This is a genomic window from Massilia sp. S19_KUP03_FR1, assembly GCF_036688685.1.
In the GTDB taxonomy this organism is placed as follows: Bacteria; Pseudomonadota; Gammaproteobacteria; order Burkholderiales; family Burkholderiaceae_D; genus JALYUM01.
On the sequence record NZ_JAQQPS010000030.1, the window covers coordinates 1 to 56,650 of the forward strand.

At 63.3% G+C, this 56,650-nt stretch carries 53 protein-coding genes (1 of these 53 cut by a window edge); 25 read left to right on the plus strand and 28 right to left on the minus strand.

Annotated elements, in window-relative coordinates; translation table 11 throughout:
- Nucleotides 1-52: 52 nt before the first annotated feature.
- The 4 genes from V6M87_RS24505 to V6M87_RS24520 form a co-directional block, all read right to left on the minus strand.
- Entirely contained in the window at nt 53-1,165 is a 1,113-nt protein-coding gene (locus V6M87_RS24505) for a hypothetical protein (RefSeq protein ID WP_332879293.1), read from the minus strand.
- Between the two features lie 8 nt (nt 1,166-1,173).
- Nucleotides 1,174-3,930, minus strand: coding sequence for a type VI secretion system Vgr family protein (locus V6M87_RS24510; protein WP_332879294.1), 2,757 nt, complete (start codon nt 3,928-3,930; stop codon nt 1,174-1,176).
- A 99-nt stretch (nt 3,931-4,029) separates the two neighbouring features.
- Nucleotides 4,030-5,169, minus strand: a complete 1,140-nt coding sequence (locus V6M87_RS24515; protein WP_332879295.1) for a branched-chain amino acid ABC transporter substrate-binding protein — start codon at nt 5,167-5,169, stop codon at nt 4,030-4,032.
- A gap of 70 nt (nt 5,170-5,239) precedes the next feature.
- The gene (locus tag V6M87_RS24520) at nt 5,240-7,336 is read right to left on the minus strand and encodes a putative bifunctional diguanylate cyclase/phosphodiesterase (RefSeq protein ID WP_332879345.1); all 2,097 of its coding nucleotides are present in this window, start codon (nt 7,334-7,336) and stop codon (nt 5,240-5,242) included.
- 257 nt (nt 7,337-7,593) lie between these two features.
- Between V6M87_RS24520 and V6M87_RS24525 the strand changes: the two genes are divergently transcribed.
- From V6M87_RS24525 to V6M87_RS24535, 3 genes are all read left to right on the plus strand, one after another.
- Nucleotides 7,594-8,208: a flavin reductase family protein gene (locus V6M87_RS24525; protein ID WP_332879296.1), complete on the plus strand. Its 615-nt coding sequence runs from the start codon at nt 7,594-7,596 to the stop codon at nt 8,206-8,208.
- 94 nt (nt 8,209-8,302) lie between these two features.
- Nucleotides 8,303-8,770: a host attachment protein gene (locus tag V6M87_RS24530; protein ID WP_332879298.1), complete on the plus strand. Its 468-nt coding sequence runs from the start codon at nt 8,303-8,305 to the stop codon at nt 8,768-8,770.
- A 26-nt stretch (nt 8,771-8,796) separates the two neighbouring features.
- Entirely contained in the window at nt 8,797-9,615 is an 819-nt protein-coding gene (locus tag V6M87_RS24535) for a metal-dependent hydrolase (protein ID WP_332879299.1), read from the plus strand.
- Between the two features lie 9 nt (nt 9,616-9,624).
- Here V6M87_RS24535 and V6M87_RS24540 read toward each other — a convergent pair whose 3' ends face one another.
- Nucleotides 9,625-10,173, minus strand: coding sequence for a DUF2058 domain-containing protein (locus tag V6M87_RS24540; protein WP_332879300.1), 549 nt, complete (start codon nt 10,171-10,173; stop codon nt 9,625-9,627).
- A 168-nt stretch (nt 10,174-10,341) separates the two neighbouring features.
- On the opposite strand from V6M87_RS24540, the gene V6M87_RS24545 reads away from it, so the two are divergent.
- Nucleotides 10,342-10,938: an outer membrane beta-barrel protein gene (locus tag V6M87_RS24545; protein ID WP_332879301.1), complete on the plus strand. Its 597-nt coding sequence runs from the start codon at nt 10,342-10,344 to the stop codon at nt 10,936-10,938.
- On the opposite strand, the gene V6M87_RS24550 is transcribed toward V6M87_RS24545, so the two are convergent.
- Nucleotides 10,935-11,834, minus strand: coding sequence for a LysR family transcriptional regulator (locus V6M87_RS24550; protein WP_332879302.1), 900 nt, complete (start codon nt 11,832-11,834; stop codon nt 10,935-10,937). The genes V6M87_RS24545 and V6M87_RS24550 overlap by 4 nt on opposite strands.
- 115 nt (nt 11,835-11,949) lie before the next feature.
- On the opposite strand from V6M87_RS24550, the gene V6M87_RS24555 reads away from it, so the two are divergent.
- Nucleotides 11,950-13,164 carry an MFS transporter gene (locus V6M87_RS24555; protein WP_332879303.1) on the plus strand — a complete coding sequence of 405 codons (1,215 nt, stop codon included), beginning with the start codon at nt 11,950-11,952 and terminating at the stop codon, nt 13,162-13,164.
- 84 nt (nt 13,165-13,248) lie between these two features.
- Entirely contained in the window at nt 13,249-14,208 is a 960-nt protein-coding gene (locus tag V6M87_RS24560; RefSeq protein ID WP_332879304.1) for a DUF2167 domain-containing protein, read from the plus strand.
- Here V6M87_RS24560 and V6M87_RS24565 read toward each other — a convergent pair whose 3' ends face one another.
- Nucleotides 14,209-15,057 (minus strand): oxidoreductase, encoded by an 849-nt coding sequence (locus V6M87_RS24565; protein ID WP_332879305.1) that lies wholly within the window; start codon nt 15,055-15,057, stop codon nt 14,209-14,211.
- Between the two features lie 107 nt (nt 15,058-15,164).
- Between V6M87_RS24565 and V6M87_RS24570 the strand changes: the two genes are divergently transcribed.
- From V6M87_RS24570 to V6M87_RS24580, 3 genes are read left to right on the plus strand one after another with little or no spacing between them, the layout of a single operon-like run.
- Nucleotides 15,165-16,094, plus strand: a complete 930-nt coding sequence (locus V6M87_RS24570) for a LysR family transcriptional regulator (RefSeq protein WP_332879306.1) — start codon at nt 15,165-15,167, stop codon at nt 16,092-16,094.
- Nucleotides 16,091-16,624: a lipocalin family protein gene (locus V6M87_RS24575; RefSeq protein ID WP_332879307.1), complete on the plus strand. Its 534-nt coding sequence runs from the start codon at nt 16,091-16,093 to the stop codon at nt 16,622-16,624. The genes V6M87_RS24570 and V6M87_RS24575 overlap by 4 nt, the downstream gene beginning before the upstream one ends.
- Nucleotides 16,624-17,457: a CAP domain-containing protein gene (locus V6M87_RS24580; protein ID WP_332879308.1), complete on the plus strand. Its 834-nt coding sequence runs from the start codon at nt 16,624-16,626 to the stop codon at nt 17,455-17,457. Before V6M87_RS24575 ends, V6M87_RS24580 begins: the two co-directional genes overlap by 1 nt.
- A gap of 53 nt (nt 17,458-17,510) precedes the next feature.
- Here the strand turns inward: V6M87_RS24580 and V6M87_RS24585 are convergent, their stop codons facing one another.
- From V6M87_RS24585 to V6M87_RS24600, 4 genes are all read right to left on the minus strand, one after another.
- Entirely contained in the window at nt 17,511-18,209 is a 699-nt protein-coding gene (locus V6M87_RS24585; protein ID WP_332879309.1) for an anti-sigma factor, read from the minus strand.
- A complete protein-coding gene (locus V6M87_RS24590; RefSeq protein WP_332879310.1) occupies nt 18,206-18,772 on the minus strand; it encodes a sigma-70 family RNA polymerase sigma factor in 567 nt (188 codons plus the stop codon). Before V6M87_RS24590 ends, V6M87_RS24585 begins: the two co-directional genes overlap by 4 nt.
- A 68-nt stretch (nt 18,773-18,840) precedes the next feature.
- The gene (locus tag V6M87_RS24595; RefSeq protein ID WP_332879311.1) at nt 18,841-19,392 is read right to left on the minus strand and encodes a DUF3455 domain-containing protein; all 552 of its coding nucleotides are present in this window, start codon (nt 19,390-19,392) and stop codon (nt 18,841-18,843) included.
- 87 nt (nt 19,393-19,479) lie between these two features.
- On the minus strand, nt 19,480-22,500 hold the full coding sequence (locus V6M87_RS24600; RefSeq protein ID WP_332879312.1) for a sensor domain-containing protein: 3,021 nt from the start codon (nt 22,498-22,500) through the stop codon (nt 19,480-19,482).
- A 138-nt stretch (nt 22,501-22,638) separates the two neighbouring features.
- Between V6M87_RS24600 and V6M87_RS24605 the strand changes: the two genes are divergently transcribed.
- Complete coding sequence (locus tag V6M87_RS24605) at nt 22,639-22,977, plus strand: zinc ribbon domain-containing protein YjdM (RefSeq protein WP_332879313.1); 339 nt, start codon at nt 22,639-22,641, stop codon at nt 22,975-22,977.
- Between the two features lie 63 nt (nt 22,978-23,040).
- Here V6M87_RS24605 and V6M87_RS24610 read toward each other — a convergent pair whose 3' ends face one another.
- Nucleotides 23,041-23,436 (minus strand): hypothetical protein, encoded by a 396-nt coding sequence (locus V6M87_RS24610; protein WP_332879314.1) that lies wholly within the window; start codon nt 23,434-23,436, stop codon nt 23,041-23,043.
- 219 nt (nt 23,437-23,655) lie between these two features.
- Here V6M87_RS24610 and V6M87_RS24615 point away from each other — a divergent pair, with 219 nt between their 5' ends.
- The gene (locus V6M87_RS24615) at nt 23,656-24,642 is read left to right on the plus strand and encodes an LLM class flavin-dependent oxidoreductase (RefSeq protein WP_332879315.1); all 987 of its coding nucleotides are present in this window, start codon (nt 23,656-23,658) and stop codon (nt 24,640-24,642) included.
- On the opposite strand, the gene V6M87_RS24620 is transcribed toward V6M87_RS24615, so the two are convergent.
- Nucleotides 24,639-25,229, minus strand: a complete 591-nt coding sequence (locus tag V6M87_RS24620; protein WP_332879316.1) for an isochorismatase family protein — start codon at nt 25,227-25,229, stop codon at nt 24,639-24,641. The two genes, V6M87_RS24615 and V6M87_RS24620, sit on opposite strands and share 4 nt — an antisense overlap.
- A gap of 206 nt (nt 25,230-25,435) precedes the next feature.
- Between V6M87_RS24620 and V6M87_RS24625 the strand changes: the two genes are divergently transcribed.
- From V6M87_RS24625 to V6M87_RS24645, 5 genes are all read left to right on the plus strand, one after another.
- Nucleotides 25,436-25,972 carry a DUF882 domain-containing protein gene (locus tag V6M87_RS24625; protein WP_332879317.1) on the plus strand — a complete coding sequence of 179 codons (537 nt, stop codon included), beginning with the start codon at nt 25,436-25,438 and terminating at the stop codon, nt 25,970-25,972.
- The gene (locus tag V6M87_RS24630) at nt 25,972-26,736 is read left to right on the plus strand and encodes a hypothetical protein (RefSeq protein WP_332879318.1); all 765 of its coding nucleotides are present in this window, start codon (nt 25,972-25,974) and stop codon (nt 26,734-26,736) included. The genes V6M87_RS24625 and V6M87_RS24630 overlap by 1 nt, the downstream gene beginning before the upstream one ends.
- Nucleotides 26,733-27,035 (plus strand): hypothetical protein, encoded by a 303-nt coding sequence (locus V6M87_RS24635; RefSeq protein WP_332879319.1) that lies wholly within the window; start codon nt 26,733-26,735, stop codon nt 27,033-27,035. The genes V6M87_RS24630 and V6M87_RS24635 overlap by 4 nt, the downstream gene beginning before the upstream one ends.
- Nucleotides 27,036-27,128: 93 nt before the next feature.
- Nucleotides 27,129-28,565: a PQQ-dependent sugar dehydrogenase gene (locus tag V6M87_RS24640; RefSeq protein ID WP_332879320.1), complete on the plus strand. Its 1,437-nt coding sequence runs from the start codon at nt 27,129-27,131 to the stop codon at nt 28,563-28,565.
- Between the two features lie 54 nt (nt 28,566-28,619).
- Nucleotides 28,620-29,063 (plus strand): thioesterase family protein, encoded by a 444-nt coding sequence (locus tag V6M87_RS24645; protein ID WP_332879321.1) that lies wholly within the window; start codon nt 28,620-28,622, stop codon nt 29,061-29,063.
- A 51-nt stretch (nt 29,064-29,114) separates the two neighbouring features.
- Here V6M87_RS24645 and V6M87_RS24650 read toward each other — a convergent pair whose 3' ends face one another.
- On the minus strand, nt 29,115-29,603 hold the full coding sequence (locus V6M87_RS24650; protein WP_332879322.1) for a DUF3016 domain-containing protein: 489 nt from the start codon (nt 29,601-29,603) through the stop codon (nt 29,115-29,117).
- A gap of 336 nt (nt 29,604-29,939) precedes the next feature.
- On the opposite strand from V6M87_RS24650, the gene V6M87_RS24655 reads away from it, so the two are divergent.
- Complete coding sequence (locus V6M87_RS24655) at nt 29,940-31,445, plus strand: HD domain-containing phosphohydrolase (RefSeq protein WP_332879323.1); 1,506 nt, start codon at nt 29,940-29,942, stop codon at nt 31,443-31,445.
- A 10-nt stretch (nt 31,446-31,455) separates the two neighbouring features.
- On the opposite strand, the gene V6M87_RS24660 is transcribed toward V6M87_RS24655, so the two are convergent.
- From V6M87_RS24660 to V6M87_RS24670, 3 genes are all read right to left on the minus strand, one after another.
- Complete coding sequence (locus V6M87_RS24660; protein ID WP_332879324.1) at nt 31,456-32,838, minus strand: GAF domain-containing sensor histidine kinase; 1,383 nt, start codon at nt 32,836-32,838, stop codon at nt 31,456-31,458.
- Nucleotides 32,839-33,087: 249 nt separating this feature from the next.
- A complete protein-coding gene (locus tag V6M87_RS24665) occupies nt 33,088-33,597 on the minus strand; it encodes a hypothetical protein (protein WP_332879325.1) in 510 nt (169 codons plus the stop codon).
- 65 nt (nt 33,598-33,662) lie between these two features.
- Nucleotides 33,663-33,884, minus strand: a complete 222-nt coding sequence (locus tag V6M87_RS24670; protein WP_332879326.1) for a hypothetical protein — start codon at nt 33,882-33,884, stop codon at nt 33,663-33,665.
- Nucleotides 33,885-34,099: 215 nt separating this feature from the next.
- Between V6M87_RS24670 and V6M87_RS24675 the strand changes: the two genes are divergently transcribed.
- Nucleotides 34,100-34,477, plus strand: coding sequence for a hypothetical protein (locus tag V6M87_RS24675; protein WP_332879327.1), 378 nt, complete (start codon nt 34,100-34,102; stop codon nt 34,475-34,477).
- On the opposite strand, the gene queC is transcribed toward V6M87_RS24675, so the two are convergent.
- Nucleotides 34,469-35,173 carry a 7-cyano-7-deazaguanine synthase QueC gene (gene queC / locus V6M87_RS24680; protein WP_332879328.1) on the minus strand — a complete coding sequence of 235 codons (705 nt, stop codon included), beginning with the start codon at nt 35,171-35,173 and terminating at the stop codon, nt 34,469-34,471. The two genes, V6M87_RS24675 and queC, sit on opposite strands and share 9 nt — an antisense overlap.
- A 149-nt stretch (nt 35,174-35,322) precedes the next feature.
- On the opposite strand from queC, the gene V6M87_RS24685 reads away from it, so the two are divergent.
- Complete coding sequence (locus tag V6M87_RS24685) at nt 35,323-37,143, plus strand: autotransporter assembly complex protein TamA (protein ID WP_332879329.1); 1,821 nt, start codon at nt 35,323-35,325, stop codon at nt 37,141-37,143.
- On the plus strand, nt 37,143-41,555 hold the full coding sequence (locus tag V6M87_RS24690) for a translocation/assembly module TamB domain-containing protein (protein WP_332879330.1): 4,413 nt from the start codon (nt 37,143-37,145) through the stop codon (nt 41,553-41,555). Before V6M87_RS24685 ends, V6M87_RS24690 begins: the two co-directional genes overlap by 1 nt.
- Before the next feature lie 156 nt (nt 41,556-41,711).
- On the opposite strand, the gene V6M87_RS24695 is transcribed toward V6M87_RS24690, so the two are convergent.
- Nucleotides 41,712-41,867, minus strand: coding sequence for a hypothetical protein (locus tag V6M87_RS24695; protein ID WP_332879331.1), 156 nt, complete (start codon nt 41,865-41,867; stop codon nt 41,712-41,714).
- A 148-nt stretch (nt 41,868-42,015) separates the two neighbouring features.
- Here V6M87_RS24695 and V6M87_RS24700 point away from each other — a divergent pair, with 148 nt between their 5' ends.
- Genes V6M87_RS24700 through V6M87_RS24710 form a run of 3 tightly spaced genes read left to right on the plus strand, consistent with a single transcriptional unit; the run spans nt 42,016 to nt 43,216 of the window.
- Nucleotides 42,016-42,543 (plus strand): hypothetical protein, encoded by a 528-nt coding sequence (locus tag V6M87_RS24700; protein WP_332879332.1) that lies wholly within the window; start codon nt 42,016-42,018, stop codon nt 42,541-42,543.
- A 56-nt stretch (nt 42,544-42,599) separates the two neighbouring features.
- Nucleotides 42,600-42,932, plus strand: coding sequence for a type II toxin-antitoxin system RelE/ParE family toxin (locus tag V6M87_RS24705; RefSeq protein WP_332879333.1), 333 nt, complete (start codon nt 42,600-42,602; stop codon nt 42,930-42,932).
- A gap of 2 nt (nt 42,933-42,934) precedes the next feature.
- Nucleotides 42,935-43,216: a helix-turn-helix domain-containing protein gene (locus tag V6M87_RS24710; protein WP_332879346.1), complete on the plus strand. Its 282-nt coding sequence runs from the start codon at nt 42,935-42,937 to the stop codon at nt 43,214-43,216.
- A gap of 51 nt (nt 43,217-43,267) precedes the next feature.
- Here V6M87_RS24710 and V6M87_RS24715 read toward each other — a convergent pair whose 3' ends face one another.
- The 8 genes from V6M87_RS24715 to V6M87_RS24750 form a co-directional block, all read right to left on the minus strand.
- Nucleotides 43,268-45,547, minus strand: coding sequence for a hypothetical protein (locus V6M87_RS24715; protein WP_332879334.1), 2,280 nt, complete (start codon nt 45,545-45,547; stop codon nt 43,268-43,270).
- Nucleotides 45,548-45,707: 160 nt separating this feature from the next.
- The gene (locus tag V6M87_RS24720) at nt 45,708-46,949 is read right to left on the minus strand and encodes a type II toxin-antitoxin system HipA family toxin (protein ID WP_332879335.1); all 1,242 of its coding nucleotides are present in this window, start codon (nt 46,947-46,949) and stop codon (nt 45,708-45,710) included.
- A gap of 39 nt (nt 46,950-46,988) precedes the next feature.
- The gene (locus V6M87_RS24725) at nt 46,989-49,808 is read right to left on the minus strand and encodes an AAA family ATPase (protein WP_332879336.1); all 2,820 of its coding nucleotides are present in this window, start codon (nt 49,806-49,808) and stop codon (nt 46,989-46,991) included.
- Nucleotides 49,795-50,529 carry a hypothetical protein gene (locus V6M87_RS24730; RefSeq protein WP_332879347.1) on the minus strand — a complete coding sequence of 245 codons (735 nt, stop codon included), beginning with the start codon at nt 50,527-50,529 and terminating at the stop codon, nt 49,795-49,797. Before V6M87_RS24730 ends, V6M87_RS24725 begins: the two co-directional genes overlap by 14 nt.
- A complete protein-coding gene (locus V6M87_RS24735) occupies nt 50,522-51,910 on the minus strand; it encodes a hypothetical protein (protein WP_332879337.1) in 1,389 nt (462 codons plus the stop codon). The genes V6M87_RS24730 and V6M87_RS24735 overlap by 8 nt, the downstream gene beginning before the upstream one ends.
- 121 nt (nt 51,911-52,031) lie before the next feature.
- Complete coding sequence (locus V6M87_RS24740) at nt 52,032-52,418, minus strand: cupin domain-containing protein (protein ID WP_332879338.1); 387 nt, start codon at nt 52,416-52,418, stop codon at nt 52,032-52,034.
- 10 nt (nt 52,419-52,428) lie between these two features.
- A complete protein-coding gene (locus V6M87_RS24745) occupies nt 52,429-53,160 on the minus strand; it encodes a DUF3108 domain-containing protein (protein WP_332879339.1) in 732 nt (243 codons plus the stop codon).
- Between the two features lies 1 nt (nt 53,161).
- Nucleotides 53,162-54,313 carry a DUF3108 domain-containing protein gene (locus V6M87_RS24750; RefSeq protein ID WP_332879340.1) on the minus strand — a complete coding sequence of 384 codons (1,152 nt, stop codon included), beginning with the start codon at nt 54,311-54,313 and terminating at the stop codon, nt 53,162-53,164.
- Between the two features lie 113 nt (nt 54,314-54,426).
- Here V6M87_RS24750 and V6M87_RS24755 point away from each other — a divergent pair, with 113 nt between their 5' ends.
- Nucleotides 54,427-54,936, plus strand: coding sequence for a PhaM family polyhydroxyalkanoate granule multifunctional regulatory protein (locus V6M87_RS24755; RefSeq protein WP_332879341.1), 510 nt, complete (start codon nt 54,427-54,429; stop codon nt 54,934-54,936).
- A 1-nt stretch (nt 54,937) separates the two neighbouring features.
- Here the strand turns inward: V6M87_RS24755 and V6M87_RS24760 are convergent, their stop codons facing one another.
- Nucleotides 54,938-56,065, minus strand: a complete 1,128-nt coding sequence (locus tag V6M87_RS24760; RefSeq protein ID WP_332879342.1) for an FAD-dependent oxidoreductase — start codon at nt 56,063-56,065, stop codon at nt 54,938-54,940.
- 77 nt (nt 56,066-56,142) lie between these two features.
- On the opposite strand from V6M87_RS24760, the gene V6M87_RS24765 reads away from it, so the two are divergent.
- On the plus strand, nt 56,143-56,650 hold the 5' portion of the coding sequence (locus V6M87_RS24765) for a TetR/AcrR family transcriptional regulator (protein WP_332879343.1). The gene runs 173 nt beyond the window's last position; 508 of the gene's 681 nt are visible here — the first part of the coding sequence; its start codon is at nt 56,143-56,145; its stop codon lies off the right edge, out of view.

Here is a 56,650-nt window from a genome sequence, read left to right on the forward strand (position 1 = left end):
GGATGTTCACGTGGCGGCGGAAACGATACGCACGTTACGTGAAATGGGCGCACTAAAGAGTTGTGTATAACGAGGTGACCTTAACCCCTCCACGTAAATTATCCGAAGTCGTGAGCATCAAGCGCTTGATTCCACCAAATCCTGCTCTACCGTTTCTTCCGAATCCTCCGTCAAGGAAGGTCGTTTCTTTGCTGCCAAGCGGAAACGTTTTGTGAGTAACTTTCGCCTTCACTGCTGAGCCAAAAAACTGCGCCACAGACTTCCCAAGCAGGCGACCTTTAAACAATGCCTGATACTTTCCCACAGCTCGCTTTTCGATCCGAACTTTCATAAGCGCCTTATCAAGGTCCTTCCAGTGACTTTGCAAATATCCCACAGGTTCCTTTAGCCAATTTGCATTAATAAAGTAATTATTAGAGAATGTTCCGACCGCCGCGGCTATTTTTCCATATAGCCCCCCGTCAGGTGAGTTTTTTCCTGGGGGATTAAAAACCTCAGTAATCGATCCCTCGACTGCTTGTCCACTATCGAGTTGCTTCAAAACTTGCGGTTGGATATCGTTTGCCGAAACTATCGCAACCGCCACGTATTCTGCGACCTCGGGTGGCTCCATCGCCGAGCGGTAGTCGAATTCCGTCCCATAACTCTTAAGGACCGCCAATTTTGGGTCGAACATAGGCTTGAGAGCGCCTTGCGTGCTTTCGACGCCATACGGATCTTCAGGCCTGCATATCAGATTGGATGGGACCTCTCTTTTCCCAAAAATAACCATCATCGGCTCAGGCTTTGTCTTTGGCTCGGCATCATATTTTCTTGTATCAAGGTCGATGGGTTGAAAGGTTCCCATCACGATGCCGTTTGACTTCAGTACCAAGCTTCCTTTGAACTCTCGACCTACCCATATCTGGAAGATTTCTCCGTCTTCAAACTGGGCTTTTCGCAAAAGCTTTTTTTCTCGCGGACTATAAAAAACGAAGGTCGACTCAACGGTATATGTCGCTCCCTTGCTCAAATTGACGTCGAAGATCACATCCCGATGTTTGCGTAAAATGAGCTTGATGTGATCGCTGGAACGCCAACATTTCACGGCCTCCCCCGGCAGGTCAATGCAAACATCCTGTGTCGTTGCAACCGGCTTCACCGCTGCGGATTTTTTTTGGCTCATTTTTAACCTCACTTACGTCTCGGTTGGTGGGCAATAAACGGCCCCAAAGGCGCGTCTTTTATCGTTGCCTTTCCATCGCTATCAAGCACCACCGTCTTCTTGGTGCCGCTGAAGCCAAAATCGATCGGTTCATCTGTCAGGTAATTTCCATCAGCATCGACGTACTTAATCTGCAAATCACGTTTGATATTCAGCTCGTGGATCTTGTTAGCGATTTCCACTGTCGGCACACTGACCGGCCCTGCCAACTCCTTCGCAGTCGCCTTGAAATCAATCTGGCCTGGACAGGACAGCGTGATATTCCCGCCTTCGATTTTCAGAGCGCCACCCTGCGCCGTCATCAGCACATGCGTCTTCGCCGCCACCGACACCGACTTATTAGTACTGGCAACAGTCACCGCCTTGTCGGCCGTGACACGCGTTGCACCGGAATGGCTCTGGCTGCTGACCTTCCCGCTCGCCGCATGCATAGCGAGGCCATTCTTGTCAACGCCTTTGCCGTAGGTAAACAAACTGATCCCCGCTTTCACCGCATGCCCGCTGCTTCCCTGCGCAACCAGATTGATCGTCTGCCCCGCACCCAAACTGGTGGTGGCCCCCGCCGTGAACACCGCGTTCACCGGCGTCGTCGCGACGATCCCGGCAGGACTCGACAACTGCAGCATCGGCTCGCTCCACGCCGCCACGTCCTTGTCGACGGCGTCGAGTACCCCGGCGCTGTGCTGCATCTGCGCAATCGCCGGCAGGTCTACTGGCGCCGGTTCCGCGCTGCCATCCTTGTTCTTGATCCCCGCCTTGTGCTCCTGCGCCGTGCGCGTCAGCGATTCCTGCAACTCGCGACTGGTTTCCACCTGCGCATGCGCCGCGCGCGCGTCCATCTGCGCCTGCGCCTGACGTTCGCTCGCCAGCAGCAGCCCCTGCCCGGCGCGCACGGCCAGGCTGTTTTCCGTCTTCAGTTCCGCACCCAGGCCCACCGTTTGCAGGCGCTGGTTGTCGCACTGGTGGCGCAGGTAGCCCAGGTTCAGTTCATCGGTGCCCTGGTGTGCAACCGCGTGGCGCTGCAGCGAGATGCGGGCCTGCCCGGCCGTGTCGTCGAACACAAGCTGGCTGTAGGCGCCGCTGCCCCACTGGCTGGTCGCCATGGCCTGACTCTTAAAACCGGACAGCACGGCCGCGTGGGCGTTGCCTTCGCGCGCACCGGGGAACCAGGCGGGGGCGTTGCCGGTGGCGGCGCCGGCGCCGTAATTGCCCTTGCTGTGCGGCGCGTCGGGCTTGCCGATACTGTTGTACAAGGCGCCGATGATGACCGGGCGGTCGATATTGCCCTCGACGAAATCGAGCAGCACTTCCTGGCCCACGCGCGGTACGCCAACCGCGCCCCAGTTCGAGCCGGCAATCGGGGCCAGCGATGTCGCAACCCGCACCCAGGTGCCGGCGCTGTCGTTGGCGGGCGCGCCGCTGTGGTCATCCTGCACCGGGTGCGGCAGGCGGCTGTGGCTCTTCTGGTTGCCAATCTCGCGCTGCCAGTGCATCTGCACCGTCACACGGTGGTCGCGGTCGGTGTGCACCACCGCGTCCTTCGGGCCGACGACGATCGCCGTTTGCTGGCCGCGTACCGTCGGCCGCGAGTGCAGCAGAGCACCGGCCCGGTAGCGCACCGTGGCGGCAATCGCCTCGATGCGATTGCGGTAAATCGACGCATCCTCGACCGGGCCGAGGCATTCGGCGATCCGCGCCTGCACCTCGGCATCGAGGTTGTTGCGCATCGCATGTACCACCCGCGTGACGAGGAAGGTGTCGTCATGCACAGGGTGACCATCAAGCGTAAAAGTGGTGCCGGGCGCGCACGAACGCACCGTGCCGGCGCCCGTAAACGTGGTGCGGCGCGTGCCGATTGCGTCGAGCTGGCGTTCGGCGGCGCGCTGGCCCTGTTCCTGGTCCGGGTAGGCGTACTGGCCGGGTGCGTCGCGGCAGATCATCTCCGGCGTGGCGGGATACAGGCTGGTGGCGACCTGGCGGCTGCTGTGCGTGCGGTAGTCCCAGCTGGATAGTTGCACCGCGTTGGTCAGCAGGCGCGCGGTGCAGCGCCAGCGGTCGATGCTGTCTTCGCGCATGACGGCGCCGGACTGCGTGAAGCGCACGCTTGCCTGCCGGTTCGGCTTGAAGGCGCCGTTGTGGTCGGCGATGACCAGCTGGTGCCGCTCGCGGGTGTGCTCGAACCAGTAGAACAGGCCCGCCTCATCCATCAACCGTTCGGCGAAGGCCCAGTCGCTCTCCTGGTACTGGGTGCTCAGGCTGCGCTGCGGGTAAGCATCGACCAGGTCGTAGCGCCAGCTGGGGGTCAGCTTGCCTTGTGCGCGCCAGCCGTTGAACACGGCGTCGAGGATCTCGCGCACGGTTTTATATTGGAACACGCGGCTGTCGCGGTTGCGCGCCAGGAATGCCGTCCAGGGTTCCAGCGTGAGGGTGTAGCGCGCCAGACCGCCGTTGGCGCCGGACTGCTCGACCGTCGCCAGGTGGCCGTGGAAGGGGCGGCAGCGGTTGTCGGCTGTCAGCAGTTCCAGCAACGCCGGCTGACCGATCAAGTCGCGCAGCGACAAGTGCGCGTCCAGCGACAAGGCGGTGATGACGAAGCGAAAGCCGGTACGCAGACCCTCCTCGCCATGCACGCTTTCGGCCAGCAAGGTGTTGGCGCCCAGCGGCGTGGTCAGGCGCAGCAGGCGCGTGGATTGGGTATAACTGGAGAACAGGGCGTTCAGGGACATGGCATCGTTCCAATCGGCAAGAAACTCGATTGGATGCCAGCTTGGATGGCGCTCCTTTGACTGCGATCAAGCCGCGCCCGGTTGCGGGCGCAGGTGAGGCTAGCGCACCACTTTCAGCTTGGTTTGCTTGCCTTGTCGATACGTGTACAGCGTCAGCGCGGCGTTGCGCAAATCGCCATGGGGGTCGAACGCAATCGCGCCGGTCACGCCCTGGTAGTTGATTTTCGCCAGCAGCGGCAGATAGACCGAAGGTGTCGACGATTTGGCCTGCTGCATGGCAGTGGCCAGCGTCATGACGGCATCGTAGGCGTACGGCGCGTAGGTTTGCAGCGGCAGCTTGAAGCGCTGCTCGTAACGCTTGGTGAACGCATCCATGCCGGCTTCCTGCGGCCCCGTCACGCCGCCCGCCACCACGCAGGTGACCTTGTCCTCGCCCAGCGCGTCGCCCGCCAGGCGCGGCATTTTTTCGGAACAGACGCCGTCGCCGGACACCAGTTTGGCGGCGATGCCCAGCGCTTTCATCTGGCGCAGCATGGGGCCGGCCACCGCGTCCATGCCGCCGTAGAAAATCACATCCGGTTGTTTGGCGCGGATCTGGGTCAGGATGGCGTTGAAATCGGTGGCCTTGTCGGTCGTGTACTGGCGGCTGACGATCAGCCCGGCGCCGCCCGGCATCGACTTGATGCCCTTGACGAATTCATCGGCCAGGCCCTGGCCGAAGGCGGTGCGGTCGTCGATTACCGCGATCTTTTTGGCGTGTAAGGTGTCGACCGAATAACGGGCCAGCGCGCGGCCGATCAGATTGTCATTGGCCACCACCCGAAACGCTGTTTTAAAACCCTGGCTGGTGTAGACCGGCGACGTGGTCGCCGGCGAAATTTGCGGAATGCCGGCGGCGCTGTAGATCTTGGAAGCCGGTACCGTGGTGCCCGAATTGAGGTGACCGACCACGCCGACCGCCCCGGCATCGACCAGCTTCTGCGCCACCGCCGTGCCCTGCTTCGGGTCGCTGGCGTCGTCCTCGGCCAGCAGCACCCATTTGACCTTTTTGCCGTCGATCATGACGCCCCTGGCATTCAGGTCTTCGATGGCCAGGCGGGCGCCGTTCTCGGTGTCCTTGCCCTGGTGCGCGCCGGGGCCGGAGACCGACGCGGCGCTGCCGATCTTCACCTCGATCTGGGCCAGAGCGGGAAGCGCGGCAAGGGATACAACAAGCGCAAGGGCGGTGCGAACGGGCATGGCAGCAAACTCCTCAGGGAACGTAGCCTGATTGTAAATGCTGCAACTCAAACACAGCGCGCCGCTGAGCTCAGGCGGCGCGCCCGATGTGCGCCACGGTGGCCGGCGGCAGCATCGGCCCCATCAAGCCACCCGGGGCGCGCAGCATCGCTTCAAACTCCGCCGCCGGCACCGGTTTGCTGCGCAGGTAGCCCTGGTATTGGTCGCATTCGAGTGCGCGCAGGTATTCCAGTTGCTCGGCCGTTTCGACGCCTTCGGCAATCACTTGCAGGCGCAGGCTGTGCGCCAGCGCGATGACGGAGCGCACAATGGCCGCATCGTCCGCGTCGGAATTGATATCGCGGACAAACGAGCGGTCAATTTTGAGCGTATCGAGGCGGAACTGTTTCAGGTAGCTGAGGCTGGAATAACCCGTGCCGAAATCGTCGACCGAGATATGGATACCCTGCGCGCTCAATTGCTCGAGAATGCGCACCGCATCCTGCGGGTTGTGCATGACCACGCTTTCAGTCACTTCCAGCTCCAGGTATTCGCCGGGCATGCCGGTCTCTTCCAGCACGGCGGCCACCAGTTCCGGCAAATCTTTCTGGCGGAACTGGTAGGCCGACAGATTCACGGCCACGCGCAGGCGTGCCAGGCCGGCCACTTGCCAGGCCTGGTTCTGTTCGCACGCGGTGCGCAGCACCCAGGCGCCGAGCGGGATGATCAGGCCGATTTCTTCGGCCACGCCAATGAAATCGTTCGGTGGCACCAGGCCGCGCGTGGGACAGCGCCAGCGCACCAGCGCTTCCATTGCCACCACCGCGCCGCTGGCCACGTCGACCTTCGGCTGGTAGTGCAGCTCAAATTCCTTGCGCTCGAGCGCCCGGCGCAGCGACTGCTCCATCTGCAGGCGTGCGCCGGCGGCGGCATTCATTTCAGGGGCAAAAAACTGGTAGTTGCCGCGCCCGACCTTTTTTGCGTGGTACATCGCGCTGTCGGCGTTGCTCATCAATTCGCGCAAGGTGGTGCCGTCTTCCGGGAAAATGCTGATGCCGATGCTGCCGGACACGCTTTGTTGCTGACCCTCAATGTCCATCGGCACGGCCAGCACCTCAAGCAATTTCTGCGCGACGGTACCGGCACCAGTGGGCGTGCCGATCTCCGCCAGCAGCACGACGAATTCGTCGCCGCCCAGGCGCGCCACCGTGTCTTCGGCGCGCAGACCTGACGTCAGGCGCGTGGCCACTTCCTGCAACAGCTTGTCGCCGTAGTGGTGGCCCATCGAATCGTTGATGGTTTTGAAGCGGTCCAGGTCGATGAACATCAGCGCGAAGCGCTTGCCCGAGCGGCCGCTCGCGGTAATGGCCTGGGTGATGCGGTCTTCCAGCAGGCTGCGGTTGGGCAGGCGCGTCAGGGTGTCGTGCAGGGCCAGGTGGTGCAACTGGCTGTTGGCGTGGCTGAGCGAATCGACCAGGTTGGCAGTACGGGCTGCCAGGCGCGCGTCCACCACCGACAGCAGCAGGGTAATCGTCAGCAGCGACATGGCGGCCATGCCGACCAGCATCGCCAGCCAGTCGGCATTCACGCCGCCGGTGGCCGTGCAGATGCTGCCCAGGCCGAAGCGCGCCGCGGCCATGCCGGTGTAGTGCATGGCAATCACGGCCAGCCCCATGGCGGCGGCTGCGCCGGCTTTCTTGACCTGCGCCACCAAGCCATATGCGGAGCGCAAGGTAAACGCCAGCCACAGCGCCACGATCGACGCCACGACGGCGATGACGACCGACACCGCGACGACAGCAGGATCGTAATAGATGCCCGGATTCATTTTCAGTGCGGCCATACCCAGGTAATGCATGCTGCTAATACCGGCACCCATCAACACGCCGCCGAGCAGGATGTCGAGGCGGTGGATGGTCGGACGCGTGACGATGCGCAGGGCGAACGCCGAGACGCCAATCGCCACCAGCAGCGACACCAGCGTCCACAGCAAATCGTAGCTGAGCCGGATCGGCAGCGAAAACGCCAGCATGCCAATAAAGTGCATCGACCAGATGCCGCAGCCCATGGCCACGGCGCCGCCCGCCAGCCAAAGGGTACTGGCGCGGCCCTCGGTCTCGGTGACACGTCCGGCCAGGCTCAGTGCGGTGTATGACGCCAGCATCGCCACGAAGACGGACAACAGCACCAAGCTGATTTGGTAATTACCGGTTAGATATGACACAAGAGTCCCGAACAAAAAATCAATCCCGTCTATTTATCGGCGCAATACACTGAGATATATGGACGAGCGCAATAACCATAATTACTTTATAGAAACGTAGATTAGCATAGTTTTTGTGAAGCAACTCATTGTGCATAAAGCCAATGCCACAGCGCAGGTTCAACCATTTCCACCAGTTCAGGCACACTGTCATGACTTTCTGCCACTCCGGATTTTTTGACATGACGATGCACTTCTACCAGCCGCGCGACGGCCACGGCCTGCCGCACGATCCCTTCAATGCCATTGTCGGCCCGCGCCCGATCGGCTGGATTTCGTCGATGGGCGAAGACGGCGCACTGAACCTGGCGCCTTACAGTTTTTTTAATGCCTTCAATTACACGCCGCCGATCATCGGCTTTGCCAGCATCGGCGCCAAGGACACGCTGCGCAACATCAGGCAAACGCGCGAGTTCGTCTGGAACCTGGTGACCCGCCCGCTGGCCGAGGCGATGAATGCGACCTGCGCGCCGGTGGCGCCCGGTGTCAGCGAATTCGCCCTGGCCGGCTTGCGCCCGGTGGCGTCGAACGTCGTCAAGGTGCCGCGCGTGGGCGAAAGCCAGGTCGCCTTTGAATGTCGCTGCACCCAAATCCTGCAGCTGGAAGGCGCGGACGGCGCCCAGGTGCCAACCTGGCTGATCCTGGGCGAAGTGGTGGGCGTGCATATTGAGAAGGGCTTGCTGGTCGACGGCGTCTACGACACAGCCAACGCCGGCCACGTGCTGCGCGGCGGTGGCCCGGCCGACTATTTTTCAGTGGGGCCGGAACAACTGTTCAAGATGCATCGACCACGCTGAGTTACTTCGCGGAATTGTGTTGCCGGACAAACGCCCTGAAATATTCACATCGGCTAGACTAGTTTTTGCACTTTCGCACTCACCAGGAGATTGTATGGACACAACGTGGATTGTTTCAGCGGACGCCGGCCGGGCGCGCTTTTTTTTGGAATCGCATCCCAACAAGCCCCTGCAGGAAATGGACGACATGGTCAATGGCGCCGCGCGCCTGCGCGACAGCGAGATCAATACAGACGGCATGAGTCCGCTGTCGGCCGGTAAAAGCAGCCACGGCACCGGCGGCGCCCTGCCCGGCAGCCAGTACGAACCGCAAACCACGCCCGAGCAGCACAATGCCGAAATCTTCGCCAAGGAAATTTCCGGCTTCCTGCTGCAAGCGCAGCGCGACGGCAAGTTCAAGAAACTGGCGCTGGTCGCCTCGCCCAAATTCCTCGGCCTGCTACGTGTGGCGCTCGATCCCCAGTTGAAACACCTGGTGAGTTTTGAAATCAACAAGGACTACACCCATTCCAACGGCCACCAGCTGCAGGAACAAATCAAGGCGCATCACGCCCACCATTAATCGTCGCCCCGCCGAGGAGAATCCGCATGACGCATCCCATCCTGAGTTCCCTCGGCGCAGCCTTGCTGCTGTCCGCCACCACCTCCGCGCAAGCGCAGAACAAGACCGACGTCCAGTGGCTGGGCCAGGCGACATTTAAAATCACCACGCCCGGCGGCAAGGTCATCGTGATCGACCCGTACCTCACCGCCAACCCGAAAACACCGGACGCCTATAAAAAACTGGAAGCGCTGGGCAAGGTCGACCTGATCCTGGTTACCCACGGCCACAACGACCACTTCGCCGATGCGCCCGCGTTGGCCAGGCTGAACAATGCACCCGTGTACGGCCCGGCCGGGTTGATGCAGTCGGTGGTGGCGCTGGAGATCTTGCCGGCCAATCTAGCCATGCGTTTTGGCAAAAGCGGCACCGTCACGCCGCTGGGGCCTGACATCAAGATCACCGCCGTCCATGCCGAGCACAGTTCAGAGCTGGGCTGGAAGAATCCTGCCAGCGGCAAGGACGAAGTGCACGTGGGTGGCGAGCCGGTGGGCTACATCATCGAGCTGGAAAACGGCTTCAAAATTTATCACGCCGGCGACACTGGCCTGTTTGGCGACATGAAGCTGATTGGTGACTATTACAAGCCGGACCTGGCCTTGATCCCGATCGGTGGCTACTTCGTGATGAGCCCGAAAGATGCCGCCTATGCCACCCGCGAATGGCTGCATCCCCGCTACGTGATACCGATGCATTACGGGACCACGCCGCAGCTGAAGGGCACGCCGGCCGAGTACGCGGCCGCGCTGGGCAGCAGCCGGACCAAGGTGATGGCGCTTAATCCCGGAGACAAAACGACGTTTTGATGTTTCTGTTTACCACATCAGATCATCGGGAATCTGGAACGCCGCATACGGATCGTCCTCTTCCACGGCCGCGACAGTCTTGTTGACCCGCACCACCATGGACGGATCGCGCTCGGCAATCTTGTCGGCCACCACGCGCGGCACCAGCTCGGTGACAACGCCCTTGGCACCGTTCTCAACCACGATCACCAGCCGTCCCGCCATCAGGTGGCCCTGCACGGCAGCGGACACATACATCCGTTCCACTTTGCCGTCATAGGTGTAGTGGTAGGCGATGTCGCCATTGCCCTTGCCCTGGCGATTCTTATTCACCATCTGCGTGATCTGCGCGGCGATCGCCTTCTGATTCGCGGCGGCGTCGCGCTGCAAATTCAGTTCGCGCGCGCGCTCGGCCTGCTTGCGCTGCGCTTCCTGCGCAGCCAGCTTCACTTCGTCGACCGACTGCGTGCCGGTGCGCCGCTCCACCTTCTTTTGCTTGCTCTTGTCCTGGTTGGCCAGTTTGACCTTGTTTTTATCCACCAGGCCTGCTTTGAGCAATTGCTCCGCCAAGGAAACCATCTGCTACTCCTTCAATGTTATCTGCGCAAGGGCGTCAGCATAGCAAGGATCAAATCGCACAGGTTCACAACAGTGGCCCATATCGGCCCAGATTTATTTGGAAACTATATTGCCTGTCAGTACAATTGACTTGTAGTAACAATATAACGATAACTTTTCAGGCCTTTCATGTTCACTAAAACTGTTTTTGCTGTTGCTGCCATTACCATTGCCGGCGCCGTCCAGGCGCAAGTCGCACCTGTGCGCACCATCCTGGTTCCCGCGCCGATGCGCGTCATGCTGGGCTTTGGTGTCGTCGGCGGTGGCGATGACCTCGTTACTGCCCAACGCACGAATGGCGGGAGCGACACCCTCAAGGCTGGCGACGGCGTGATCTTTTCGGCCGGCATCGACTACCGCGTCAACCCGGCGTTTTCGCTGCAGGCATCGGCCGGCTACCATCGCAGCCAGATCTCGGCCGACAACGGCAAGGTAGAATTCACCCGCGTCCCCGTCGAGCTGCTGGGCTTTTACCACTTCAACGAAAACTGGCGCCTCGGCGGCGGCGTGCGTTATGTCAGCAAGCCGACCTTGAAAGGCAGCGGCGTGGCCAACATGCCCGACTTTGAATTCAACAGCACCACCGGCGGCGTGATTGAAGCGGAATACCTGCTGGGCCGCAACTGGGGCTTCCAGCTGCGTTATGTGCACGAAACACTCAAGGCGGACGGCTACCGCGACACCAATGCGGACCAGGCCGGCCTGGGCGTGCGCTACTACTTCTAAGTCACGAGGCGCAGGTCGTCATGCTGCGCCAGTATCGCGAGCAGCCAGTCGGCAAACACGCGCAGCTTCGGCGTGGCCATCCGGCCCTTTGGATACACCAGTGAAATCGGCTGCGCCGGCAAGGATGCGTCCGGCAACACTGGCACCAGGCTGCCGTCATCGAAATGGGCGCGCGCCTGGTAGGTGGCGCAGCGCGCCAGGCCCAGGCCCTGCAGCGCGCAAATCATGTTGGCATCGCCATCGTTAACCGACACCGGCCCGCCCAGCGCCACATTGATGCGCTTGCCGTCCACCAGAACATCCCAATCGAAGGCGCGCCCGCTACGCCCGGCCACATGCACCACGCTGCGATGCACCGCCAGTTGCGCCACCGTCTGCGGCAAACCATGGCGCGCCACATACGCCGGCGCCGCACACAAGACAAATGGCATGACGCCAATCTGGCGGCCGATCATCGCCGAATCCTGCAGTTTGCCCACCCGCACCGCGCAGTCGGCGCCCTCCTCGGTCAAATCGACCAGTCGATCCGTGAATGAAATGACCAGTTCCAGGTCGGGATACATATCACGGAACTGTGCCAGCCTGGGCAGGATGAAATTCCGGCCCAGCGTCGACGGCAATTCGACCCGCAGGCGTCCGCGCGGGCTGGCGGCGTCCTGTCCCCTGAAGCGCGCTTCGGCCACTTCGAGCGCCTGCAGGATGTCCTGGCAGTCGCGCAGGTAATCAATGCCTTCGGCCGTGAGCGACAGGCGCCGCGTGGTGCGCTGGAGCAGCTGCACACCGAGCGCCGCTTCCAGCTTCTGGATGGTGGCCGTCAAGGCCGCGCGCGGCACGTTGAGCGTCTCGGCAGCCTTTGAAAAACTGTTGGCTTCGACGATGCGGACAAACGCACGCATGGCCTTGATTTTATCCATTGTTCATATTAAGTGAAAAGTGATAGTCGATTATGCCTGATTATCTTCAACACATATTTCTTTACACTGGGCGTACTGATTAACCGCGAACACGCCCATGAAAACCGATTCCGACCTTACGCCACGCATGACCCTGTTGCTGGCCACCGCCTGCGGCATGATCGTCGCCAATATTTATTACGCCCAGACGCTGGTGGGACCGATTGCACGCGCCACCGGCCTGGCGCCCGAAGTGGCGGGCCTGATCGTGACGTTGACGCAAATCGGCTACGCGCTCGGTTTGCTGTTCCTGGTGCCGCTGGGCGATTTGCTGGAAAACCGGCGCCTGGTGGTAGTTGCACTGCTGTGTGCCTCAGTGGCGCTGCTGGCGGCGGCCTTGAGTACCAGCGGCGCCCTGTTCCTGGCTGCGGCGCTGGCCATCGGTCTGTGCTCGGTCGTGGCCCAGGTGCTGGTACCGTTCGCCGCCCACCTGTCGAAAGAAGCGACCCGGGGCGCGGCGGTCGGCAAAGTTGTCAGCGGCTTGCTGCTGGGGATCATGCTGGCGCGCCCGGTGGCCAGCCTGGTGGCCGATCACGCCAACTGGCACGTGGTGTTTGGCGGCGCCTCGGTGCTGATGGCGGTGCTGGCCTTGGTGCTATTCAAGAATTTGCCACAACGCCATCCCCAGGCGCCCTTACCGTATCCAAAACTGATCGGTTCGCTGTGGCACCTGCTCGCCGGCACGCCGGTGCTGCGCCGCCGCGCGCTGTACCAGGCCGGCCTGTTCGGTTCCTTCAGCCTGTTCTGGACCGTGACGCCGCTGGAATTGACCAGCCCTGCGTTCGGCCTGTCGCAAACCGGGGTGGCAATTTTTGCGCTGGTGGGCATGGCCGGCGCGATCGCCTCGCCGGTGGCCGGACGCCTGGCCGATAGTGGGCACACACTTGCTGCCACCGCCGCTGCCCTGGTTCTCGGTGTCATCGGCTTTGCGCTGCCGCTGGTGTCGACGCAATCGCATACGCTGGCCCTGGCCATTTTGGTGGCCGCCTCGATCATCCTCGACATGGCCGTGGCCGCCAACCTGGTGCTGGGCCAGCGCGCCATCTTTGCATTGGCCGCCGACGTGCGCAGCCGCCTGAACGGCCTGTATTTCGCGCTGACCTTCGCCGGTGGCGCGCTCGGTTCAGCCCTGGGCGGCTGGATGTACGCCAGCCACGGCTGGCATGCCGCGCTGCTGACCGGCATGGCGTTCCCGGCGCTGGCCTTCCTGGGCTGGCTGCTGGAATATGCAAGCCGTGCGGCTGCCGGCCGCGCCGCAAAGAATGTTGCTTAAATTAGACAACAGCAGCGTCGTGACTTTTGAATAGATTTTGGCAAGTTATTTCCAGTAAGCTAGTTTTTTCTTCTGGGAGTGATCATGCTGACACGACTGCTGTGCCTAGTAAGCGCTGCACTGTTTTCCATGGCCCTGTGCGGACCCGCCGTGGCGGCTGCCGATGGCGCCACCGCCAGCGAAAAAGCCGCGCAATTTTTGCAGTCGCTGCATTTCCAGGAGGGCAGCATCAAGCTGCCAGGCGACGTGGCCACGCTGACGCTGCCGCCTTCGTTCCGCTATCTGTCCCCGGCCGATACCGAGCGCGTCCTGGTCGATGCCTGGGGCAACCCGCCCGGCGCCGTCACGCTGGGCATGATCGTGCCAAGCGGCGTCAGTCCGATCGAGCAGAACGGTTGGGGCGCGATCATCACCTACGACAAGGATGGCCACGTCAAGGACGACGATGCCGACAGCATCAAGTACGACGAGCTGCTCAAGGACATGCAGGAAAGTGTCAGCGAGAACAATGCCGCGCGCAAGGAAAAAGGCTATGCGCCGATGACGCTGGTGGGCTGGGCCGAACGCCCGCACTACGACAAGGCGCAACATAAACTGTACTGGGCCAAGGAACTGCGCACCGAAGGCGAGCAGCAGAACGGCCTGAACTACAACGTGCGGGTGCTGGGCCGCGAAGGCGTGCTGGTGCTCAATGCCATTGCCGGGCGCGACCAGCTCGACGCCATCAAGGTCGAGATGCAGAAAGTCACCGCCTTCACCAATTTTACGCCCGGCTTGCGCTACACCGATTTCAATGCCAGCACGGACAAGGTGGCCGAATATGGCCTGGCCGCGCTGGTTGCCGGCGGCGTGGCTGCCAAACTGGGCCTGTTCGGCAAGCTGCTGGCCCTGCTCCTCGCCTTCAAAAAAATCATCCTGCTGGTGGTCGCCGGCTTCGGCACCGCGATCTACAAATTTTTCAAACGCGAAAAACCCCCGGTGTATCCGATCAGCGCGCCTGACAGTCCCGAGCACGATGAAAAAGTGGACCTGACCAAGCGCTGATCACATCGCGTTCAGCGCCGCCAGCGCAGCGGCGTCGAGTGTCAGATTGCTGGCCGCGACGTTCTGGCGCAGGTGCGCCACCGACGACGTACCCGGAATCACCAGCACGTTTGGCGCGCGCTGCAGCAGCCAGGCCAGCGCCACCTGCATGGTCGTCGCTTCGAGCCGGGCGGCAACATCGCTCAGGGTGCTCGACTGCAGCGGCGTGAAACCACCCAGCGGGAAAAACGGCACATAGGCGATACCATCCGCAGCGAGCGTGTCGATCAGTGCATCGTCGACGCGGTGGGCCAGGTTGTACATGTTCTGGACGCAGACGATCTGCGCCAGTTTGCGGCCCTCGGCGATTTGCGCCGCATCCACGTTCGACAGGCCGATGTGTTTTACCAGTCCCTCCTCCTGCAGGCGCACCAGCGTGCCCAGGCTTTCAGCGATCGACGAACCGTCCGGGCCGGCCAGCCCGGGTGCGCGCAGGTTGACCACGTCGATGCGTTCCAGACCCAGGTTACGCAAATTGGCGTGCACGGCGTCGCGCAATTCGTTGCTCGATGCGGCCGGCAGCCACGAGGCGTCGTCACCGCGCTTGAAGCCGATCTTGGTCACAATGGTCAAGCCGTCGCGGTAAGGGTGCAGCGCTTCGCGGATGATCTGGTTGGTGATGTGCGGGCCATAGAAATCCGAGGTGTCGATGTGGTTGATGCCCAGCTCGATGGCACTGCGTAACACGGCGACGGCGGCCGCACGGTCTTTCGGCGGACCGAACACGTGCGGGCCGGCCAGCTGCATGGCGCCGTAGCCCATGCGGTTCAATTTCAAATCGGTGTGCGCGGGTATATAGATGGTTTGCATGGTGAACTCCAGTGAAGTAGATGAGGTAACCATCGTAGGCGCGAATCGGCTGTGTGATAATCGGGTCAATCGCGCACGGGCTGTGCGCTAATCCGCACAATCTACTTATGCAAAATGATTCCATGGCTGACCTGGCGGCGTTTGCGCTGATCGCCCGGCACAGCGGTTTTCGCCAGGCGGCGCGCGCCAGCGGCCAGTCGGCATCAAAGCTGAGCGAAGCGCTGCGCCGGCTCGAGCAGCAACTGGGCATCCGCCTGTTGACGCGCACCACGCGCAGCGTGAAACCCACCGAGGCGGGCGCGCTGCTGCTCACGCGCTTGCGCCCGGCACTCGACGACGTGGCCAGCGCCCTCGACGTTCTCAATGAACTGCGCGACAGCCCGCGCGGCACGCTGCGCCTGAACGTGCCGGTCAGCGCGGCGCGCCTGTTCCTGCCCGAGATGGTCAACCGCTTCATGGGCCTGTATCCCGAGATCGTGCTGGAGCTCGTCGTCGACAACAATTTCGTCGACCTGGCCGCCAGTGGCTGCGACGCCGGCATCCGCTACGGCGAGCGCATGGAGCTGGACATGATCGCGATGCCGATCGGCCCGCGCACGGAACGCTTTGCCGCCGCGGCTTCACCCGCCTACCTTGCCCGGTGCGGCGTGCCCGCGCACCCGCGCGACCTGCTGCAGCACGCCTGCCTGCGCGGGCGCTTTCTCAGCGGCGCCATCTATCCATGGGAATTCGAAAAGGATGGCCAGGCCCTCTCGGTCGAGCCGGGCGGCCCGCTGATCGTCACGCCGAGCTCGTTCGATCTGGCGGTCAGCGCGGCCATTGCCGGCCAAGGTGTCATTTATTTGTTCGAGGCATGGCTGGCACCGCACCTGGCGTCCGGCGCGCTGGCGCCCGTGCTGCCGGACTGGTGGCTGACCTTTCCCGGCCCCTTCCTGTACTACCCGGGCCGGCGCCACCTGCCCGCACCACTGCGCGCCTTTATCGATTTTGTGCGCACCGACAGTTATGATCATTCCATGACAAAGGAAACTGCATGAAAAAATACGCCTTGATCGGCCTGCTGGCAATGGCCGCAACAGCCGCAGCGGATACGCCGCTGACGACCATCCCCACCCTCGACACGGCCCGCTACGCCGGCACCTGGTACGAGATCGCGAAATATCCGAATTACTTCCAGCGCAAATGCCTCTCCAACACGGTGGCCAACTACAGCGCGCAGCCGGACGGCACCATCCGCGTCGACAACCGCTGCACCCAGGAAGGCAACAAAGTCGAGCAAGCCGTGGGCCAGGCGCGCCAACCGGGCGGACCCGGTTCGCCGAAACTCGAAGTGCGGTTTGCGCCGGCGTGGCTATCGTTGCTGCCCTTCGTGTGGGGGAATTACTGGGTGATCGACCTCGATCCGGGCTACACGCTGGTGGCCGTCAGCGAGCCCAAGCGCGAGTACCTGTGGATTCTGTCGCGCACGGCGAAGGTTGAGCCGCAGGCGTATGCGGGACTGGTGCAGCGGCTGGCGGCCAAGGGTTTCGATACGAGCAAGCTGGTGGTCACGAAACAGGGCAACTAATGCGGTTCGCGCGGCTCGGCCACGCCGCCTTTGCACTGCTGGCATTGCTGGCACTACCGGCGCGCTCGAGCGACCTGGTCCAGCTGATCAACGCCTACCGGGCCGGGCCAGCCGTGTGCGCCGGCCGCATGTCCCCTGCGCTGCCCCCGTTGCAGGCCAGGGCGGCACTGGCGCAGGTGCACATGGCGTCCGGCCGCTTCCTGCAGCAAGACCTGGCGCGCGCCGGCTACCGGGCCTTGCAGGTCGAGGCGATCGGCGTGCGCGGCGCCAGCGACCTGGACAGCGTCATGCAGCTGTTGCGCGAGCAGCACTGCGCCACCTTGCGCAATCCGGCCTTGCCCGATATCGGCGTGGTGCCGGAGGGCGACGGCTGGTCGATCTTGCTCGCGCGCGAAGACATTGTGCCGCCGCTGCCAACGCAGGCGCAATCGACGCGCGCCATCCTGGACGCGACCAACCGCGCCCGCGCCACGGCACGCAACTGCGGCGCCCGGGCGTTTCCCGCGGCGCCGCCGCTGGTATTGAACGCGTCACTCGACGCGGCCGCGCTGGCGCACAGCAGCGAGATGGCGGCGCTGCGCTACTTCAGCCACCAGGGCAAGGACGGCAGCCAGGTGGGCGAGCGCGCCCTGCGCGCCGGCTACCGCTGGCAGCAGATCGGAGAAAACATCGCCTCGGGCATGCGCACGCCGGACGATGCGGTGGCCGGCTGGGTGGCCAGCCCGGGCCACTGCGCCAACCTGATGAACCCGGGATTCACCGCCATGGGCAGCGGCTACGCCAAGAGCACGCAGACGGATATCGTGTTCTGGACCCAGGTGTTCGGGCGCTGAGGCGCAGTCAGCAAGTTTTATCCAGCAGCGGGGCCGGCGCTGGCCGCCAGCTTTTACATGACCTTGACCGCGCGGCCGATGAACTGGATCGGCCCGGTCGGCTTGTTCAACGGCGAACCCTTGACCGGCTCCAGCGTCAGCTCGAACAGCTGGTTCGGCTGCACGTTCGGCAAGGCGTCGAGTGGAATGGTGATGGTCTGGCCAGGTTTCACCAGGCCCAGCGAGACCGGACCGCGCCAGCCATCGGCCTTGGTCCAGAATTGCAGTGATTTGTCGCTCGGCACCGACGCCGTGCCCAGCGGCACCAGATTTAACTCGCGGCCCATGCTGGCCTGCATCACGTAACCCGGCGCCTTGTTGTCCGGCGCCACCAGCACGACCATGTATTGCGGCTTGCCGGCGCCCGCGTCCGGACGGCCCGCCAACACCACGGCCAGCAGCGCCGCCAGCGCCACGGAGGTACCGGTCAGGGCGCGCCACAGTGATAAAGAACGCCAGACCGATGCACGCACCGGTTGCACCCCTGCCGCACTGCGGGCGATGCGGCGCCACAGTTGCGCCGACGGCGTCACCGGCTCGGCCAGGCTGGCCAGCGGCAACAAATCGGCTTCCCACTGCACGATGGCAGCGCGCAAGGCAGCGTTCGAGCCGAGCTGCAATTCGAGGGCGCGGCGTTCGTCGGCGCCCAGCGTGCCGAGCACGTACTCGGCCGCTTGCGCGCGCAGGTGGTCGGATAAGGGAGCGTTACTCATGACAGGCACGACTTCAAAGAGGCAAGGCTGCGCTTGATCCACGATTTCACGGTACCGGCAGGCGCAGCCACGCGTTCGGCAATTTCACGGTGCGACAAGCCGTCCACATACGCATGCAGCAGGCAGTTGCGGCGCACCGGTTCGAGTTGTTCCATGCAAAGGGCGATCTGGCCGGCGCAGCCTTGCCAGGCAAAGCTGTCGGCCATTTCTTCCCACTGCGTCATCGAGGCATTCGCATCGAGGGCCACGAAGGTGGCGTCGTCGACCCCGATTTCGCGCGCATTGTCGCGCACGGCGTTCAGGGCCAGGTGGCGCGTGACGGTGTACAGCCAGCCGCGCGCCGCGCCACGCAAGGGGTCGAAACTGCCGGCCCCGGTCCAGATCTTGATGAACGCATCGTGCACGATATCCTCCGCCAGCGCCGTGTCGCGCACGATCCGTTTTGCCACGCCGAGCAGGCGCGCACCTTCCTGGTCGTACAGGCGGCGCAGCGCCGACTGGTCGCCTGCAGCGCAGGCCGCCAGTGCGGCGTCGTAGTCGAATCCCTCGAATGGGTCAGGCAAAATAAGTCATGGCAGTGTGGGTCGGCGTTCCTCGGGGAATCGTATCACAGTTGCCAGTGCGACAATGCTCAGCTGGCTTTCCAGAAAATGTAGTCGCCCTGGTAAGGCACCACGACGCGCGCGCCCTTGGTGTCGACGGCGCAACCAGTGGCCGGGGCCGCCCCACCCTTGAGTGCCACGCGCTGGATGTAGCTCACGCCCATCATGGCGCCGCTGCCCATGGCCGGATTGGCTTTCACCAGTTGATACGGGATATTGCCGGCGCCGGAAGGGGCGACGGCAACCTGCGTGCCGGACACTTTCGAGCCGTCGTTCGCTTCCCACGTGGCTGGCGGGCCATAATAGGTGCCGACCTTCTTGCCGGCGCGGTCAGCCAGCGTGGCTTTCGGGCCGACAAATACCCACTCCGTGCTGCCCGGCATGGCGGCCTTGTCGCGGCATTCATACGTCAGCTCGCCCGTGGCAACGGTTTCCATGGCGACCATGTGGCCAGCAGGCACTTGCACGGTGGGTGGCAAGCTCGCTTGCGAGTACATACTTGCAGGCATGGTGGAACAGGCGCCCAGCACGAGCGTGGAAGCGGCAGCGGCAAGGATCAGGGGCAGGCGGGATGGGGTCATGGTGGTTCTCCGGGTAAGTGGCGCAGGGCGCCGATACTGGTACTACCCACGGAGCAATGGTTTGGATGCAGTGCGCGCAAACTATTTTTAGTGCGAGGCGCGCGCGCCGGCGGCGCCGCTGAAGGGCTGGCGCAACAGCAGCTTTTCGAACTCGGTGGCCGGCAAGGGTTGGGCAAACAAATAACCCTGCACGAAGTCGCAACCGTGTGTGCTCAGGCAGGCGCGCTGGGCGCTCGTCTCGACGCCCTCGGCAATGACCTTCAAACCCAGCTTGTGGGCCATCACGATGATGGTCTCGGTAATCGTCATGCTGGTGCGGTCGTGCAGCATTTCGGCCACGAACGACTGGTCGATTTTTAAATAATCGATGTCGAGCCGTTTCAGGTAACTCATCGACGAGTAGCCGGTACCGAAATCGTCGATCGACACTTCCACCCCGCCCTGCTGCAGTTCATGCAGGCGGCGGAACACCGGTTCGGACAGGTGCAGCAGCACGCCCTCGGTAATTTCCACCGCGATGCTACTGTGCGGCATACCCTGGCGGTCGAGATAGCCGATCCAGTCGCTGGTGTAGCCATGCGGGAGGAACTGGATCGGTGACTTGTTGATCGAAATTTGCAGCGTTCTGCCCAGCATGCGGCTCCAGTGCGCCGACCAGTCCGCCGCTTCGAAAAACACCCAGTTGCCGATCTCGTGGATCATGCCGGTTTCTTCGGCGATAGCGATGAATTCGCTCGGCAGCATCAGGTCGTGGCCCGGGCGGCGCCAGCGCAGCAGCGCCTCGGCCTTGGTGATCTGGCCGGTCTGGTTGTCGAGGATGGGCTGAAAGTGCAGTTCGAGCTGGCGCTGGGCCAGGGCCTGGCGCAGTTCGGCCGTCAGTTTCAGGCGGCGCATGGCGGCGCGCTGCATGGCCGGCTCGAAAAACGTCAGCTGGTTGCGCCCTGCCGCCTTGGCCCGGTACATGGCGTGGTCGGCATTGCGCATCAGGTCTTCGGGCAGCTTGCCGTCGCCCGGATACAGGGTGATGCCGACGCTGCCGGAAATACTCACCTGCTCGACCCCGAGCTGAAATGGCTGGCGCAGCGCGTCGATGATGCCCTGGGCGGTCTGCTCGATGTGTTCGACTTCGGTCGTTTCGGTGAGGATGACGGTGAATTCGTCGCCACCCAGGCGCGCCACCGTGTCGCCCGGGCGCAGCTGGTTGCCGATGCGCTCGGCAACCAGCGCGAGCAATTGATCGCCAGCGTCGTGGCCGTGCAAATCGTTGACCTCTTTAAAACGGTCGAGGTCGATGAACAACAGCGCCATGCCATGCTGACCGACGGCGGCTTGGCGCATTGCCTGTTCCAGCCGGTCGCGAAATAGCACCCGGTTGGGGAGCCCGGTGAGGGCATCGTAATGGGCGCGCCGTTCCAGTTTTTGATTGAACTGGCGGATCGTGTCTTCAGTGCGCTTGCGTTCGGAAATATCGTTGGTAAAGCCATGCCACAGCACGCTGCCATCGACGCGCCGCGCCGGCTTTGCGGCCAGCTCGCGCCAGTGCCAGCCGTGCGCGCCCATCGATACGCGGTATTCGGCACGAAACGGCGTCAGGCGGCGTGCCGATTCGCGCAGCGCCTGGCGCAGGCGGCGGCGGTCGCGCCGTTGGATGCGCGCCAGCAGCAAGCGGAGGTTGTCCTGGATTTGACCGGGTGTGAGCTGGAATAGTTCAGTCGACATGGTGCTCACAAACGGCACCGTGACCAGGCCGGCCGGCGTCATGTGCAACTGGAACAGTGCGCCCGGCACCTGCTGGGCCAGCTGCGCCAGCAGCTCGTAACTGCGCTCCAGCTCCTGCCGCAGTTCAGTCGTGGCAGTGATGTCGACGATGGTGCCGACCATGCGCGTGGCGGCCCCGGCTTCATCGCTGGCGACGATGCTGCCGCGCGCCTCGATCCAGATCCAGCGGCCGGACGCGTGGCGCACGCGATGTTCGTCGATGCACATGGTGTCCGGTTGGGCCAGGCAAGTCTGCAGGTGGGACTGCACGCGCCCGATATCGTCCGGGTGAATGTGCGACCACCAGAATTCGTAGCCGGCCTCTTCGCGCGGGTCGAGGCCGAGGATTTGCTTGAACCGCCTGGAATAAAACACGGTGTTGGCGGCGATATTCCAGTCCCAGACGCCTTCGCCGGCACTGTCGAGCGCAAACGCCAGCCGCTCCTCACTGACCTGCAGCTCGGCCGCGGTCTGGGCCAGGTCGGCATTGAGCTCACGTAACTGCTGCTCGGCCTGTTTGAGCTGGGTGATGTCGTGCACGGTAGCAATCAGTTCGCTGATATGGCCGCTGGCGGCCATCACGGGGGTGATTGATACCGAGCCGATCCGTCCTTGGCCGGCAGGAAAACTGCGCACCTGTTCCCACTGCACGGTGGCGCCGGTCGCCATGACTTCGCGGCACTTGGCCAGCGCAAACGAACAGGTCGGTTCCGGGATGACCTCCTGCACCAGCTTGCCGACCACCTCCTCTTGCGACAGGTCGGCGGCCGCGCAAAATGCATGGTTGACCGAAACGAAGCGAAACTGATCGTCGGAATCGCGCCGGACGTGGCACGCCACTTCTTCCATGTTGCCGTACACAACGGCATACGCCATGTCGCGCGCGTAGACGGCTTGCTCGGCCAGCGCCAGCTGCTGTTCGCTGGCCACGCAGGCGCTGACATCGACCAGGGTACAGAGCAGCGTATCGGGATCGACGCGCGTGAAATACAGATTGCACCAAAGGCCTTGCGGCGGCGCTGCCAAAGCATGGGGATGGTATCGGGTGGGCTGTTCCGGCATCGCATCCGGCTGCACACCACCCAGTGCGCATTCATAGACAGGTTCGGCGGTGTCGTCGGCCAGGGCCCGGGAGACGGCTTCGCGCAAGGGCGCCGGCCAGTGTGCGACGCTGCCCGTCGCCGTGGCTGGCGCCGCCACAGTGCGCATCAGCGCCAGCAAGGCCTCATTGGCGCGCCAGGCACGCTTGCGATGGGCCAGCAACATCGGCAAACTGGACTGCATCACCCATGCACTTGCAACTTCGAGGCGCGCCGCCGCGGCATCCACGCCCGTGACAGCACGACCCATGCGCTTAGTCCTTCACGGTCAACTGAGGCTACGCCTGTCAGTGTAGGCCGTTTGCCAAAATTGGCAATGTCGAATGACCGGCCCAAAACAGCGCGCGGCTATACTGCTGGTCTTTCACTTTATTTGTCAGGTACCACGATGAGCGCTCTTCCCCCATGCCCCCAATGCCAGTCCGCCTTTACCTACGAGGACGGCGACCAGCTGGTGTGTCCGGAATGCGGCCACGAATGGCGCGCCGGCGCTGAAGGTGCAACCGAGACGGCCCGCGTCTACCGCGACAGCACCGGCGCCATCCTGCAGGACGGCGACACGGTCACCATCATTAAGGATTTGAAACCGAAGGGGTCAGGCGGCGTCATCAAGCAAGGCACCAAGGTCAAGAATATCCGCCTGGTCGACAGCGACCACGATATCGATTGCAAGATCGACGGTTTCGGCGCCATGAGCCTGAAAACCGAGTTCGTCAAAAAAGTATAAGCCGCAGCCAGCCGCCGTCGAAACTGCCGCCTGATGCGGCTTGTTGAAAATCGACCTTGCTGCTTATTGGCCAGTTGTGGTCGGTGGTGGCGTGGTGCTGGCCGGCGGCACGGTGGTGCTGCCAGTGGTTCCGGGGCGGCCGCTTGCATCCATGCTGCCACTGCTGTTGCCGCTGGTGCCCATGGTACCCTCGGCACCGGTGGTGCCCGAGGCCTCGCCACTCGACCGACCACTGCTGCCGGCCGCGCCCGAACTGCCCTGGCTGGTAGTCGATGTCGATTTTTTGGTGGTGTTTTTTTTCGCCTTCGGCGTCGACTGGGTGGGCGACCTGGCGTCGAGCAGGGTTTTGTCGGCGGCCGTGGTGCTGGTGTTTTCCTGGCCGCTCGCTTGTGCGCCTCCGGCCAGGGCCAGGGCGATGGATGCACCGATGATGCTCTTGAGTAGATGATTCATTTGCATGATGATTCTCCGGAGATGTTGGGAAAGCCGAAAAGTTACTGCGATTCACTTCACTGCCTTGACATCCAGTCTAGACGTTCAACATACCGGCCCGCGCACGGTAGACTTCTGGAAACACTGGCAACGCAGATTCATTGTCATTTCGTGCCTTACGGCACACAGCCGCTGCAAATCAAGCGTGTGCGCACGCGAAAATTCGGTCAGGCGTATCATGTACCGATGATTCCATTATCCATACTCGACCTCTCCCCGATTGCCGAAGGCAGCGATACCGGTGCCTCTTTCCGCAATTCCCTCAACCTTGCACAGCACGGCGAACAGTGGGGCTTTAACCGCTTCTGGCTGGCGGAACACCACGGCATGCCGGGTATCGCCAGCGCCGCCACCTCAGTGCTGATGGGCTACGTGGCCGGCGGCACCAAGACCATCCGCGTGGGCGCCGGCGGCATCATGCTGCCGAACCACTCCCCGCTGGTGATTGCCGAACAGTTCGGCACCCTCGAGTCGCTGTATCCGGGTCGGATCGACCTGGGCCTGGGCCGCGCCCCCGGCTCCGACCAGGTGACGGCGCGCGCGCTGCGCCGCAACCTGTCTTCCGACGCCGACCAGTTCCCGCAGGATGTCGTGGAATTGCAGGATTATTTTGCCGACTCGCCGCGCCGCCAGGTGCGCGCGGTGCCGGGCGCCGGCCTGAACGTGCCGCTGTGGATCCTGGGCTCGAGCACCTTCGGCGCCCAGCTGGCTGCGCACCTCGGCCTGCCATTCGCGTTCGCATCGCACTTCGCGCCGCAGATGATGATGCAAGCTATTTCCATCTACCGCTCCACGTTCCGGCCATCGGCGCAGTTGCAGAAACCGCACGTGATGCTCGGTTACAACGTGTTTGCCGCCGACACCGACGCCGAAGCGGCCTACCAGGCCACCTCGATGCAGCAAGCATTTGTGAACCTGCGCACCGGCCGACCATCGAAGCTGCAGCCACCGAAGGAAGGCTACCTGGAGCAACTGGAACCGCAGGCGCGCGCCATGCTGAACGACGTGTTGTCGTGTTCAGCGATCGGCGCCCCGGATACCGTCGCCACTGCCATGAAACAATTCATCGAACGCACCGGCGCCGATGAACTGATGGTGACATCGCAGATTTTCGACCATGCCGCGCGCCTGCGCTCGTACGAAATCACGGCGCAGGTCAGGGATGCGAACTAAAGTTCAGGCGGCATCGCCTCGATGAGTTGCACGGTCGAACGCACCTTGCCCATCGCAGGGAAGATCTTGCGGGTCGAAAAATGGTGCAGCTCGGCCGCGCCGCTGGTCATTGCGTCTTCCGCAAAGTACAGGTGGAAGCCGCGGTCGAAGGCTTCGCGCGCAGTCGATTCAACGCCGTAATTGGTGGCGATGCCGCACAGGATGATGTTTTTGACGTTATTACGGCGCAGCTGCAGTTCCAGGTCGGTGCCGTAGAAAGCGCCCCAGGAACGCTTCTTGACGACGATATCGGTCGCTTCCACGCCCACTTCCGGCACCAGCACGGATGCGTGCGGCGGCGGTGGCGCGCCGCGGCCGGAAATCGGCGCATCGCCGCCCATCTGCAACAGTTCATCGAGCTGCACGTGCACGAAAATCACGGTGCCGCCGTGGTTGCGCATCGATTGCGCCAGCAGCACGGTATTGCCCACCACCTGGTCAGACGAATACGGCGCGTGGTCACCGGCCACGATGCCGTGTTGCAGGTCGATGACCACCAGCGCGGTGTGGGCGATATCGATTTTGAATGGGTGGATGGCAGCGGTCATGGCTTGGTTCTTTCGATGGTTAAAAGGTCATGCAATGGTCGCCAGTATGCCGAAATATTGGCTGCCTGCCCGTACGGCTGCGCCGGCACCACCTGCCTTAGCGGGCTTGTTGCTTTCTCAACTGTTAAATTATTTGCCCATCGCTCTGCAACAAATCCCGTACTGGAGTAGGATGGTCGTCTGCAAACCGCGTAAGGATGTCTTCAATGAATCAACGCCGCTCGTTTCTCAAAGCTTCCCTCGTCCTCGCCTCCGCCTCCAGCCTGCCCATGGTTGGCAAAGCGTCCATGGTCACGTCCGCTGAACGCAAGCTGAGCCTGTACAACACACACACCGGTGAAAGCGTGAACCGCGTGTTCTGGGCCGAAGGCAAGTTCGACCCCGATGCTTTGCAGGACATTAACAAAGTGCTGCGCGACCACCGCAACAACGCGGTCGCCGCCATCGATCCCCAGTTGCTGCTGCTGCTCGATCAGGTCAACGGCCGAATGGAATCGAACAAGACTTTGCACATCATTTCCGGCTACCGCTCGCCCGAATCGAATGCCATGCTCAATGCCAACACCAGCGGCGTCGCCAAACACAGCATGCACATGGACGGCAAGGCCATCGATATCCGCATGCCGGGCCGCAACCTGGCGCAATTGCGCAAGGCCGCCATGTCGCTGCGCGGCGGCGGGGTCGGCTACTACCCCGACTCGCAGTTCGTGCACATGGACACCGGCCGCCTGCGCAGCTGGTAATGCGTCGCCTGCTGGTGTTACTGGCCGTGGTCGCGCCCTGCGCGTTGGCGCAAACCGTCATCGTAAAAAGCACGCGCGACCCGGTCGACAAGTCGTACCGCAAAATGGTCAAGGGCATGGAGCGGTTCGCGCGCGAACATGCTCTCGCGCCCCAGGCCGAACTGCGCTTTCGCCTGTTGCCGCGCCTGCCCAATGCCGACATGCGCGACATCACCTTGCGCATCGCCGGCGACACCGCGTCGCAGCCGCTGCCGGTGGCGCCCGACAACAGTTTCGCGCTGGTGCGCAATGAACAATTGCTGCGCGAAGACGCCGCGGTCCTCGCCAACCGCCGCACGGCCAGCATGACCTGGCGCGCCTCGATCGTCTCGCCCGGCCTGCCCGAAGGCACACGTCGCCTGGGCGACCTGCGCCTCGAATGCAAGGTCGGCATGGACGCCGGCCTGATATCAAATACCTCGCCGATGTTCGCGTGGCTGTCCGATGCGCTGACCAGTACCGACGCCGTCTGCGGCCAGCCGGACGGCAACTACGTGTTCTTTGCCGAGCGGCCAATTCTCGGCATCACGCTGCGCGCCGGCGCGCGCATGGAAGCGCTGCCATTCAAGATGCTGTATGCGGGCGGCGGCAAGACGGCCGCCGAGCTGCCCTACTGCGACTGCCAGGTGCTGCTGGACCGCTCCTACTATGCGCCGATCTGGGACGCCAGCTGGCCGGACGACACGCTCGTCGAGTTCGACTACATGCAGGAAGCGGCGCCATGAAGCTGATCATTCTTGCCCTGTGCGCCAGCTTGCTGGCCGGCTGCGCCAGCGCACCGGCGCCGCTGGGCACGTCGATTCCCGCGGCCCGCCTGGATGCGGCAATCGTCCCGGGCCAGACCACGCGCGCCCAGATGCTGGGCGCGCTCGGCCCCACCAAATTCGTCCATTTCGATTCCGGCTACGAAGTCTGGCTGTACCAGTCGCCTGCCGACGGCGGCCGGTTTGCCGAGTTCGTCGTGCTGGTCGATCCGGCTGGCGTAGTCAGCAAAACGCGCCGGCGCGCGCCCTCTTCACCATAATCTTTCCTCAAGCAAGCGTGCGCTCCACCTGAACGGTTGGCGGCACAATCCTCAGCAAGGGCTGTCAAACCACTGTTCTCTGCCGGAGATGTCATGATCGCGCACGCACGCTTGTACTTTCTGGGATTGCTGTATTGCCTCCTGTGCGCGTGCGGCGGAGGCGGGGGCGATGGCGGCACGCCCGGCCTGCCGTCACCCACCACGGGCAGTCTGGCCGTGACGATTACCAGCCTGCCGGCCGGCAGCAACGGTGCAGTGCGCATCACCGGCCCGAATAACTATCTGCAGGATCTGACCCAGACCACCACCCTGAGCACGCTGACGCCCGGTGGATATACCATCAGTGCCGGCAACGTCACCGTGGGCGCCGCGACCTGGACGCCGGCACCTGCTTCACAAACGGTCACCGTCACGGCCGCCGCCACCGCCAATGCCACTGTGGTATACGGCAGCACGGCCGTGGCACTGGCTGCGGTGGAAGTGGCCACGGCCGTCAACCCGGTCTTCCTCACCGCGCCGCCAGGCGATGCGCGCCAGTTCATCGTCGAGCGCGCCGGGCGCATCCGCATCATGCAGAACGGGGTGCTGCTGGCGCAACCATACCTCGACATCAGCGCGCGCGTGTTCACCAGCGGCGAAGGCGGCCTGCTGTCGATCGCGTTCGATCCGCGCTTCTCAATCAATGGCTACGTCTACCTGTATTACATCGATACCAGCCAGAACATCACCATCGAACGTTTTACGGCGTCCGCCAACGTCAACCTGGCCGACCCGACCTCGGGCCTGGTCATCATTTCGATCCCCCACCCGAACTTCACCAACCATTTTGGCGGGACGGTCGCCTTCGGGCCGGATGGCTTTCTCTACCTTGGCACCGGAGACGGCGGCGGTGGCGGCGACCCGACAAGCAATGCGCAAAACCTGAATGTGCTGCTCGGCAAACTGCTGAGGCTGGACGTCAGCAATGCCTCGCCCACCCAGCGCTATACGATTCCGCCGTCGAATCCGTACGTGGGACAGGCCGGCCGGCGCGGCGAAATCTGGGCGTCGGGCCTGCGCAACCCCTGGCGCTTCACCTTCGATGGCGCCCAGACCATCATTGCCGACGTGGGCCAGGACCAGCGCGAAGAAGTCGATATCGTCGCGGCCAGCGCCAGCGGCCTGAACTACGGCTGGAATATCACCGAGGGCACGGCGTGCTACAACGCCACCGCGTGCGACCTGACCGGCTTGAGCGCCCCGGCATTCGACTACCAGCATGGCGCCAACAATGTGAATGGGTGCTCGATCACCGGCGGCTTCGTCTACCGCGGCGCGGCGCTGCCCGAACTGGCCGGACGCTATTTTTATTCGGACTATTGCGCTGGTTTCGTCAAGAGCGTGGTGCCGGGCGCCAATGGCACGGTCAGCGAGCAGCGCGACTGGAATATCACTGGCCTTGGCAATGTGCTGTCGTTCGGGCGCGACGGCAACGGCGAACTGTATCTGCTTGCCGGCAGCGGCAAGATCTACCGTCTGAGCCGCAAATGAGCGGTGCATTTCTTTTCCGTTCAGAAAGGAATCCAAACCGGGTAGAATTGACTGATGGCCCGCTTACAACTCGACTTCCCCGAAGACCAGTACTGTTTCACCACGCCGTTGACGGTGCGGGTAACAGACATCAATGGTGCGAACCACCTTGGCAACGACTCGATGATCTCGATGATCTCCGAGGCGCGCGCACGGTTTCTGTTTGAATACGGGGTGCCCGAAACGGAACGCGACGGCAGCGGCATCATCGTCACCGACCTGGCCACCACCTACCGCGCCGAAGCGCACGCGCGCGACCAGTTGGTGTTCGAGGTCGGCGTCATGGATTTCAACAAATATGGCGGCGACATCATCTTCCGCGTTACGCGCCCGCGCGACCGCAAGCTCATCGCCATGGCCAAATCCGGCTTCGTGTTTTTCAACTATCTGACCAGCCAGGTTGTCGCCATGCCGGACGATTTCCGGGCCAAGTTCAGCCGGGTCAACTGGATAGATTAGTGCTGCGAGGCACCCGCACGGCAAGTAAGTAAGTGAACCGGGCAGGCACGCTCAACCCGGTTTGCGCGGCGCCACGGCCTTGTAAAACCAGTCGTCGATCATCTTCTTTTCGTAGCGCAGCGGGTCGCTGGCCGACAGGCGATTCGAATCGAACTGGTAATTCATGTCCTGCAACTGGACCTCGCCGCTGTTGACGACCTTGCCGCCGGACTCGACGGCAAAGTGCAGCTTCATGCGCGGCCAGTCGGCGCCACCGCGCATGATGCGGATGTCATTTGAACCGCGCCGGGCTGGCTCGATGCGGCCAGCCAGGTCGAGGTCGAGCACATCGATGCGCAGGTCGGTCCCGGCCGGCAAATTCTTGCCCAGCTTGTTGAAATAATCGCCGATGTCTTTCAGCACCCGGTCGCGGTCGACGGGCGAAAACGGCATGTCGGGATAATTTTCCGGCTTGACGAAATTGACGGTCACCGCTGCGCTGGCGGCAGCACTGGCCAGCAGCAAACTGCCGACGACGAACATCTTCAGAAACTGTTTCATTGCTTGCCTCACGAACGATATGGGAACAACAAGTGATCTTACGCCGCTTTCACAATGACGTCCGCACACCGGCATCGTGCGCAATAGACCGTATTTACGGCATGTCGCGTTGCGCTTTCTGAAACGAAATGGAGGAATTAGCGCCGTCCTTTCTTCTGTGAAAACTGTGAGCAACGAAACAACTGAACCGTTTATGACCAGAGGTGTCACATTTCGGCACAAGCAATTGTATTGCCGGTTGTTAAGGATGAACTCTGATATTACAATCATTTGATATAGCGCAACTGTTTTCCGTGGCGCAACCATCCACTCGATAACCGGTATCGGAACGTCCACATGTCCTTCTTGTCCCCTGCCGCGCCCAAACTAGCACCGTGGAAAGTTTTGCTCGTCGATGATGAGCCGGATATCCACGATGTCACCAAGCTGACACTGAACCGATTCCGTCTCGATGGCCGCGCCCTGTCTTTCGTGCACGCCTATTCCGGCGCGGAGGCGAAGGAAGTGCTGGCGCGCGAAAAAGATATCGCGCTGGTATTTCTCGACGTGGTAATGGAGCGCGACGACAGTGGACTGGAAGTGGCGCGCTGGATGCGCCAGGACCTGAACAACCAGTTCACCCGCATCGTGCTGCGCACCGGCCAGCCGGGCCAGGCACCGGAAGAGCGCGTGATCGTCGACTACGACATCAACGACTACAAGGAAAAGACCGAACTCGACCGCACCAAGCTGTTCACTACCACCTTCGCCGCACTGCGCGCCTACCGTGACATCATGAAGGTAGAAGAAGCGCGCCGCACGCAGCACGTGTACCGCGAAGGCCTGGAGCGCGTGATTGCCGCGTCGGCCCACATCTTCCAGCAACGCAATCTGAAAGACTTTGCCAGCGGCTTGCTGCAGCAAGTGGTCGCCCTGCTGCGGCTCGAACAAAGCATGCTGCTGCGCGTGGCCGGCGCCAGCCTGATCACGGGCGAGTCGGAATACGAAGTGCTGGCCCAGATCGGTGACATGGGCGAGGAAGTCCTGACCGACGAACTGCTGGCGCAACTCGACGATGCGCACCGCAACCGCATCTCGCGGCTGCAATCGGGCACCTATATCGGCTACTTCCCAAACAATAGCGGCAAGGCATCGTTGCTGGTACTAAAAGGTGTGGAATCGATTTCCGACATCGATGCGCAGTTGCTGGAAGTGTTTTGTTCCGGCGTCGCGATCGCCTTCGACAATATCTTGCTGAACCAGGAAATCACCGATACCCAGGCCGAACTGATCATGCGCCTGGGCGACGTGGTCGAATCGCGCTCGCACGAAGCAGGTAACCACGTACGCCGGATGGCGCAGGTAGTGCATATGCTGGCACAGGAGTCGGGCATGTCGGATGACGAAACGGCGGTGCTGGTGCACGCGTCGCCAATGCACGACATCGGCAAGATCGCCACGCCCGACAGCGTGCTGCTGAAACCGGGCAAGCTCGATGCAGAAGAGTGGGCCATCATGCAGCAGCACCCCACCATCGGCCTGCAGATCCTGGACGGCTCGTCCCGTCCGATCCTGAAAGCGGCGGCGGTGATCGCCCACCAGCACCACGAAAAGTATGACGGCAGCGGCTATCCGCAGGGGCTGCACGGTACCGACATCCACCCGTATGCGCGCATCGTCGCGGTGGCGGATGTGTTCGATGCGCTCAGCCATGCGCGCTGCTACAAGGAAGCCTGGCCGATCGACCAGGTGACGGCGTATCTGCGCGACGTGTCGGGGAAACACCTCGACCCGGTGTATGTCGACATTCTGATCCGGAATATCGACAAGGCGGAAGAGATCAACCGCACCTTGCCGGATTGATTGGCCACAGCTAAAGCGCTGCTTTTTCCACCCGTCGGCTCTGCGGAAACCGCAACCAGTACTTCAGCCCTTGCCCCGGCGCACTCTCCACGCGAATGGTGCCGCCGAGGGGACCGGTGGCCAGGTTGTACAGGATGTGCGCGCCCAGCCCGCTGCCGCCGGTCCCGCGCCGCGTGGTAAAGAACGGATCGAACAGTTTACCCAGCGTATCGGCATCCATCCCCGCGCCGTCGTCGCTGTAGGCAAATTCCACCATCCCGTTGGCACACGCCGCGTGCAGCCGGATATTGCCGGCCTGCTCGTGCTCGAAGCCGTGCACCAGTGAATTGACCACCATATTCGTGACGATCTGCGACACCGCCCCCGGGAAACTGTCGAGCACCACGTCGGCCGGGCAATCGACCGTTACTTTTACCGGCCGGCCCTTGAGTTTCGGCTGCAGCGACAGCAACACTTCATTGAGATAAGTGAGCAGATTAAAGCTGCGGATCGCGTCGGACGACTGGTCCACCGCCACCTGTTTGAAACTGCGCACCAGGGCCGCCGCGCGCTGGGTGTTGGTGGTCATGATGCGCAGCGACTGGTCGATGATGTCGAAGAACGATTCGAGGCTCTCGGCCGTCATCTCGCCGGCGGCCAGTTCCTCGCGCGTCAGTTTCAGCTCCTGCACCAGGTGCGAGGTCGCCGTCACGCAAATGCCCAGCGGCGTATTGATTTCGTGCGCCACGCCGGCCACCAGGCGGCCCAGCGACGCCAGCTTTTCCTGGCGCACCAGTTCCGACTGGGCGTCGCGCAGCGCGGCATTCTGGCGTTCGAGCATCTCGGTGCGTTCATGCACGGCGCGCTCGAGGCGGTCGACGCTTTGCAAACCCTGCAACGCCACCGAGACGTGGTTGGCAATTACGCCGAACAGCGCTTCGTCTTCAGCGCTGTAGCGGTGCGCCAGGGCGTAGCTCTGGATGACAATCGCGCCCAGCGCCTGGTGATGCTGGTCGAGCAGCGGGCAGCCCATCCATTGCTGGGCGACGCTGCCGACGATCTGGTTGCCGTTGAGGATGGCGCGCTGGCGGAAATCTTCCGCTGTGAGCGTCAGTTTTTCGCGGTGCTGGATGACCCACACCGTGGGCGATTGTTCAGGCGTGCCCAGCTTGACGCAGGTATCGGGTCCGGGCACCAGGCCGACATCGACTTCATCGACGAAATACACGAAGCGCACTGCGTCGTCGTCGCGCTCGGACAGGGCCACATAAAAATTGGCCGCATACATGATGCGGCCGAGCGCGCGGTGCACGGCGCTGACAAATTGACTGATGTCGGTGCAGCTCATCGACAGCTGGCCAATTTCCAGTAGCATGGCCTGCACGGCTTCCAGTCGCTCGAGACGGTTTTTCATTCGTTTCCCTAGTGTGATGCACTAAAGAAATATAACAGCCTGCCCGGTACAGGACCAGTGCCTTCGCGGCGTCCTGTGGTATTTAGTGCCTATCCCAGTAGGTAGGAGGAAGCGGATGCCGATGCATGGCGAGTGTGGGCAAGGCGAGAGGAGGACGCATGGCTAGCCATGCTACGACGAGCAACGCAGTCCACGCTTGCCAGGCGCGGCAGCAGCGACTCCGCACTACTGGGATAGGCACTTAAGACCTTATTGCGACGAGCGCGGCGCCTTGAAATCGGCTGCGACCCATTTATCGGCGCTGGTGGACGTAAGCTTGAAGTTGGCGTCGACGCGCGCGGTCGCCACCTGCTCGCCCATTTCATCGAAGGCTTTCAAAATGGCGTACGGATGCTCTTCGTCCGGGATGATATCCATCGTCACTTTCAGCTCGCCCTCGTCGGTACGCACATACAAATACTTGTGCAGCTGGGCGTGCAGCGCCTGTTCGTGGCGGCGAATCACTTCGGAGGCGGTTTTCACCAGCGTGTGAAAGGCGTTGACGTCGAGCGGCTTCGGATTTTTTTTGTCGCGGCCCATGGTCCAGGGGCCGACCAGCGCCGGCTCCGGCTCGCCATCCTTGATCATCGCCACCGCCCAACCCTCGTCGTCGTCATTCTTGATGACGCGCGCGGTCCAGCCATTGCCTTGCCACAGGCGCGGTTGCTGCACCGGGCCGTCGTCTTCGGGTTCGTCGTATTCTTGGGTAGCGTCGGTCATGGTGGACATCATTTGAGCTGGCATTTGCCACGGGCCCAAATGATAGAGGAAAACGCCGCGTCCGGTCAGGCCTGCACCAGATATAAACCGGGACGGCCGGGCGGCGTGACCGGCGGGCCGACCGGCACGCGCACCGGGTCGATGGACGGTTCCGGCACGTGCTTGCTGAACGGGTTGACCGGATTGATGATGATCGGCGGGATCGCCGGCGGCGCCGAGGGCGGGCCTTTCGGACCACCGGGTACCGCCGCCCAAACGTGGGCAATGTGACGCAAGATTGCATGCATGATTGACTTCCTCCTGCAACAGAGCAGGCTGTCAGTATAGGCCGCAACTCGGCGATTGCAAGGCGGCGCCGCGCTGCACACAGCTGATCGCCCGAACCGGACCGTCCATCGGCGCAAATATGCAGCCTGTCGCAAACGCCCGCTGCGCCCGCGTGGCGCTCGCTACAGTACAACCATACCAACCACGTCGTACCAAGAACCCAAGAGGCCACGCCATGAAAAAAATCGCCCCCTTCATCCTGCTGTTTCTGTTCGCCGCCGTCCTGTGGAACGTGTTTGCCGACATGCACGGAGTGGTGTTCGACATCGATGGCGACGAGATCGACGGCCCCGCCGGCGCCCTGCTCGGCCTGCTGTTCGCCGGTGGCGGCACCCTCCTGGCGGCGTGCATCATGGTGTTGGTTGGCTTGGTGCTGGTGGTGGTGTTTGCCGGCGTCGGCATCCTGCTGCTGGGCGGGCTGATGCTGGCCGCCTGCTGCGTGGCACTGGCCGTCTCGCCGCTGCTGCTGCCCCTGTTGCTGCCGCTGGCGCTGATCTGGTACCTGGTCAGCCGCGCCCGCCGCCCACGGGTGGTGCTCGAAAAGTCAGCCTAAAGCCACGAACTGTTCATAGCCCCGGGCCCGCAAGGCGCACGCCGGACAGCTGCCGCAACCGTAGCCCCAGGCGTGCAAGGCGCCGCGCTCACCCAGATAGCAGGTGTGGGTGTCGGTGCGAATCAAATCGACCAGGCCGGCGCCACCCAGGCTGTGCGCCAGCTCCCAGGTCTGCTTCTTGTCCAGCCACATCAGCGGCGTTTCCACTTTCAGGCGCGTGGCCATGCCCAGGTTCAGCGCCACCTGCAAGGCCTTCATGGTGTCGTCGCGGCAGTCGGGGTAGCCGGAAAAATCGGTCTCGCACATGCCGCCCACCAGCACCGTCAAGCCGCGCCGGTACGCCACCGTCGCCGCCACCGTCATGAACAGCAGGTTGCGGCCCGGCACGAAGGTGTTCGGCAAGCCGTTGGCCTGCATGGCAATTTCCACGTTCGAAGTCAGCGCCGTGTCGGAGATCTTGCCGATCAGGGACAGGTCGATCATGTGATCTTCGCCCAGCTTGTGCGCCCACTGCGGATACTGCGCGCGGATTTTTTCGAGCAAGGTCGGGCGCACCGTCAGCTCGATAGCATGGCGCTGGCCATAATCGAAACCGATGGTTTCCACGCGTTCGTAACGGGCAAGCGCCCAGGCCAGGCAGGTGGTGGAATCTTGGCCGCCGCTGAAGAGGACGAGCGCAGTATCGCTAGGTAGCATGTGATGTTGTCCTGGAGTTAATCGTTCGCCGCTGATTTTGGCAATCCGTTAAGATGGCGGGAGTATTGATATCCTGGAGCGCCATGTTTTTCGCAAGACCACACCACGCCGCAGCGGCATACCGGCAGCCCCGAATTCTGGCACAAATCGTGCTGACCGTGTGCATCGCCCCCGCCCTCGTTTCCGCCGCCATGGCACAGGAAGCGCCCGCCCCGGCGATCAGCTATACGGTGCGCATCGATGCGTCGCGCCAGCTGGAAAAACTGCTCGAAGATAACCTCGACCTGGTGCGCTTCCAGGGCAACGCCAAGATGACCATGGACCAGTTGCAGCGCCTGGTAAAGGTCACGCCGGACCAGGCCAAAACCCTGCTCGAAACGGAAGGCTATTACAGCGCCAAAGTCACGGCCGGCCTGGACGAAAAGAACAGCGGCAACCCGATCGTGCGCGTGACTGTCGAACCAGGTGAGGCCACCGTGGTGGGCAACCTCGACCTGCTGCTGCAAGGTTACGTGCCGTTCGACGCCAATAGCGTGCCGCTCGATGCGAACGACCTGCGCACGCGCTGGGCGCTGCCAGAAGGCGCGCGCTTTCGCATGGCCGACTGGGAGTCGGCCAAAAAGTCGCTGGTGCGCCAGATTGCGCAGACGCGTTTCCCGCGCGCGCAACTGGCCGACTCCAGCGCCACGGTCGACCCGGACCAGCACAAGGCAGCCCTGAAAGTGGTGGTCGACAGCGGCCCCGAAATGCGCTTCGGCGCCACCCGCATCCGCGGCATGCGGCGCTATCCGCAAACCGTCGTCACCAACCTGAATAAAATCGCGCCGGGCGACGAGTACAGCGAAGCGGCCATGCAGGCCTTGCAGCAGAAACTGCAGGACACCGGCTACTTCGCCAGCGTCGAAGTGGGTGTCGACATGCGCGGCGTGATCGGTGCACAAATCGAAAACCTCGATGAAGCGGACGAAGCGAAGGATCCCGACGTCGCCGCGCCCACCGCCGTGAATGGCCCGACCACGCTGCCGGTGGTGGTGCGCGTCACTGAAAACAAGCAGCAGAACGTCACCGCCGGCGTCGGTATATCGACCAACACGGGTGCGCGCACGCAGCTGGCCTACGACAACCTGAACGTGTTCGGCCTGCGCATGAAGTCGAATCTCACGTACGAGCAGAAGCAGCAGATCGCGCGCGCCGACTTTTACTGGCCGACCTCGCCCGCCGGCTACAACGACAGCGTCGGGGGCGGCTACACGCACACCGACATCGAAAACGAAATCACGGCGGTGACCAGCGTCTCGGCCAAGCGCGCCTGGGGCACGCCGCTGCTGGAAAAGAGCGTGACGATCGAAGCGCTGACCGAACAACTCAGTGTCGGCAACATCATCTCGTCGCGCGCGAAAAGCGTGCCGGTGACGTTTGCCATCACCAAGCGCTCGCTCGACAGCCTGATCGCGCCGACGCGCGGGTACGTCGTCTCCGGCCAGTTCGGCGGCGCCGTGCTGCCGGTGCTGACGGACGAAAAATTCGTCCGTGCCTATGCCCGCTTCATCAACTACCGCCCGCTCGGCAAGGAAGGCACCCTGATCCTGCGCGGCGAAGCCGGCGCGGTCGGCTCGAAAGAAAAAATCGGCGTCCCGAGCACGGTGCTGTTCCGCGCCGGCGGCGACCAGTCGGTGCGCGGTTACGCCTACCAGGAACTGGGCGTCAAGCTGGGCGACGCCACGGTCGGTGCGCGCTATCTGGCCACCGCCAGCGCCGAATACGACTGGTGGTTCAAGCCGCCGTACGGCGTGGCCGTGTTTGTCGACGCGGGCAATGCCGCCGACACCGTCAAGGACCTGAAACCGAAATACGGCTATGGCCTGGGCGCGCGCTGGCGCAGCCCGGTAGGACCGATCAATGTCGACGTGGCATATGGCCAGGCCGTCAAAAAAGTCCGCCTGCACTTCTCCCTGGGATTTACCTTCTGATGCACGACACCACTACCCCTACCACGCCGGTCCCAAAGAAAAAACGCTGGCCACGCAACGTCGCCATTGGCCTGGCGCTGACCGCCGTCCTGGCCGGCGGCGCGCTGTATTACGGCGGCCGCGAATCAACGCTGCAGCTGGTGGCGCAAAAAGTCGCCAATGCCAGCGGCGGCAAGCTGACCTTGAGCGGCGTTACCGGCTCCCTGTACGGCAAGATGCATATCGCGCGCGCCGTATTCCGCACGCCCGAGCAGGTGCTCACGCTGGACAATATCGACATCGACTGGTCGCCGCGTCAGGTACTCACCGGCGGCATCGCCATCGACCAGCTGTACGTCGCCAGCCTGCGCTCGGAAACGCTCAAAGAGTCGCCACCGTCACCAATGCCGACCTCCCTGGCCGCGCCCTTCAACATCGACGTGGGCGACGCGCGCATTACCAAGGCGGTGTTTGTCAGCAAGGGCGCCGCCACGGAAGTGGACAACATCAAGTTCAAGCTGCAGGGCGGCAAACAGAACTGGACCTTGCGCGACGCCTCGGCTGCCACGCCATTCGGCCTGGTGGCGGCCAACGCCAGCATCGGCGTGAACCAGCCTTTTAAACTTGACGGCGCGGGCAGCCTGACCCAATCGCAAGCGACTGCCGGCGCGTCCGCTGCACAAATCAAACTCAAGGTCGGCGGTGACCTGAACCTGGCGCTGCTCGATGCGACCGCACAGGCCGGGCGCGCCGTTGGCGACGGCCACTTTGCCATCGCCCCGTATGCCCCGATCGCACTGCGCGAACTGCGCCTGAACGCGAAGAACGTCGATCCCGGCTTTTTCAATCCAGCGCTGCCGACGGCTGACCTGAGCATGGCGATTGCCGCCAAAGTGGAGGACAACCGCAACGTGACGGGCAGCGTCAACATCGTCAACGACGGCCCGGCCGGCGCGCTCGACCAGCAACGCCTGCCGCTGCGCACCATGCGCGGCGCGCTGAGCGGCAACCTGAATGCGCTGAACATCGCCGACGTGCTGGTCGACTTTGGCGACGCCGGCAAATTTACCGGCAGCGGCGGCGTCCAGCGCAAGGAAGGCGATGCCGGCCTGCCGGCCGCCGATTTCACGCTGCATACCGACCGCCTCGACCTGAAGCAGCTCTACAGCTCGATGAAGTCAACGAGAATCGCCGGCGACATCCGCGTTTCCAATCGTGGCGACACGCAGACGCTCGAGACGTCGCTGGTCGACGCCGGCATGAAGCTGACGGCCAGCGCAGCGCTGAAGAACAATATCCTGACGCTGGTTGACGCACGCATCGCGGCCGGCACCAGCAGCGTCACACTGGCCGGCACGCTGGACCTGAACCAGGAAAAACCGTTCGACATCAAGGCCAATGCCAGCAAATTCAATCCGGCGTCGTTCGGCGATTTCCCGAAGGCGGACATCAATGCCGACATCCACGGCAGCGGTGTTTTAGCGCAGATGAAGCCCAATTCGACGACGACGCCGGCATGGCGCGTGGCCGCCGATTTCGCCTTGCGCCCAAGCCGCCTGTTCGACCAGGCGCTGTCCGGCAAAGGCAAACTCAATGCCGACGCGACCCACATCAGCGGCGTCGATGCGGCGCTGGCGCTGGGCCAGAACCGGGTCACCCTGAACGGCGCGTTTGGCGCCCCCGGCGAAAAACTCGATTGGCGCGTGGCCGCCAGCGACCTGTCCGTGGCACGCGGCGACCTGTATGGCGCGGTCGATGCGAATGGCGTCGTCACCGGCACCATGCAAGCCCCGCGCACTACGTTTGTTCTCGACGCCAAGGGCCTGGGCTGGGTTCCGGGCCTGCGCAAGACCACGGACAGCGTGCTGCACGCCAGCGGCGAAGGATGGATCGGAGCAAGTGGGCCGGAAGTGAAAGCCACTGGCACAGCGCAGCGCTTCAATCCGGCTACCTTCGGTTCGCCCCTGGCCGGCAGCATCAATGGCAGTTTTGATGCCAGCGGACGCGCTGGCGCCAACTGGACCGGCGCGCTGAACCTCGCGCTGCAGCCATCCACGCTGGGCAGTTCGCCGCTCACCGGTTACGCCAAATTGTCCGCCGACCGCCAGCACGTATCGAATGCCGACGTCGATCTGCACGTGGGCGCCAACCTCATCGCCGCCAAGGGCAACTTCGGCCAGGCCGGCGACAAACTCGACTGGCGCATCGATGCGCCGCAACTGGCCGCCTTCGGTCCCGATTTCGCGGGCATGCTGCGCGGTTCGGGCACCGTCTCGGGCACCACGCAGGCGCCATCGCTCACTGCCGCGCTGGAAGGCCAGAACATCCGGGCCGCCGGCAAGGTGTCCTTGAAAACCTTGAAGGCCACTGCCAGCCTGGGCACCGGTCGTGGCGCGGCCGATCCGATCGTCAGCGATATTCAACTCACCGAATTCGCTTCCGGCGACACCAAGATCGCCGCTGCACGGCTGGTCACGGCCGGCACGCGCGGCGCGCATACGCTCAAGCTGACCGCGCGCGCCGACAAATTCGACACCAACGCCGAAGTGCGCGGCGGCTGGAAGGGCGACGCCTGGACCGGTACCATCGCCGCGCTACAGAACCGCGGGCAGTACGCCGTCACCCTGCAGGCGCCAGTACCACTGACCTTGACCACGGCGCCGGGCGCCGGCGTGGCCGGCCTCGCGTCGCCGCAACGCATCGACCTGGGCAACGCCGTGCTGGCGCTGGCCAACGGTACCGTGAATATCGCCTCGCTGACCAAGAACGGCGGCCACTGGGCCAGCCGCGGCGCCGCCACGGCCGTACCCTTGACCTACCTGGCAAAATTGGCGCCGGCGGTCGGCGAAAATCTGGCCGGCAGCCTGACGCTGGGCGCGCAGTGGGGCCTCGACCTGCAAATGGTGGCCGGTGGCGTGCCTGCGCTGAACGGCAATGTGCGCGTGTTCCGCGAAGCGGGCGACCTGGTGGTCGGCACCGATACACCGGTCGTTCTCGGCCTGTCGAAACTGGAAGCGCGGGCCGATGTCACGTCAGGTTCGCTGCGCATGCAGCTTGATGTGGCCGGCAGCCGCCTCGGCAGCGCGCGCGTCGACGCGACCGCGCAGATGATCAAGGGGCTGCTCGGTAACGACAGCCCGCTACGCTTCACGGCCGATGCCGACATGGGCTCGATCGCCTGGATGGCGCCGCTGGTCGGCCAGCCCGGCCTGGAGCTCGATGGCGCATTAAAACTCGCCCTCACCGGCGCCGGCACGGTCGGCACGCCTACCCTGAACGGCAACGTCAACGGCGACAACATGACCGTGCGCTGGGCCGACCAGGGCCTGCGCCTGAGGAATGGCCAATTGCGCGCGCAACTGACCGGCGACCAGCTGCTGCTGCAGCGCCTGGCGTTTGACGGCGCCAGCGGCAATGCGCTGGCCACCGGGACGGTGCGCTTCGCCAGCGGTGAAGCAACGGCCAATTTAAAACTGGTGGCGAACAAGCTGGAAGTGTTGTCGCGGCCTGACCGCACGCTGATCGTCAGCGGCGAGAGCACGCTGGTGCGCGACGCCAGGGTGTTCGAGCTCGATGGCAAATTCAAGGCCGACCGCGCGCTGCTCGAACTGGCGCCACTGGGTCGCCCGACCATCTCGAGCGACGTCGTCGTGCTGGGCCGCAGTAACGTGGCGCCGCAAAAGGCGGAAGCGTCGAAGCCGCTGTCGGTCGACATCGCCATCGACATGGGCGACGACTTCCACCTGCGCGGCATGGGCGCCGACGCCTACCTGGCCGGTTCGGCGCGGCTGCGCATGTCGGGCGGGCGGCCGCCGCGCGTGAACGGCAGCATCCGCGTCAACAACGGTACTTACGCGGCGTATGGCCAGAAGCTGACCATCGAACGCGGCGTGCTGACCTTCAGCGGCCCATACGACAATCCGTCGCTGAACATCCTCGCGGTGCGCAAGCGTCCGGAAGGCGAACAGCTGACCGACACCAACGTGGAAGCGGGCGTGGAAGTGCGCGGCACGGCGCTGGCGCCATCGGCAAAACTGGTGTCGACGCCGACCGTGCCGGACAGCGAAAAGCTGTCCTGGCTGGTGCTCGGCCACGGCATGGAAGGCACGGCGGGCAATGAAGCCGGCGTGCTCAGCGCCGCCGCCGGCGCGCTGCTGGGCGGCGCGGGTGGCACCGGCGGTTTCCAGTCAAAGATCGCCAATTCGCTCGGCCTGGACGAACTCGGTGTATCGCAGGCGGCCGGGTTGGAAACGACGGTCGTCACGGTCGGCAAGCGTATTTCGAACCGTTTATATGTGACGTTCGAACAGGGCGCCGCCACCGCCAGCAGCCTGGTCAAGGTGCGCTATAAAATCAATCCGCGCCTGTCGGTGCAGGTGCAGACCGGCACCAATATCGCGCTCGACCTGCTCTATTCGTGGGCGTTCGATTAGAGCCTATCCCGGTAGGAAGGAGGAAGCGGCTGGCGATGCATGGCAAGCGAGGGCAAGGCGCGAGGAGGACGCATGGTTGATCCATGCTACGACGAGTAACGCAGCCATCGCTTGTCAGGCGCGGCAGCAGCGACTCATTCCTGCCGGGGTAGGCTCCTAATGCAAGACTTGCGGATTCGGGTCCGGCAGCGGCTCTTCATCGCTCGGCATATGTGACGGGCCGTGGTGCGGATGCTCGGACGGGATCGGCATCGGGTCATCCATTGGCGCCGGTTCGGGGGCGCGGTGGGCGTGGATTGCTTGCTGGTTCATGGCGGGAACTCCTGAAAGTGAAGTCAAAACAGTAACACGGTCCGTCGCAAGCCGACGTTCCGCTGTCCGCCGACCCGAGGCATTACAATGTCCGCTCCCCTGGGGGCAGCACCTTTGCTGCCTGCGCTGATCACCAAGAAATCGAACCATGAATTCAGGCATCACCGTTACCACCATCGCCCTGCTGGTCCTCACCCCGCTGCTGGTCTGGCGCGTGTACGCGCGCCTGAAAACGCAAATGCAGCGCCAGCGCTCGATTTTCACGCGCCACTACACCGGCATCTTCGTGTTCCTGGCCATGATCGTCGTGCCGGCCTCCGAACTGTTCGGCAACCTGGTCTCGCTGGGCGCGCTGGCAGTCGGCATCGCGGGCGGCATCGGCTACGGGCTGTGGGGCCTGAAACTGACGCGTTACGAAGAGACCGGCGAGGGCTACTTTTTCACCCCGAACGCGCGCCTGGGCATCGTCATCGCCATGCTGTTCGCCGCGCGCGTGCTGTACATCGGCTTCGAACTGTACGCCAACCAGGGCGGCACCGCCCCCACGCCGCGCTTTACCGACAGCCCGCTGACCATGCTGGTGGTGGGGCTGACCGGGGCGTATTTTGCGACGTATTCGATCGGTATCCTGCGCTGGCGCTTGAAGCGGCAGAAGGCGAGTTTGACTGGGCAATAAACAGGCAGTTGTAGAATTGCCTTGCGCCGATATACAAAAACTTATATATTTGATCGATGGACGCGATCAAACCTCTGATTTTCCGGGCAAGTTCGCTGGACGATTTGCGCGCATTTCCTCCGTCAGCCCGGAGCGAGGCCGGCTTTCAGCTGGATCAGGTTCAGCATGGCCGGGATCCCGATGACTGGAAACCCATGGCGTCGGTAGGCGCTGGCGTCAAGGAAATACGGGTTCGGGATGAGTTCGGTATTTTTCGCGTCATGTATGTGGCCAAATTTGCCGATGCGATCTATGTTCTGCATTGCTTCCAGAAAAAGACACAGCAAACCAGCAAGCTTGATATCGACCTGGCCAGGACACGGTATAAAGAATTACTGAAGGAGATTTGATGATGAGTAAGGAAAAATTTACCAGCATCTGGGACGCGCTTGAGGACACCCCGGAAGCAGCGGAAAACATGAAAGTGCGTTCCAGCCTCATGATGGCGTTGAAGGCCCACATCGAACGTGCCGGTTGGACGCAGGCGCAAGCCGCGAAACAATTTCATGTCACGCAACCACGCATTTCCGACCTGCTGCGCGGAAAGATCGCGGTCTTTTCCGTGGACTCGCTCATCAACATGACCGCCAGCGCCGGTATGCGGGTTGAACTGCGCGTACTCGAAGCGGCCTGATTCAACGGACGCGCGTGGGGCCGGCGTACCCGTCCGGTTTTGCCCGACGCGCTACACCTCCCATTGGAACTTCAATGTCAGCGACTTGTTGGTGGTGTCGGGTTCGCGCGTGCGATCGTGCGACAAACCCACCGACATCGAGCGGCCATGCCGCCACAGGTGGCGGTACAGCAGCGAGCGGTGCATTTGCCGGTCGGTCCATGGCGCCAGTGCCGAGACGCCGTCGTCGCGCCGTGCGGCCGAGGTGGTTTGCGCCAGCAGCCGTAACGAGTCGGCAGCCGTGAAGTGCAGCATGCCCAGCGCGCGCCAGCCGTTGTCGACGAATGCAGGCTGGCCGAGCGTGCCCTGCACCCACGCGCGATTCACCCTGAAATCCGTCTCCACCGACCAGCCGCGCGTACCGGGCAGCGGCAGGCGCAAGCCCAGGTCCACGATGGCGTTTCCGCCGCTGCCCACGCGATCGGCGTCGACGTCGAGCTGGCGGCCAAGTGTGATCTCGGCACCGAGCTTCGTCATCCACGACAGCGGCGACGATTCGAAGCCGACGTGCACGGCCGGCACGTCGTGTAGGGCACCCAGGCGCCGGCCGCGCTGCTGGTCGAAGCCGAGGTTGGCCCACAAGTTGGTTTGCCGTCCGGCCCGGAACCAGATCCCCGGCTGCAGCTTGCGCTCGACGATCTGGTTGGCCTGCTGGCCCTGGCGCGCGTCGGACAGGGTGCGGATCTCGTGTATGCCCAGGTGCGCCTCGAACTCGTAGAGCGCAAGTTCCGCATCGGCCAGCGCCAGCGTGCGCGGGCCCAGCCGGCGGTTGATATTGATGTTGGTCTTGAGTACGCCGGGCTGCGGCACGAAGCCGTTGTCGTTCACAAAGCCGGGCGTGATCGCCTCAAGCTGAAACTGGTTCCACCAGTCGTCGCTGCTGCTGCTGAATTTACCGAACGCGTAGCCGCCATGGCGCGTGCGCACGCGCGCGCTGCGCGCCACCGGCGCTTCGTCGAAGCCGGCACTGGTTTGCGAATGCATCAGCAGCCATAAGGCCTGCTGGCCGTCACCGCGCCACTGGCCGTCCACGCCGGCCACCTCGTTGCTGCCGGCGTCGCCGTAGTCGCGCTGAGAGACGAAGGCGCCCATCACCGTCTGCTGGCCATGCCAGCGCCCGCGCACCATATTCGCCAGCGTACGCCGGGTTTGCGCGTATTCGGCCGTCTCGTAGGCACCGCCGCGCAGCACCACGCCGCCCTCCTGGTCGCGCAAGCTCATGGCGGTAGCGTCGGCGCCGGCGTTGCGCCAGGTGGCGCGCAAGCCCCATTCCGGGTCGGCCACGGTGCGCGAGTAGAACGCGGACAGCGGCAATCCCAGCACGTCCGAACTCTCGAGGAAGAAGCCGCGTTTTTCCGGCAGGCTCAGGGCGATCCGGCTGGCGCCCGACGCGGTCGGTTCGTCGATTTCCACCTGAGAAAAATCGGGGTTGAGCGTGGCGTTGAACACCCAGTCGGCGCGCGGTCGGGCATTGATGTCGAGGCCCACGCTGGCACGGTCGCCGCGCTGACGGCCGGTCTCGTCTTGGTCGCGGTTCGAGCGCATGGTCAGTTCGGGCTTGAGCTCCATGAAGCTGCGGTCGCGCACCGCCGCCACCGTGTCGCCCATGCCGCCCACGTCCTGCATTGCCGAGATGTAGCTGAGCGATCCGTTTTTGAGCGGTGTGCTGGTGAGCAGCAGGCCGTCGGCATGCGGCACGCTGCGTTCGATCATCACGCGCCAGGTCTTGCCGTCAGCGTAGGGGAAGCGCAGGTTCGACAGCGGCCAGCGGATCTCCATGCTGTAGCCGTCGGTCAGGCGCTTGACGGCGGCGTCGATGGGGAAGTCCGGCCCCAGGTCGGTTTCATCGAGGTCTGCGCGGTACATGCCGTCGCTGAACACGCCGGCGATATTGACGCGCACGAATTGCGCCGCGCGGCCATGGCCGGTGGGGTCGAGCCACACCCCGATGAAGTCCTGGTCCGTGCCCACCTTGTCGCGCCGCGTGAGCGTGCCGCGCATGCGCTCGGGCGCGTCGTCCCAGGCACGGATGCCGAACACCAGCGCGCTGTCGTCGATCAGCAACTGCACGCTGGTGCGCAGCCCGGCCGGCGCCAGCTTGCCGTCGGCCGGCATGAACTGGTGAAAGGCGTCGAACACGGGCGCGGCGCGCCAGGCGTCTTCATCGAGCGCGCCATCGACGCGCAGGGTGACGGTGCGCTCGGCCAGCATGGCAGGCAGCGCCGGGAACAACATCTTGCGTTCATCCTGGCCGACGGCGGCCACCTCGCCCGCAGCAAACATGGCTGTCATGGCGGTCACTGTGGCCGCACGAAATAGTCTGAACATTGGATGCATTGTCGTCCCGGTTTTGTGCGCAGGAGTTTAACGCAACAAGATGTTATCCAATAAAAATACCATTAAGAAAGTCGTGGGGCGGCATCCCGCCGTGATGAAGAACCTGGCCAGCTGATCACGGCTGGCGCAGCAAGGTCAGATTGCCCGCAAGGCGCTGGCGCATGCACTGCGCCCAAGCAGCATCAAGGACGGTTGCCGATGCTTCGAAGCTTGTCTCGATACGTCCGAGCAGATTGTTCAAATACAGATCGGCTTCCTTGTGGCTGGCGAAGCCGAAGCGGTGTGCGTCGAGCAAAATCGTCGAACGTGAAATGTCGAAGCGCATCGTCGCCAGTTGCATGGCCAGCCGTGTTGGCGTTTCAGCCGGATTCGGCACGACGTCATACGCAGGCGCAAGGCGCCAGCCGCCCAGGTCCGGGCGAAAATACGCAGCGTGATTGCGTACATGGTCGTCGTCATTGCCGCAGACGGCGTTGAAGACCATGCGCCCGAACAGTTCACGCCGGTCTTCATCGGGCGCGCCGATCAGCTTGAGTTGTTCCGCCAAACGCGGGTAGCTCCAGCGGTCCGTTTCCGCGGCCGTATTGGGGTATTCGGTTTGCAGCAAGCTCGCTGCGCTGACACACATGAAGCGTCGATCACGGTCGCGGTCGAACCGGAAAATGCGCACGGCGCTGGATCCTTGATTGATGGAGTGCAGCACAGTATGGGAAAAGTTGAGGCCACATGCGGCACCCCACTGATGTGCCATGTGCTCCAGTCGTGGAATGTCAGCGCTATCCGCCGCCACGCGCGGCTTGAGCAACCAATACTGCCCCTCCTCGTCCTGCACAGTCGCTTTCGGGCGTGCGCCACCAATCCCAACGGTTCGCAACAGGCGCTCTCTCAGGCCAGAATCGACAGCCGGACGATGGGCACTGATCGCCTCCAATTCGGCAATGAGTGAACTCAGCTGCACTATTTTTGGCGTTGCGATTGAAGGCACCGAAGGGCGCTTGCTCGTCCCAATAGCCAACGCGCCCCAGCGGTGCGCATTGCTGGACAACAGCAAATATCGAAGCGGTGATGGGTCAGCCAGGTCATTTGCAAGACGCAGCAGCATCTGGCCCCATGCATCAGGCCCGGCATCGCGCAAGACATCATGCAATCCGCCGTAGCGCGGCGCCACCAGTGCATGGTCGGCTCGAAACGGCAAGTTCACCGGATCGATGCTCCAGGTGCAGCCAGCCTCGATATAGCTTCGCATGTACACGAATGTCGCTACACCAGCCGCCTCTATATGGACGTGGCCTGCCGTCACCCACGTGCCATTGTCAGGGCGCTGCAGGTACACAAAAAGCGGCGCAGTGCGTTTCATAGATGAGACGTTACAGGTTTAATGCGTCATCTATGAAAATCACGCCGCCTTGCCCGGCATGCGCCGCTGCAACACAAAAATCGGCTGCGCCCACGGCTGTTCCTTCTTCTTCTTGCTGGTAATGAGCGTCAGCTCGGACGGATCGTAGACATCCGTGTTGTGCGTCAGCGGCGTCGTCATCAAATACTGCGCATCGGTGTTCTTCAAGAATTCGCCGACCAGCTGGATGTTGCGGATATCCAGGTGGGCAAACGGTTCATCGATGAACACGAAACCGCCCGAACCGTCTTCCGACTTCAACAAGCCAATCAGCAGCACCAGCGACTTCATGACCTGCTGCCCGCCTGACGCTTCGCCGTCGTTCATGCCGATTTGATCCTTGCCGTCGAACTTAAAACGCACGTGCAGGCCGGCTTGCGCCAGTTGCACGTCGTCGTTCTCGAGCCGCACCGGATCGGCCTGCACATCGATGCCGGCCAGTTCGCCCAGCTCTTTGATGTTCTTGCTGTACGCCTTGACGGTGTAGCGCAAACGCTCGATGTAGGCGCCGCGCGCATTCCCCGTCGCTTCGATGGCGCGGTTGTTCTGGTAGCGGCGCTCGTCGGTTTCCACTTGCCGGCCCTGCAACTGCTCGGACAGGCGCCCGTGCTGGTCGATGACGGTAGCGTCCAGTTCCCAGTCGTCGCGCGCCAGCGCGTGCTGCAAGGTCGACACGCGCAGGTCGACCTGGTGCGCGTTGACGTGCTTGGCCACCAGTGCGTTACGGCGCTCGGCGCGGCGCCAGCCCTGTGGCAGGTGGCGCCACGTGCGGCGCAATTCCAGCAGCGCTTTCGCGTGCTCGGTGCGCTGCTCGATCTGTCTGCGGTGGCCCAGTCGCAGGCCCGCTTCCGCTTCGGCCAGCGCCATTCTCGCGTTTTGCCAGACCGTGTCGGCGCGGGTGCGCGCGACCGTCGCGTTCTTGGTCAGCATCTGCAGCTCGCCCAGGCGCGCGCCCACTTGCAGGCGCTCCGCTTTCAACGGCGTCAGGCTGCGCGTGGCTTCCTCGAATTCGCCCGAACGTGCATCGAGCTCCTTGGCCGCATCGACACCGGCGATGCGGGTCTTGAGCGCGCCCACTTCGGCCGCCAGTTTGCTGATGGTGAGGGTGAGCGCGTCTTCCTGCGCTTCCAGGCCCGGCAGCAGCTTCTGGATCGCCTCCAGACGCTGGGTTTTACCGGCCGAACCAAAACGATAGCGCGACGGTTCGACGAACAGCGAGCGCCCGCCACGGCGTTCGCGGTGGTAGGCATCCGGCGTAATCCACTCTTCCGAGCGGGTTTTAAAACCGGCATCGACCGATTCGACCCGGTCGATGCGCGCCAGCTGGTCGATCAGCCAGCCCGGCGCATCGCTTGAGAAACGCACCACCGACAGCAGTGAATCGTCTTTTACAACGGGCGCGCTGACGCAATCGGGCACGATGAAGTGGCGATAGCGCTCCTGCTCCGCCAGCCGGTACGCGGCCGGGGCATCCTTGGCTTTTTCCAGCAGCACCACCGAGGCGTAGCCGCCCAGCACACCCTCGACGGCGCCCTGCCATTTCGGGTCGGTCACTTCGACGATATCGGACAGCATGGCGTGCGCAATACCCTCGTCGCGCAGGGCGCGGCGCATGGCGCGCTGTACTTCCGGCTCCGGCATCGCGCTCTTGCCCTGCAGCGCCGAGATGGTCGACAGCTCGCCCGCAATGCGCGTGGCAATCAGGTCGCGCGCCTGCTTCTGGCGCGTCAGTTCGGCGTCTTTCGCGGCCAGTTGCACGGCCACTTCGGCCATGTCGGCACCGGCGTCGGCCGCCAGCCGCTGCAGGCGGGTCTGCTGCTCGAGCAGGCTTTCCAGCGGTTTCAGCTTGCCGTTCACCTGCGTCAGGCGGCTGGCCAGGACCGTGGCTTCCTGCTCCAGCAAGGTTTCCTGCTGCTGCGCGTCGGTGTGGGCGCGCGCCTGCGCCGCCAGCGCATTCCTCTTTTCGATCAGCTGCGAGTCGGCCTGCTCCATCGGCTTTCTGGCCTCGCGCAACTGGCGGCTGATATTGCCGGCCTTTTCGCGCGCTTCATGGTATTCCAGGCTGGGCAGCACTTCCTCGATCAGGTTGCGCCGCTCGCTGTGCAGGTCTTCCCACTGGTGGTAGTTGGCCACGCGCAGGCGCAAGCCTTCCAGATTCGTGCGCGACGATTCCAGCTCGGCTTCAAAGCGTTTCAGTTCCGTTTCGGTGTCGCGCTGGTGGCGCTTGGCTTCATCGTACGCGTCCAGCACTTCCTTGTCGCCGAACACCTGGAATACCAGGTCGAGCAACTGGCGCGGCGCGTATTCGCACAACTTGTCCGTCTCGCCCTGCTCGAGCGCCAGCACCTTGGCCATGGCGGGCGACAGCCCCGCATTGGCCAGGCGCTTGCGATAATTTTCTACCCCTAACCAGTCAGTCGCTTCGGTGACTTCTTCGATGTCGACGTTCCCCGGGCGCATCAGGTACTGGCGCTTCCAGTCGCCGCCGTTTTTCTGGATCTGGCAAAACAGCGTGACTTCGTCGTCGCTGAAAAAGCCCGAGCTGCGAAACGGCCGGTTCGACAGCTGGCGGCCCGAGACCTTGTTGTCGACCACGGCGCGGATCCACGCCGTCTGCTGGCCCGAGTGGCGCGCATAGTGTTTATAGGTGCGGCCCATCGAACAATCGAGGCCGAACAGCGTGCGCAAGGCATCGAGCAAGGTGGTTTTGCCGGAACCGTTCTGGCCGGCGATGGTGATGATCTTGGCGTCGAGCGGGATGTTCTTGATGCGCTGCCAGTAATCCCAGTGCACCAGTTCGAGCGATTTAATGTGGAACATGGCTGCCTTCAGTCGGGGTATCGTCGATGGATTCGTTCAGCGGTTCTTCCAACGCAGCGGCCATGGCGTCAGGCGCACGCCGGCGCGCGATGGCCAGCGGCGCGCGCTTGAACACGTCGGCCAGGGCGCCGTTGATGATGCGTTCCTTGAGCACGTCGGTGTCCATCATCAGGTCCAGCAAAGGGCCCTCGAAGATCACGTCGCCACGCCGCTCGATGAAGTTCAGCTTCGAGAGCACGCCCAGGTTCATGTCCATGCGCGTCTTTTTACCGAGCTTGTCGCCGAAGTCGGACAGCAGCGCCGTGTACGAGATGCCGACCGAGGTGTCTTCCGCGCGCGGGATCGGGTTGTCCTTGTCGAACATGTCGTTCTGGTCGTCGACGATGCTGGTGTGGGTTTCCTGGCGCTCGCGCTTGGGCAGGATGATCTGCGCCCACAGCACCACCAGCAGCGCCACGCCGTCGCGCGTAAGGCCGAAATTATTGTTTTGCCAGATGTCCTTGGCGCCGAAAATCTTCGGCTCCACGGCGCGGTGCAGCGCCAGCGTGACGTGGTCGGCGTAGACGTTGTCGAGCAGCTTCAGGCCCGACTCCAGCAGCCGCTTGTCGACCTCGGCGCGGAAGGTGTCGTCCGACAGCACGCGCTTGACCATCTTGTCGTCGCGGCGCAGGGTCTGGTGCGTCAGCAGGCGCGCAATCAGGATTTGGGAGTCGTCATTGATCATGAGGCTTATTTTCCAAGTTCAATTCCAGGTCGAAATCCAGTGAAAGGGTCGCGATCGACATCGCGGCGACCTCGGGGTCGTCCAGCTGCACCATCTCGTCAGTTGGAGTGAAGCTCACCGGCAGGCGCGCCAGGCGGGCGGTGGCACCTTGCAGGCTCGCTTCGGCGGCGTCGCCCAGCAGCGGCAGCAGCGACGCGCGGTAGGATGCCACGGCAAAGCTGGCCGGCAGCAGCGAATCCTGGATCGGCACCGATTTCGGGCCGCTGTCGGAAAAGCTGGGGAAGTTGCCCAGGTTGGCGAAATCGGCCAGGCGCGCCAGCCAGTCGTCCAGTTCGACCTGGATGGCCGGGCCGTCGTTGACGGTCAAAGGCGCGTCTTCGCCCGATGGCAGCCCAAGCGGGCCGACCTGCGCGCTGCGCTCGGTCAGCAGCTCGGTTTCGGCCACGTCGATCATTTCGGCCGGGGTACCGAACAGCGGCACCACCGGGCGGTCGATCGCGCCGGCGGCCAGGCTGGCCAGGTCCTCGTGCGCCAGCAGCCAGCGCTTGACGTCGGTGGTCGACAAGCCGGACTGTCCAAGATGGACCCGCTGGCGTTCAATTTGGTTCAAAGCGCGCGAGAACATGCCCTGCATATTCAGCAGCGCGCTCTGGGCGCGGCCGATCGCCTGCGCGGCCTTGTGGGTGGCGCCGTCGGCGCGCTCGTCGCCGGTAATCGCGCGCAGGATCACAGAACCCTTTTCGACCCAGTCGCACGCCATGTGCCACTTCGCCTGCGAGGTGCGCAGCTTGAATTCGGAGCCGGACGCGATCGCATCGCGGAATTCTTCGGTCAACTCGTTAAGGCGTCCCAACAGGTGTTTCAGTTGTTCGACCGTAACGCCGCCCACGGCCTGGGCGCCGGCCACTTGCGACAGCAAAAAGCCCATCTCGGCTTCGTCGTCTTCCTTGCCCAGCGCCAGCAGGGTATCGAGCGCCGACAGGACATTCCTCGCCATCGGCGTGATGCGGTACACGGCCGCCGGATTGTCCCAGGCCAGCAAGCCGTGGGTGCGCAGGCGGTTGAGCACCGTCTCCAGGCTTTCCGGGATCAGGTAGGCCAGCTTCTGGTTGATGTCGGCGCGGGTAAAACTGGTGGCCGTCGTGTCGGCGGCCAGTTCGCGCAGCACCAGCAGGCGCACCAGTACGCCGTCGGCGCCACCATGGAACAGGGCGGTAAAGGCCTGCAGCAGCGGCTGCGCGCGCTTTAAATGAAAAACCTGTTCGATTTCATCGGGCGCGATACCGGCGTGAAAATGCGCCTGCAGCGGATCGAGGTCGTCTAGCGGAAGGGCAAGGGGGTCTGCGGCCAGAATGGCGCCAGGCAGGGGATGGTTCATCTTGTTGGGACTGGACAGCGCAAACCGATGCATTTCGGTCAACACCGCCGACAGACTGAGCAAAGCTTTCGCGGGGGCGTGAGTATATCAGCTGGGAAGCGTCAACACCCCCGCGCGAAGATCAGCCGTGGTGCTTCGCCTCGTAGGCGTCGGCCTCTGCCTTGCTTACATGGATGATGCCATCCGGATGCTCGGGCGGCGTGTACAGCGTATACAAACGCATTTTTTCGGTCGGCGACGTATTGATGACGTTGTGCTCGGTACCGGCAGGAATGACCAGGGCAACGCCGTCTTCGAGCATGTGCAGCTCGCCGTCCAGGATCGCTTCCCCGAAACCGGCTTCGACGCGGATGAACTGGTCGTGGCCTTCATGCTTTTCGACGCCAATTTCTTCGCCTGGCTGCAGGGTCATGATGACCAGCTGGCTGCGCGGCGTGGTGTAGAGCACGTGGCGGAAATTCGGATTGTGCAGGGTTTTTTCTTCGATATTGACGGAAAATCCGGACATGGTGCTGCTCCTATCGTTTGGTAATTCTGGTTAATCGTTGTTCGACAAAATCGTCGTCATCGCTAAAGCGCAGGCGCACCGGGTACCACTCGAGCGAGGGCGCCAGCCAGATGTCGAGCACCTGGCCTTTCCCCTCACCTGCGGGCGCGCGCACGATATGCAAGGCCTCAACTTCGCCCAGCGGCGCGCCCAGGTCGACTTTTTCACGCTTGATGACTTTGAAGGTCCACGGATCGCCATCGCGCGGGCCGGCCACAAAAAAGTGCCAGTCCGAACCGGCCACGAATTTGTCCGGCGCGGCGCGGGCCAGCGCAGCGAGCTGCCAGGCTGCGCTGGCCCGATCCTGCTCGCCGCCGACGAGCGCATGCGTTGGCTTGCCTTCGCCGAACACGATGGTGTTCGCTGCGCGGTCGAACACCGTGTTGGTGGCGTCCTTGCGGAATTTTTTTTCAAAAAACTGGGCCGGCGCCAGGCCGTATTTGTCGATCGTCCCTTCGCTGCGGTTTTCCACAATTTTGCCGAGCAGCGGGCTTTTGGTCACGGCCTGGATGCTGTACTTGCCGTCGCCGCCACGCCAGGTAACCAGTGCCTCGCCGGGCAGCGTGAAGCCGCGCTGGCGCGCCTGGATGGCATAGTCGAGGTCGGCAGACGGCGCCAGCTTGAACGGCAGTACGGGTGGCGCCGCCATGGCGCCGGTATGGGCCAGCAAGGCCAGGGACAGCATCGTTAAAATTTTTCGCATATCAACTCCCAGTGTCGGTCAGAGTAATTTTACTGACGGTTTGGGTGGTGACCGCGCCGCTCGCTTCCAGATTGCTAATTCGTACAGGATACCAGTCGTGCCCCGGCGCCAGCCAGATGTCCAGGCGCGAACTGTAGGCGCCCGCTACCGGCGGGCGCGACAGGTGCACCGTTTGCATGCGCCCCATGCGCGTCTCGATCTCTTCCTGGCCGACGACGACGAAGCGGTACACGCTGGCATCCTTGTCCTCGGCCACCTGCACGGCGATCTCGCCGGTCAGCTGACTGGGGTCGCCGCGCCCAATGGCCGCCAGCTGCAACGGGATGCTGGCCTTGTCCTGGGCGCCCGCCAGCAGCGCAAAGCTGGCCTGCGACGCCGAGAACGTGATCTTCTGATCGGCTGCATTGAAATGCGTGGCTGTCTCGGACCGCCCGCGCCGCTTCTCCGTCATTTTGACAGGCACCAGGCCGGCCTCGCCCAGCGCACCTTCGCTGGTCAGCACGACCAGATTCACGCGCGTGACGAGCACGCTGATGCCGATTTCAACTTTCACCCGGTAGCGCTCGGCCGCGCGGCGCCAACCGATGGCCGCCTCGCCGCTCCACCTGGTGCCGTCGGCGTCGACCCGGTCGACATTCAGTACCAGATCGGCCGACGGTGGTGGCGCCATTTTATACACGGGCAGCTTTGGCTCGGGCGGCGCGGCCACCGCCACTTGCACGATCTCGCTGACCACGGGCGGCGGCGCTTCGAGCGGTGGCCCCTTCTCGCCAGGGATGCCAACCACGGCGCCATTGCCGGGCTGCGCCATGGCGTCGGTCAGCGCTTCGGCAAAGGTTGGTTCACGCGCTTCCACTTGCAACTCCGGCGGCGCAATGACCATCGGTTTCGGGGTCTTTCGTGGCTTGGGTGTCGCGCGCGGCGGCGGTGGCAGCGGCGCCGGCGCCACCTGCAGTGGCGTGCTCTGACGTGGCAGCGATATGCTCACCATGGCGATGCGTTCGGGGTCGCGGCGCACGTCGCGGCGCGGCCCCATATGGTGGACAATCCACAGCAGCAGGAACCAGTGCAGCAACACCGTCAGCGAACCCAGGACGAGTGCGCGACGGCGTTGCTGGACAAAGGAAGCGACCCCGGCGAGAGCAAATTTCATGGCGCTAGTGTAGCGGTTCCGCACTGGCGGCGTCGCCGCTCAGCATGGCGGCACGATCTCCCCGCGCGCCGGTTTATCTGCTACGCTGGCAGTTCACTCTCGCGGAGACAATCATGCCCACACCGAATATGCCAAATATCCCTGGCGCAGCATCGATGACCGATTCGCTTGAATTCGTCAAGAATTTATGGGGCAGCATGGGCATACCCGGCATGAATGTCCCCGGCCTGGCCGTGCCGAGCCTCGCGCCCGAAGACCTGGACAAAAAAATCGCCGACCTGAAAGCCGTCGAATCCTGGCTCAACGTCAACATGACCATGTTGCGCGGGACCATACAGGCACTGGAGGTGCAGCGCTCCACGCTGGCAACCCTGAAAACCATGAGCGCGACCTTCGCGCAATCGATGGGCCAGGCCGTGCCGGGCGTAGCGGCGGGCGCCACCGACCCGGCCACGGCGATGCTGCCGGCTGCCACGGCGTGGTGGAATCTCTTGCAGGAGCAATTCAAGCAGGCCGTGTCGAGCACCATGTCGCCGGAGGCCATGGCCAGCGCCAAACCGGCCGCCGATGCGGCCGAGCAGGCATCGAAAGCGCGCGTCAAGCCGAAGAACGACAAGGCCTGATTTATTCGCCAGCGCCGGTGAACATCTCGATCAGGCTGCGGGGTGCGTCCGGCCCGAAGCAGCGGTCGAAAATATCGCGCGCGCCGTCCGCCGCGTTTGCCGCACGTGGAAACAGCGCCCGTTCATACGCGGCCAGCGCGGCCTCCAGGTCACCGGGGTGCGCAACGATGGCCATGGCCAGCTCGGCCCCGTCGTACATGGCAAGATTCGCCCCTTCCCCCGACGGCACCATCAAATGCGCTGCATCGCCGAGCAGCGTCAAGCCGGGCCTGCGCTCCCACGCGGCAGCAATCGGCAGTGTCTTGATGGCGCGGGCTACCGGGTCGGTATCGCTGGCGGTGATGAGCGCGGTCAGCGCCGGCGCCCAGCCTGCGAATTCCTGCGCCACTTGCGCCAGCGCGCCGGTACGGTCGGTGAAATCGACCGTCGCCATCCAGTCTTCCGGCTTGTTCAACGCGACATAGGCATGCAGCACACCGTGCGGTTCGCGGTGCGCGAAAATGCCCTGCCCTGACGCCATCACAAACAGTGCGCCGCCGCCCACCGCTGCCGCGCTGGCCGGATGGCGCCTGTCGCTATCGAACAGGAACGTTTCGACGAAGGTTTTGCCGGCATAGACTGGCTTGGCGTCGAGCAGCAGGGGGCGCACCTTCGACCACGCACCGTCCGCACCCACCAGCAAATCGGCCGTCACGGTCGCACCGTCGGCAAACACCAGTGCATGCCGCCCGCCGTCCAGCGCCTCCAGCGCAGTCAGTTTGTGGCCCCATGCAATCGTCGTGGCGGGGAGCGATGCCAGCAGGATGCGGCGCAGTTCGCCCCGCAGCACTTCCGGCCGGCCACCCGTGCCGTCGTCGGCCTGCTCGAACAGGACAGCGCCATCCTTGTCCAGCACGCGGATTGCCTCGCCGCCCGGGTGCACCAATGCGACGAACTGCTGGTACAGGCCGGCTGCCTTGAGCGCCGACTGGCCGGTGTCCTGGTGGATATCGAGCATGCCACCCTGCGTGCGCGCATGTGCCGATGTGTCGGCCTCGTAGACCGTGGCGGCAATGCCGTGCACGTGCAGCACCCTGGCCAGCATCAGCCCACCCAGTCCGGCGCCGACGATGGCGATGTGCTTCGTCATGTGATTCCCTTTCAAAGTTAATGGAACGACGTTCCATTGCATATTGAAACAGGTAGCCGCGTATGTCAAGATGCGCCATGACCAAAAACACACGCCGCACACAACGCGGGGAAACGGCACTGACGCGTGAACGCATCATCGACGCGGCGATCGACCTGCTCGACGCCAGCGGCGAAAGCGGCCTGACCTTCCGCGCGCTGGCCGCGATGCTGGCAACCGGCGCCGGCGCCATTTATTTTCACGTCGCCGACAAGGGTGACCTGCTCAACGCCGCCTGCGACAGCATCGTGGCGCAGGCCATCGCGGCCAGCGCGGACGGCGCGACGCCGCAGGACACGCTGCGCGCCATCGGCCTGGGGCTGTTCGATGCGATCGACGCGCATCCATGGGTGGGGGCGGAACTGGCGCGCGCGCCCGGCACGATGCCGACGCTGCGTATCCTGGAAGGCATTGGCCGGCAGGTGCAGGCGCTGGCTGTGCCGGACGCGCTGCTGTGGCGCGCCACGTCGTCCCTGTTCAGCTATATGGTCGGCGTGGCTGGACAGAATGCCGCCAACGCCCGCATCGGCCAGGCGCGCGGTGTCG

Coding starts and splice junctions, on each gene's coding strand:
- V6M87_RS24505 (WP_332879293.1), bottom strand. CDS start 1,165: ATGAGCCAAAAAAAATCCGCAGCGGTGAAGCCGGTTGCAACGACACAG.
- V6M87_RS24510 (WP_332879294.1), bottom strand. CDS start 3,930: ATGTCCCTGAACGCCCTGTTCTCCAGTTATACCCAATCCACGCGCCTG.
- V6M87_RS24515 (WP_332879295.1), bottom strand. CDS start 5,169: ATGCCCGTTCGCACCGCCCTTGCGCTTGTTGTATCCCTTGCCGCGCTT.
- V6M87_RS24525 (WP_332879296.1), top strand. CDS start 7,594: ATGACGATGCACTTCTACCAGCCGCGCGACGGCCACGGCCTGCCGCAC.
- V6M87_RS24530 (WP_332879298.1), top strand. CDS start 8,303: ATGGACACAACGTGGATTGTTTCAGCGGACGCCGGCCGGGCGCGCTTT.
- V6M87_RS24535 (WP_332879299.1), top strand. CDS start 8,797: ATGACGCATCCCATCCTGAGTTCCCTCGGCGCAGCCTTGCTGCTGTCC.
- V6M87_RS24540 (WP_332879300.1), bottom strand. CDS start 10,173: ATGGTTTCCTTGGCGGAGCAATTGCTCAAAGCAGGCCTGGTGGATAAA.
- V6M87_RS24545 (WP_332879301.1), top strand. CDS start 10,342: ATGTTCACTAAAACTGTTTTTGCTGTTGCTGCCATTACCATTGCCGGC.
- V6M87_RS24550 (WP_332879302.1), bottom strand. CDS start 11,834: ATGCGTGCGTTTGTCCGCATCGTCGAAGCCAACAGTTTTTCAAAGGCT.
- V6M87_RS24555 (WP_332879303.1), top strand. CDS start 11,950: ATGAAAACCGATTCCGACCTTACGCCACGCATGACCCTGTTGCTGGCC.
- V6M87_RS24560 (WP_332879304.1), top strand. CDS start 13,249: ATGCTGACACGACTGCTGTGCCTAGTAAGCGCTGCACTGTTTTCCATG.
- V6M87_RS24565 (WP_332879305.1), bottom strand. CDS start 15,057: ATGCAAACCATCTATATACCCGCGCACACCGATTTGAAATTGAACCGC.
- V6M87_RS24570 (WP_332879306.1), top strand. CDS start 15,165: ATGCAAAATGATTCCATGGCTGACCTGGCGGCGTTTGCGCTGATCGCC.
- V6M87_RS24575 (WP_332879307.1), top strand. CDS start 16,091: ATGAAAAAATACGCCTTGATCGGCCTGCTGGCAATGGCCGCAACAGCC.
- V6M87_RS24580 (WP_332879308.1), top strand. CDS start 16,624: ATGCGGTTCGCGCGGCTCGGCCACGCCGCCTTTGCACTGCTGGCATTG.
- V6M87_RS24585 (WP_332879309.1), bottom strand. CDS start 18,209: ATGAGTAACGCTCCCTTATCCGACCACCTGCGCGCGCAAGCGGCCGAG.
- V6M87_RS24595 (WP_332879311.1), bottom strand. CDS start 19,392: ATGACCCCATCCCGCCTGCCCCTGATCCTTGCCGCTGCCGCTTCCACG.
- V6M87_RS24600 (WP_332879312.1), bottom strand. CDS start 22,500: ATGGGTCGTGCTGTCACGGGCGTGGATGCCGCGGCGGCGCGCCTCGAA.
- V6M87_RS24605 (WP_332879313.1), top strand. CDS start 22,639: ATGAGCGCTCTTCCCCCATGCCCCCAATGCCAGTCCGCCTTTACCTAC.
- V6M87_RS24610 (WP_332879314.1), bottom strand. CDS start 23,436: ATGCAAATGAATCATCTACTCAAGAGCATCATCGGTGCATCCATCGCC.
- V6M87_RS24615 (WP_332879315.1), top strand. CDS start 23,656: ATGATTCCATTATCCATACTCGACCTCTCCCCGATTGCCGAAGGCAGC.
- V6M87_RS24620 (WP_332879316.1), bottom strand. CDS start 25,229: ATGACCGCTGCCATCCACCCATTCAAAATCGATATCGCCCACACCGCG.
- V6M87_RS24625 (WP_332879317.1), top strand. CDS start 25,436: ATGAATCAACGCCGCTCGTTTCTCAAAGCTTCCCTCGTCCTCGCCTCC.
- V6M87_RS24630 (WP_332879318.1), top strand. CDS start 25,972: ATGCGTCGCCTGCTGGTGTTACTGGCCGTGGTCGCGCCCTGCGCGTTG.
- V6M87_RS24635 (WP_332879319.1), top strand. CDS start 26,733: ATGAAGCTGATCATTCTTGCCCTGTGCGCCAGCTTGCTGGCCGGCTGC.
- V6M87_RS24640 (WP_332879320.1), top strand. CDS start 27,129: ATGATCGCGCACGCACGCTTGTACTTTCTGGGATTGCTGTATTGCCTC.
- V6M87_RS24645 (WP_332879321.1), top strand. CDS start 28,620: ATGGCCCGCTTACAACTCGACTTCCCCGAAGACCAGTACTGTTTCACC.
- V6M87_RS24650 (WP_332879322.1), bottom strand. CDS start 29,603: ATGAAACAGTTTCTGAAGATGTTCGTCGTCGGCAGTTTGCTGCTGGCC.
- V6M87_RS24655 (WP_332879323.1), top strand. CDS start 29,940: ATGTCCTTCTTGTCCCCTGCCGCGCCCAAACTAGCACCGTGGAAAGTT.
- V6M87_RS24660 (WP_332879324.1), bottom strand. CDS start 32,838: ATGAAAAACCGTCTCGAGCGACTGGAAGCCGTGCAGGCCATGCTACTG.
- V6M87_RS24665 (WP_332879325.1), bottom strand. CDS start 33,597: ATGACCGACGCTACCCAAGAATACGACGAACCCGAAGACGACGGCCCG.
- V6M87_RS24670 (WP_332879326.1), bottom strand. CDS start 33,884: ATGCATGCAATCTTGCGTCACATTGCCCACGTTTGGGCGGCGGTACCC.
- V6M87_RS24675 (WP_332879327.1), top strand. CDS start 34,100: ATGAAAAAAATCGCCCCCTTCATCCTGCTGTTTCTGTTCGCCGCCGTC.
- queC (WP_332879328.1), bottom strand. CDS start 35,173: ATGCTACCTAGCGATACTGCGCTCGTCCTCTTCAGCGGCGGCCAAGAT.
- V6M87_RS24690 (WP_332879330.1), top strand. CDS start 37,143: ATGCACGACACCACTACCCCTACCACGCCGGTCCCAAAGAAAAAACGC.
- V6M87_RS24695 (WP_332879331.1), bottom strand. CDS start 41,867: ATGAACCAGCAAGCAATCCACGCCCACCGCGCCCCCGAACCGGCGCCA.
- V6M87_RS24700 (WP_332879332.1), top strand. CDS start 42,016: ATGAATTCAGGCATCACCGTTACCACCATCGCCCTGCTGGTCCTCACC.
- V6M87_RS24705 (WP_332879333.1), top strand. CDS start 42,600: ATGGACGCGATCAAACCTCTGATTTTCCGGGCAAGTTCGCTGGACGAT.
- V6M87_RS24710 (WP_332879346.1), top strand. CDS start 42,935: ATGAGTAAGGAAAAATTTACCAGCATCTGGGACGCGCTTGAGGACACC.
- V6M87_RS24715 (WP_332879334.1), bottom strand. CDS start 45,547: ATGACAGCCATGTTTGCTGCGGGCGAGGTGGCCGCCGTCGGCCAGGAT.
- V6M87_RS24720 (WP_332879335.1), bottom strand. CDS start 46,949: ATGAAACGCACTGCGCCGCTTTTTGTGTACCTGCAGCGCCCTGACAAT.
- V6M87_RS24725 (WP_332879336.1), bottom strand. CDS start 49,808: ATGTTCCACATTAAATCGCTCGAACTGGTGCACTGGGATTACTGGCAG.
- V6M87_RS24735 (WP_332879337.1), bottom strand. CDS start 51,910: ATGAACCATCCCCTGCCTGGCGCCATTCTGGCCGCAGACCCCCTTGCC.
- V6M87_RS24740 (WP_332879338.1), bottom strand. CDS start 52,418: ATGTCCGGATTTTCCGTCAATATCGAAGAAAAAACCCTGCACAATCCG.
- V6M87_RS24745 (WP_332879339.1), bottom strand. CDS start 53,160: ATGCGAAAAATTTTAACGATGCTGTCCCTGGCCTTGCTGGCCCATACC.
- V6M87_RS24750 (WP_332879340.1), bottom strand. CDS start 54,313: ATGAAATTTGCTCTCGCCGGGGTCGCTTCCTTTGTCCAGCAACGCCGT.
- V6M87_RS24755 (WP_332879341.1), top strand. CDS start 54,427: ATGCCCACACCGAATATGCCAAATATCCCTGGCGCAGCATCGATGACC.
- V6M87_RS24760 (WP_332879342.1), bottom strand. CDS start 56,065: ATGACGAAGCACATCGCCATCGTCGGCGCCGGACTGGGTGGGCTGATG.